Source organism: Bifidobacterium sp. W8103 (assembly GCF_016100775.1).
GTDB lineage: Bacteria > Actinomycetota > Actinomycetes > Actinomycetales > Bifidobacteriaceae > Bombiscardovia > Bombiscardovia choladohabitans.
On the sequence record NZ_JACFRV010000001.1, the window covers coordinates 1140390 to 1198060 of the forward strand.

The 57671-nt window shown below is 61.1% G+C and carries 44 protein-coding genes, 1 tRNA gene, 1 other RNA gene and 2 pseudogenes (2 of these 48 cut by a window edge); 43 read left to right on the plus strand and 5 right to left on the minus strand.

Annotated elements, in window-relative coordinates; genetic code table 11:
* On the minus strand, window positions 1-1017 hold the 5' portion of the coding sequence (locus tag H3U90_RS04290; RefSeq protein WP_232340480.1) for a sugar-binding transcriptional regulator. 24 nt of this gene lie to the left of the window's left edge; the window shows 1017 of its 1041 coding nt (coding positions 1-1017); the start codon lies at window positions 1015-1017; its stop codon lies beyond the left edge, outside the window.
* 246 nt (window positions 1018-1263) lie between these two features.
* Between H3U90_RS04290 and H3U90_RS04295 the strand changes: the two genes are divergently transcribed.
* From H3U90_RS04295 to leuA, 8 genes are all read left to right on the plus strand, one after another.
* Window positions 1264-2253 carry a phosphotriesterase family protein gene (locus tag H3U90_RS04295; protein ID WP_045935859.1) on the plus strand — a complete coding sequence of 330 codons (990 nt, stop codon included), beginning with the start codon at window positions 1264-1266 and terminating at the stop codon, window positions 2251-2253.
* 5 nt (window positions 2254-2258) lie between these two features.
* Window positions 2259-2933, plus strand: a complete 675-nt coding sequence (locus tag H3U90_RS04300) for a 3-keto-L-gulonate-6-phosphate decarboxylase UlaD (RefSeq protein WP_198177183.1) — start codon at window positions 2259-2261, stop codon at window positions 2931-2933.
* Entirely contained in the window at window positions 2930-3799 is an 870-nt protein-coding gene (locus H3U90_RS04305) for an L-ribulose-5-phosphate 3-epimerase (protein ID WP_198177184.1), read from the plus strand. The genes H3U90_RS04300 and H3U90_RS04305 overlap by 4 nt, the downstream gene beginning before the upstream one ends.
* 213 nt (window positions 3800-4012) lie before the next feature.
* A complete protein-coding gene (locus tag H3U90_RS04310; RefSeq protein ID WP_198177185.1) occupies window positions 4013-4969 on the plus strand; it encodes a sugar kinase in 957 nt (318 codons plus the stop codon).
* A gap of 134 nt (window positions 4970-5103) precedes the next feature.
* Complete coding sequence (locus tag H3U90_RS04315) at window positions 5104-6465, plus strand: MFS transporter (protein ID WP_198177186.1); 1362 nt, start codon at window positions 5104-5106, stop codon at window positions 6463-6465.
* A gap of 94 nt (window positions 6466-6559) precedes the next feature.
* Window positions 6560-7252 (plus strand): L-ribulose-5-phosphate 4-epimerase, encoded by a 693-nt coding sequence (locus tag H3U90_RS04320; protein WP_024626963.1) that lies wholly within the window; start codon window positions 6560-6562, stop codon window positions 7250-7252.
* Between the two features lie 84 nt (window positions 7253-7336).
* Window positions 7337-7957, plus strand: coding sequence for a DUF5701 family protein (locus H3U90_RS04325; RefSeq protein WP_198177187.1), 621 nt, complete (start codon window positions 7337-7339; stop codon window positions 7955-7957).
* Window positions 7958-8220: 263 nt separating this feature from the next.
* On the plus strand, window positions 8221-10131 hold the full coding sequence (gene leuA, locus H3U90_RS04330) for a 2-isopropylmalate synthase (protein ID WP_198177188.1): 1911 nt from the start codon (window positions 8221-8223) through the stop codon (window positions 10129-10131).
* A gap of 99 nt (window positions 10132-10230) precedes the next feature.
* Here leuA and H3U90_RS04335 read toward each other — a convergent pair whose 3' ends face one another.
* Complete coding sequence (locus tag H3U90_RS04335) at window positions 10231-12477, minus strand: transglycosylase domain-containing protein (protein ID WP_198177189.1); 2247 nt, start codon at window positions 12475-12477, stop codon at window positions 10231-10233.
* Window positions 12478-12648: 171 nt separating this feature from the next.
* On the opposite strand from H3U90_RS04335, the gene H3U90_RS04340 reads away from it, so the two are divergent.
* On the plus strand, window positions 12649-13791 hold the full coding sequence (locus H3U90_RS04340) for an inositol-3-phosphate synthase (RefSeq protein WP_029678243.1): 1143 nt from the start codon (window positions 12649-12651) through the stop codon (window positions 13789-13791).
* 239 nt (window positions 13792-14030) lie between these two features.
* Here the strand turns inward: H3U90_RS04340 and glf are convergent, their stop codons facing one another.
* Window positions 14031-15209 (minus strand): UDP-galactopyranose mutase, encoded by a 1179-nt coding sequence (glf, locus tag H3U90_RS04345; RefSeq protein WP_198177190.1) that lies wholly within the window; start codon window positions 15207-15209, stop codon window positions 14031-14033.
* A 235-nt stretch (window positions 15210-15444) separates the two neighbouring features.
* Between glf and ffs the strand changes: the two genes are divergently transcribed.
* From ffs to clpB, 22 genes and pseudogenes are all read left to right on the plus strand, one after another.
* Window positions 15445-15535, plus strand: an RNA gene (gene ffs, locus H3U90_RS04350) — signal recognition particle sRNA small type.
* A gap of 98 nt (window positions 15536-15633) precedes the next feature.
* Window positions 15634-16653, plus strand: a complete 1020-nt coding sequence (locus tag H3U90_RS04355; protein WP_198177191.1) for a phosphatase PAP2 family protein — start codon at window positions 15634-15636, stop codon at window positions 16651-16653.
* A gap of 148 nt (window positions 16654-16801) precedes the next feature.
* Window positions 16802-19678, plus strand: a complete 2877-nt coding sequence (topA, locus tag H3U90_RS04360) for a type I DNA topoisomerase (protein ID WP_198177192.1) — start codon at window positions 16802-16804, stop codon at window positions 19676-19678.
* A pseudogene (tmk, locus tag H3U90_RS04365) lies at window positions 19675-20328 on the plus strand (dTMP kinase); the annotation flags it as partial. The gene topA and the pseudogene tmk, both read left to right, overlap by 4 nt.
* A 302-nt stretch (window positions 20329-20630) precedes the next feature.
* Window positions 20631-21791 carry a DNA polymerase III subunit delta' gene (locus tag H3U90_RS04370; RefSeq protein ID WP_198177194.1) on the plus strand — a complete coding sequence of 387 codons (1161 nt, stop codon included), beginning with the start codon at window positions 20631-20633 and terminating at the stop codon, window positions 21789-21791.
* 43 nt (window positions 21792-21834) lie between these two features.
* The gene (locus H3U90_RS04375) at window positions 21835-22407 is read left to right on the plus strand and encodes a YbhB/YbcL family Raf kinase inhibitor-like protein (protein ID WP_198177195.1); all 573 of its coding nucleotides are present in this window, start codon (window positions 21835-21837) and stop codon (window positions 22405-22407) included.
* 193 nt (window positions 22408-22600) lie between these two features.
* Window positions 22601-24127, plus strand: a complete 1527-nt coding sequence (locus tag H3U90_RS04380; protein WP_198177196.1) for a C69 family dipeptidase — start codon at window positions 22601-22603, stop codon at window positions 24125-24127.
* Window positions 24128-24166: 39 nt separating this feature from the next.
* Window positions 24167-25687, plus strand: a complete 1521-nt coding sequence (locus H3U90_RS04385) for a formate--tetrahydrofolate ligase (RefSeq protein WP_198177197.1) — start codon at window positions 24167-24169, stop codon at window positions 25685-25687.
* Between the two features lie 95 nt (window positions 25688-25782).
* Window positions 25783-25856, plus strand: a tRNA-Lys gene (locus H3U90_RS04390).
* A gap of 311 nt (window positions 25857-26167) precedes the next feature.
* The gene (locus H3U90_RS04395; protein WP_332460610.1) at window positions 26168-27223 is read left to right on the plus strand and encodes a LacI family DNA-binding transcriptional regulator; all 1056 of its coding nucleotides are present in this window, start codon (window positions 26168-26170) and stop codon (window positions 27221-27223) included.
* 327 nt (window positions 27224-27550) lie between these two features.
* Window positions 27551-28495 (plus strand): nucleoside hydrolase, encoded by a 945-nt coding sequence (locus tag H3U90_RS04400; RefSeq protein WP_198177199.1) that lies wholly within the window; start codon window positions 27551-27553, stop codon window positions 28493-28495.
* Window positions 28496-28513: 18 nt separating this feature from the next.
* Entirely contained in the window at window positions 28514-29920 is a 1407-nt protein-coding gene (locus tag H3U90_RS04405; RefSeq protein WP_198177200.1) for an MFS transporter, read from the plus strand.
* A gap of 121 nt (window positions 29921-30041) precedes the next feature.
* Complete coding sequence (locus tag H3U90_RS04410) at window positions 30042-30650, plus strand: ECF transporter S component (RefSeq protein WP_232342086.1); 609 nt, start codon at window positions 30042-30044, stop codon at window positions 30648-30650.
* On the plus strand, window positions 30647-31387 hold the full coding sequence (locus H3U90_RS04415) for an energy-coupling factor transporter transmembrane component T (RefSeq protein WP_198177202.1): 741 nt from the start codon (window positions 30647-30649) through the stop codon (window positions 31385-31387). The genes H3U90_RS04410 and H3U90_RS04415 overlap by 4 nt, the downstream gene beginning before the upstream one ends.
* The gene (locus tag H3U90_RS04420; protein WP_198177203.1) at window positions 31384-32229 is read left to right on the plus strand and encodes an energy-coupling factor ABC transporter ATP-binding protein; all 846 of its coding nucleotides are present in this window, start codon (window positions 31384-31386) and stop codon (window positions 32227-32229) included. The genes H3U90_RS04415 and H3U90_RS04420 overlap by 4 nt, the downstream gene beginning before the upstream one ends.
* Window positions 32230-32231: 2 nt before the next feature.
* Complete coding sequence (locus H3U90_RS04425; protein ID WP_198177204.1) at window positions 32232-33050, plus strand: energy-coupling factor ABC transporter ATP-binding protein; 819 nt, start codon at window positions 32232-32234, stop codon at window positions 33048-33050.
* Between the two features lie 205 nt (window positions 33051-33255).
* Window positions 33256-33929 (plus strand): annotated as a pseudogene (locus H3U90_RS04430) (MIP/aquaporin family protein).
* Between the two features lie 178 nt (window positions 33930-34107).
* Window positions 34108-35454, plus strand: coding sequence for a metal-dependent hydrolase family protein (locus H3U90_RS04435; protein ID WP_198177205.1), 1347 nt, complete (start codon window positions 34108-34110; stop codon window positions 35452-35454).
* Window positions 35455-35541: 87 nt separating this feature from the next.
* Window positions 35542-36585: a tRNA glutamyl-Q(34) synthetase GluQRS gene (gluQRS, locus tag H3U90_RS04440; RefSeq protein ID WP_198177206.1), complete on the plus strand. Its 1044-nt coding sequence runs from the start codon at window positions 35542-35544 to the stop codon at window positions 36583-36585.
* A 131-nt stretch (window positions 36586-36716) separates the two neighbouring features.
* On the plus strand, window positions 36717-37535 hold the full coding sequence (locus H3U90_RS04445; RefSeq protein ID WP_198177207.1) for a YggS family pyridoxal phosphate-dependent enzyme: 819 nt from the start codon (window positions 36717-36719) through the stop codon (window positions 37533-37535).
* Between the two features lie 66 nt (window positions 37536-37601).
* Window positions 37602-38417, plus strand: coding sequence for a fumarylacetoacetate hydrolase family protein (locus tag H3U90_RS04450; RefSeq protein ID WP_198177208.1), 816 nt, complete (start codon window positions 37602-37604; stop codon window positions 38415-38417).
* Window positions 38418-38573: 156 nt separating this feature from the next.
* On the plus strand, window positions 38574-41351 hold the full coding sequence (clpB, locus tag H3U90_RS04455) for an ATP-dependent chaperone ClpB (RefSeq protein ID WP_045935832.1): 2778 nt from the start codon (window positions 38574-38576) through the stop codon (window positions 41349-41351).
* 73 nt (window positions 41352-41424) lie between these two features.
* Here the strand turns inward: clpB and H3U90_RS04460 are convergent, their stop codons facing one another.
* Window positions 41425-43500, minus strand: a complete 2076-nt coding sequence (locus tag H3U90_RS04460) for a P-type ATPase (RefSeq protein WP_198177209.1) — start codon at window positions 43498-43500, stop codon at window positions 41425-41427.
* Window positions 43501-43676: 176 nt separating this feature from the next.
* Between H3U90_RS04460 and rmuC the strand changes: the two genes are divergently transcribed.
* The 11 genes from rmuC to H3U90_RS04515 all read left to right on the plus strand — a co-directional run bounded on the left by rmuC (window position 43677) and on the right by H3U90_RS04515 (window position 55136).
* Window positions 43677-45029 (plus strand): DNA recombination protein RmuC, encoded by a 1353-nt coding sequence (rmuC, locus tag H3U90_RS04465; protein WP_198177210.1) that lies wholly within the window; start codon window positions 43677-43679, stop codon window positions 45027-45029.
* Window positions 45030-45066: 37 nt separating this feature from the next.
* Window positions 45067-45744: an orotate phosphoribosyltransferase gene (locus H3U90_RS04470; protein ID WP_198177211.1), complete on the plus strand. Its 678-nt coding sequence runs from the start codon at window positions 45067-45069 to the stop codon at window positions 45742-45744.
* Window positions 45741-46466, plus strand: a complete 726-nt coding sequence (locus H3U90_RS04475) for a TrmH family RNA methyltransferase (protein WP_198177212.1) — start codon at window positions 45741-45743, stop codon at window positions 46464-46466. Before H3U90_RS04470 ends, H3U90_RS04475 begins: the two co-directional genes overlap by 4 nt.
* Window positions 46463-47389, plus strand: a complete 927-nt coding sequence (locus H3U90_RS04480) for an ATP-binding cassette domain-containing protein (protein WP_198177213.1) — start codon at window positions 46463-46465, stop codon at window positions 47387-47389. The genes H3U90_RS04475 and H3U90_RS04480 overlap by 4 nt, the downstream gene beginning before the upstream one ends.
* Entirely contained in the window at window positions 47386-48375 is a 990-nt protein-coding gene (locus H3U90_RS04485) for an ABC transporter permease subunit (RefSeq protein WP_198177214.1), read from the plus strand. The genes H3U90_RS04480 and H3U90_RS04485 overlap by 4 nt, the downstream gene beginning before the upstream one ends.
* 43 nt (window positions 48376-48418) lie before the next feature.
* Window positions 48419-48715, plus strand: a complete 297-nt coding sequence (gatC, locus tag H3U90_RS04490; RefSeq protein ID WP_015022515.1) for an Asp-tRNA(Asn)/Glu-tRNA(Gln) amidotransferase subunit GatC — start codon at window positions 48419-48421, stop codon at window positions 48713-48715.
* 4 nt (window positions 48716-48719) lie between these two features.
* Window positions 48720-50273, plus strand: a complete 1554-nt coding sequence (gatA, locus tag H3U90_RS04495; RefSeq protein WP_198177215.1) for an Asp-tRNA(Asn)/Glu-tRNA(Gln) amidotransferase subunit GatA — start codon at window positions 48720-48722, stop codon at window positions 50271-50273.
* Window positions 50274-50297: 24 nt separating this feature from the next.
* Window positions 50298-51800, plus strand: coding sequence for an Asp-tRNA(Asn)/Glu-tRNA(Gln) amidotransferase subunit GatB (gene gatB / locus H3U90_RS04500; protein WP_198177216.1), 1503 nt, complete (start codon window positions 50298-50300; stop codon window positions 51798-51800).
* A gap of 136 nt (window positions 51801-51936) precedes the next feature.
* Window positions 51937-53097 carry a GNAT family N-acetyltransferase gene (locus H3U90_RS04505; protein WP_415873758.1) on the plus strand — a complete coding sequence of 387 codons (1161 nt, stop codon included), beginning with the start codon at window positions 51937-51939 and terminating at the stop codon, window positions 53095-53097.
* A complete protein-coding gene (locus tag H3U90_RS04510) occupies window positions 53094-53408 on the plus strand; it encodes a DUF2469 domain-containing protein (RefSeq protein ID WP_015022511.1) in 315 nt (104 codons plus the stop codon). The genes H3U90_RS04505 and H3U90_RS04510 overlap by 4 nt, the downstream gene beginning before the upstream one ends.
* 138 nt (window positions 53409-53546) lie before the next feature.
* Window positions 53547-55136, plus strand: a complete 1590-nt coding sequence (locus H3U90_RS04515; RefSeq protein ID WP_198177217.1) for an NAD(P)/FAD-dependent oxidoreductase — start codon at window positions 53547-53549, stop codon at window positions 55134-55136.
* Window positions 55137-55196: 60 nt separating this feature from the next.
* On the opposite strand, the gene H3U90_RS04520 is transcribed toward H3U90_RS04515, so the two are convergent.
* Window positions 55197-55859: a TetR/AcrR family transcriptional regulator gene (locus H3U90_RS04520; RefSeq protein ID WP_198177218.1), complete on the minus strand. Its 663-nt coding sequence runs from the start codon at window positions 55857-55859 to the stop codon at window positions 55197-55199.
* A gap of 195 nt (window positions 55860-56054) precedes the next feature.
* Between H3U90_RS04520 and rho the strand changes: the two genes are divergently transcribed.
* Window positions 56055-57671, plus strand: partial view of a transcription termination factor Rho gene (gene rho / locus H3U90_RS04525; RefSeq protein ID WP_198177219.1) — the 5' portion only. The gene runs 285 nt beyond the window's last position; the window shows 1617 of its 1902 coding nt (coding positions 1-1617); its start codon is at window positions 56055-56057; the stop codon falls past the right edge of the window.

Genomic DNA, 57671 nt, shown 5'->3' on the forward strand with positions numbered 1-57671 from the left:
GCTCGAGGCTTGTGAGGCTTTTCTGCCTGCGCTCCTCTGCCGTTGATCCAGCTCGAGTATCCCCTCGGCCGTGTCACGGTCGGTTGCCAGTGCAGAGATAAGCCCGGCCCGCAGACAGGCGAGGATGCTGGCGACTTTTTGCGGCCCCCAGGCCACGCCTATGACCAGAGGGATCCGCTTCAGGCGTTCGAATTCAATCGATATAGTGCGTTCACACAGGCTGGTTCGGATGTGGCGACCCTGGGCATCGATGTGGTGCCCGCAGATGTGTCCCACAGCCTTGAGCTCGGTCACCTCCTTGATGAAAACCGCGTTCTCGTAGTCTTTGAAAATGTGTCCTGACCTTCCCTCCTTGACCGACCCCACTCCCACCACCGCAACGTCGGCATGTCCGCCCAGAGTCAGGGTGTCGGCGATCTGGCGTTCTTTGCGCATGGCTTCAGCCACGGGTTTCGAGGAAAGGATCATGGGCACCGGCAGCGTGGAATAGCTGCCACCCAGTCGTTGGGCCAGCATGCGGCATATCTCGGGGGAATCCGTCATGGGATTGGTTGGCGACAGGGAACCGATCATCTGCACGACCTTGGACTTTGCCCAGTTTTGCAGAGGAACTTCTCGAACCGTGTAGGCGACTGCGTTGCCATTGGAGACGGTTATCAAAGAGTCGGGCCTGGTCTGCTCAACCAGGAGAGATGCTGCGCTTCGGGGCACAACGTCATATCCGGTGCATCCTTGCGGTGGCTCCGAGACCCGGGCGCAACGGAGGTTGAATTGTCGGATCAGCCTGGACTCCAGGTCTTCAAGCCGCTCTAACGGATCTTCAATGGAGATCTTCACCAGTCCTCGGTCTTGGGCCTCTTTCAGCATTCGGGAGACGGAGGGACGGGAATAGCCTGTCGCCGTGGCGATCTGGGACTGCAGCATGTGATCCTGGTAATACATGCGGGCTACGCGAAGAAGCAGCTGGACCCGCTTGCGGGCATCGGAAGTGGTCATCATCTGTAAATCGCTGAACATATGTACATGTTATCAAAATCTGTAACAAACGGTCTAACTGCTCTGATTGGTCTAAAGAATGCCTTTTTTAATGGTGACAATGGAATATATAGAAAATTAAAGCCACAGTTAAAGTACATATGTTCATCAATATCCTTGTTGTTCTCCGATGGCTCACATAGTCTTTTTCCTGTCAGGGGCACCGGAAGGGAAAGCCTGATGACCGGTGCCGCGAAATCGCAGAGCACAAACAACAAAGGAGTTCACATGGCATTCGCACGAACCATTCTGGGTGATGTCGATCCGAGCACGCTTGGCGTAGTCAACAGCCACGATCATCTGATCCGGGTGGGGGCCGGTGAGGTCTACTTGGACAAGGACCATCAACTGGATTCAGTCGAGAAGGCGGAGACCGAGGCCGGCTATTTCGCCAAGGCCTCGCTGAACTGGAGCAAGCAGGGCGGCACCGTGGTGGATATGTGCCCCATCAACTGTGGTCGTGACATCGAGAAGCTGGCCGAGGTGGCCCGCTCAGTGGAGAACCTGCAGATCATCGGAGCCACCGGCTTCCACCGTGAGCATGTCTACCTGGAGACCCAGTCCCACTGGATCAACCGCTACAGCGTGGATCAGATCGCCGACCTGGTCATCGCCGATATCCGCGAGGGCATTGACCGCAACGATTACACCGGTCCTCTGGTAGATCGCAGCCCTTATAAGGCAGGCGTCATCAAGATCGGCACTGCTTACGGAGAGATCACACCCTTCGAACACAAGTGCATGGAGGCTGCCGCCAAGGCGGCCATCGAAACCGGCGCTCCCATCAACACGCACACCACTTATGGAACCTGTGGTCTGGAACAAGCCCAGACCCTGATCGGACTGGGGGTCCCGGCCGACCAGATCGCCATCGGCCACATCCAGCGCAACGCTGATGTCTACTACCTGGAGGAGATCCTGGACCTGGGCGTCTATCTGGAGATCGACGGCACCAACAGGATCAAGTATCAGCCCGATTCCAACAGGATGATGGAGCTCAAGGCTTTCAAGAAAGACGGCTATGAGGACCGTATCCTCCTGGGTACGGACTCCGGCAAGCGCTCCTACCAGAAGGTCTACGGCTCTGTGAGCGGCGTGGATTACAACCCGGCAGTGGACGGCCCCCGCATGATTGCCGAAGGCTTTGATCCCGATTATGTGGACAAGCTGCTCATTCGCAATGCCCACAACTTCTTCTCCTTCCGTAAGGAGGCCTGAGCGCAATGGCAGCAGACAAGACCCTGGAACGTCCCCAGCTCCAGATCGCTCTGGACACCTTTGATATGCCATCGGCCCTGAGACCTCTGAACGCGGCTATCAGCCAGGTCGATGTCATCGAGTGCGGAACCGTCCTGATCATCGCCGAAGGACTCAGGGCCGTGCGCGAGATTCGTGCCCTCTATCCCAATAAGACCATCCTGGCGGATGTCAGGATCGCCGAGGCTGGAGCGGTCATCTCCCGCGCCTGCTTCGAGGCGGGCGCCAGCTGGGTCTCAGTGGTTGCCGGAGCCACCATGACCACGGTCGAGCAGGTGGTGAAGGTGGCTCAGGAGTTTGGCGGCGAGGTCCAGATTGAGCTTGGGGAGACCTACGATCCCGAACAGGCGCGCGAATGGCGGCGACTTGGAGCCACCCAGGTCATCGTCCACCGTTCTCGCGATGCGGAAGCGGCCGGCAAACTGACCTGGGGGGAGGACGACAAGGAACGCATCCGTCAGCTGCATCAGATGGGCTTCAAGGTCACTGTGACCGGCGGGGTCACGGCCAAGGATCTGCCTTTCTTCCAAGGAGTTCCCGTCGGAGTGGTAATCTCGGGCCGCGGCATCGTCAAGGCTGATGACCCCCTTGCCGCCGCCACTGAACTCCGTGAGACCATCGGCAGGGTGTGGCCGCAATGAGTGGCAGCGTCACCCTGGGCATCTATGAGAAGGCCCTGAAGTCCCCCGCCGAGCCGGATGACTGGGATGCATTCATGTCCCATGTCGCGGCCGATGGGTTCACCTTCATGGATCTGTCCATTGACGAAAGCGACAAGCGGATGGCTCGTCTGGACTGGACGGCTGCCCAGGCTTCCGCATTCCGCCAGGCCGCTGACCGCCAGGGCGTCCAGGTCGGAGGAATCTGCCTGAGTTGCCACCGCAAGGTCGGCCCCGGCTCGGCCGATCCGGCTATCCGCCGTCAGGCCTATGACATCTTCCACAAGGCGGTTGATCTGGCTCATGAGGCGGGCATTCCCCTGATCCAGGTAGCCGGTTACTACGCCTACTACGAAGACCCTGATCTCGACCAACGCGCCAGGTATGTGGAGGTTCTGGCCAGGGCTGCTGAGTATGCTGCTCAGGCGGGTGTCATGCTGGGCATAGAGAATGTGGACGGCAATGACATCACCTCCATCACCAAGGGTCTGTCCATCTGCGATCAGATCGGGTCCTCATGGCTGAGCATGTACCCGGATATCGGCAACCTTTACGAGCAGGAGCTGGATGCCGTGGCTGAGCTCAGGGCTGGAGCTGGCAGAATGCTGGCCATCCACGTCAAGGATGTGCTCCCGGGGCAGCCGCGTCGCATCATCATGGGCGAGGGCTGTGCCGATTTTCCCACGGCTTTCGCCGAGCTGGCCCGGCAGTCCTGGTCGGGGCGGATCATGCTGGAGATGTGGAACGACGATTCGGACCAGGCCGATCAGATCGTCATGAATGCAAGGAAGAAAGTGGAAACCTGGTTGCGCGGGGCCGGCATGGAAGTGCTCGACCCCAGAGAGTGAGGCAAAGGTCGGCAGCCGCCACGGTTGCCGACTCGGGGGTGGTTGTGCCGGTCCTCCACCCCTTGGCATCAGCAGGGAGGCTATGATGCCAGCGGTCGTCCTTGGAGGGTCGACCCGATCGGTGCGAGTTTGAATGTGACAGGTCGTAATACGCACTGAAGTGGACGTCGTGGTCCATGCTGGAAAAACGACCGTGTAGACAAGGAGCAAGTGATGGCAGAACATGCATATGACCTTTCGACCATTGGGGAGGGGCAGATCAGGCTCACGGTCAGGAGGGGTGAGCGGCTGATGAACGCCCGGTCGGTCCTGATGAACCCAGCCTGTTCCGAGGCCAATGTGGCTGGAGTTCTGGCTCAGCTTCAGCGCAAGACCCTGTGGACCTCTTCGCTGCCGGAGGGGGTTTTGGGCGAATACGTCCTCAGCGAGTACAGGTCCGTGGGCGTTGATCTGAGCACCATGGTCCGCAAACCGGCCAGCCGAATCGCCCTCTACTTCATGGAGCCCGGCGAGCCCCCCATGCCGGCCAACGTCATCTACGACCGCGAGTACACCCCCTTCAGATCGACGGGGATCGAGGATTACGACTGGGACCGGATGCTGGACACCCGCCTGCTCTTTCTGACCGGCATTACGGCGGCTCTGACCGATACCACGGCCCAGGTGGTGACCTACGCAGCCGAACAGGCAGAAAAGCGGGGGATCGACATCGCCCTTGACGTGAACTTCCGCAGCAAGCTCTGGACCGGAGACCAGGCCAGAAGGGTTCTGGAGCCCATTGCTCACAAGGCCCGCATTCTCTTCTGCTCCATCAAGGATGCCAAAAGCGTCTTCGGAATCGAGGGGACCGGCGAGGAGGTCTGTGAGCAGCTCTACCAGCGCTTCGGCAATGAGTACATTGTTTCCACCAATCACCTGGATGGTCCTTACCTGAGGACCTCCAAAGGAATCAAGAAATACGTCACCACCACGGTTCCGGTGGTGGATCGTCCCGGCGCCGGGGATTCCTTCGTGGCCGCCACCCTCCATGGCTTCCTCTCCGATGATGTGGAGTGCGGTGTCAGATGGGGACAGCGGGCCGCCGAGTATGCCCTGACACATATGGGCGATCTGACCCGTATCCGCGCTCAGGAACTGGATATTCCGCTGGGCGGGGACATCAATCGCTGACCATTCCTTTACGATCCAGGCTCGCCGCAGCATTCTCCAAAAACGGAGAAGGCGGCCTGGATCCTCAGGTCAGACCCATACCGGGGGTCGGGCCGCCATCATTATGATCATCCGAGAAAGAAAAGCAACCCATTATGAGTGATACACATGTCACACAGGCCGGGGAGGCACTGACCGCTTACGAGCAGATAGACTCTCGTCCCCTGACCGGACATCAGAAAAGCATCATCGGCCTGGCCATAGCCGGCAATATATCCGAATTCTTCGATATGTTCCTGATTGGTTTCGTGGTCTCCCTTCTGACTTCGGCCTGGCATCTGACCGGGGTCTCCGCTGGCATTATCCTGGCCTGTTCCGGGCTGGGCACGGTCATCGGTTCCATCCTCTGGGGGCGTCTGGCCGATCGTTTCGGCCGTAAGCATGCCTTCCAGTGGTGTGTTCTCTGCTTCGTGGTCTTCACGGCCCTGTCGGTCTTCCTGCCTGACGGTGCCTGGATCCTGCTGGCCATCCTGCGCATCGGTGTGGGCATCGGCGTAGGCGGCCTTAACATCGTCTCCATCCCCTACGTCCAGGAGTTCGTGCCGGCCAGGCAGCGCGGCATGCTCTCCGGCCTGGCTTCGGTCTTCATCCCTTTGGGTCTGCTCCTGGGATCCGTCTCGCAGAGCCTGATTGGCGACAATTGGCGCGTGCTGGTGGCACTGGGCGTTATCCCCGTCCTCCTTCTCTTCTGGCTGGCAACCGTGCCTGAGTCCCCCCGTTTCTACCAGAGCGTGGGACGTGACGATGATGCCCGCAAGGCCTTGGCTTGGGCCCTGGAGCTTCCCGCGGACCAGGTCGGTGCCTTGCCCAAGGTCGAGCAGGAGCAGAAGGCCAGCTATCGTCTGCTCTTGTCCAAGCATCTCAAGCCGCTGGTCATCATTTCCGTCGGGTCCTTCTGCTTCATTCTGGGTTCCTTCGCCATCCAATCCTGGGGGCAGACGCTGATGAAGGATGCCTTCGGTTTTTCAACGCAGATGGTGGCCTACCTGTTCATGGGCGTCTCCGTGGCCGACTGCATAGGCAGATTCGGTTCTGCCTGGCTGGCTGACATCATCGGCCGGCGCTGGACCATGTTCTCCTTCGGCATCATCGGGGCCTTGGGATGCTTCTATGCAGCCTTCTTCCATAATTCCGGCTGGCAGTTCTACATCGCCGTCCTGGTCATAATGACTTTCGCTGACGGTGTTTTCGGCATTCTCAACGCCTTCGGCGGCGAGCAGTTCCCCAACGATGTCCGCTCCACCGGGCTGGGGCTGGGATACGGCATCGGCGCTACGGCCAAGATTGTAGGTCCTATATTCATGGGGCTCCTGGTGGGCGGCGACTATGTCTCCCAGCACATCAACATCGGCGTTGTCACCACGGCATTCACCTTCTTCGGTGTCTGCCTGGTCATCGGCGCCGTCGTATACCTCTTTGCCCAGGAGACCAAGGGCAGGGATCTGGAAAGCCTGTGAGGATGGACAGCAAGGTCTGCACGCGCAGGTAAGCAAACCGGGCCGGCTTTTCGCAGGGAGGGTCGGCCCCATATTGGAAATGGTGGTGGTTCTAATGACGTCCTTGGCTGATTTCCCTGACGAGGTACGTGTCGAAGTAGGTCTGGTCCGTGAGCATGTTGCTGCCCTGCATGAGCAGTTGATCAAGTGGGGGCTGGTGGTGTGGACGGCGGGGAATGTCTCACAGCGTCTGCATTCAGCCGACTTGCTGGTGATCAAGCCATCCGGGGTGCGCTATGAGCAGTTGACTCCGGAATCAATGGTGGTCACGGATCTGGAGGGGCATGTGGTGGATGGATCTGCCGCCCCCTCCTCGGATGTGTTTTCGCACGCTTACATTTACCGACACATGCCTGAAGTGTTTGGCGTGGTGCACACGCATTCGACCTTTGCGACGGCCTTCGCTGCAGTGGGCCGGTCAATTCCATGTGTATTGACAATGATGGGTGATGAGTTCGGCGGTCCGGTGCCGGTGGGTCCCTTCGCCTTGATCGGTTCGGACCAGATAGGTCGTGGGGTGGTCGAGACCCTGGCGGAGCATCCGGGCTGCCCTGCAGTGCTCATGCGCAATCACGGCCCCTTCACGGTCGGGGCGGATGCCGAAGCAGCGGTGAAGGCGGCGGCGATGACGGAGGAGGTGGCGCGTACGGTATGGGCCGCTGAGCAGATTGGTACGCCCGTGCCCCTGTCCGACGAGGACGTGGCCAGTCTGAACGACCGCTACCAGCACGTGTACGGCCAGCATTGAATCTAAATGCGATGTCTCGCCCCGGCATGCGGGTGACGCCAGCGCAGATGCTTGTCACGGCGGATTCGAATTAGACTGGAGACCATGACCAGATCTTCCCAAGAAGTGCAGCGGCAACTGGATCGGATCGTGGCCCTGGGCTATCCGGATGTGGCGGACATCAGTGCCGCCGCGTTCAGAGCCTTGGCCCAGCCCCTGATCTCCGCGCTGGAGTCCACTGAGCTGGGCGAGCAGATCCTGCTCATCCCTACCAGGGAGCTGGTCTCACCTGAGTCGCTGATCGCCCGGACCAGCATCAATCGCATGGCCGGCTTTACCACTATGCCGCCGCGTGACATCGCCAGCTTCCTGCCCCAGAACGGGTTCGAGCCGCCGGAGGGGCCCTTCTACCTCGTCCTGGAGCCACATACCGGTACCTGCTACACCAACCGCGAGCCTGATGTGGCCCGCAAGCTGATCGACTCCGATGATCGTCTTCCCCTGACCTTGGAGGAGGGTCTGGCCATCGCCACCCAGCATCCCGACTGGCTGGCGGTCAAGAACGGCTTCAACCTGCTGGGTTCCCACAGCGCCGATGGGCGCGTGCCCAGCATCTGGATGAGCCAGAACGCACCCCGTCTGGGTTCGGTCTGGCCCAACTCGCGCCACACCTGGCTGGGCAACGCTTACTGCGAGGGCCGTCGCGGCGTCTCCCTCTTCCAGTGAATCTTTTCTACCGAATCTTATGAATCCTATGCAGTGAGCACTCTGTCAGTGCTTGCATTGTGTAGTGTTCGCACCCTTGGCAACCTTGCGAATTATGCCAGGCTCTGTGCGCTCGCCTTCCCCTGCGTCGGAATGCGGACCCGGACTGCATGTCCCGGCTCTCCTCCGGTAAAATAATGGCACCCCCGGTACGGTTTTGGTCTGCCCGAACACCCATGGCCGGGTGACATTGTGGTTTCCGACGAACGAAAGAAGGAGGAGAGATGGATCAGGATCGTGCATCCGTGTTTGATCTTGCGGCCCAGGCCGCGGCGTCCAATGGAGGGAACAACGACCTGCTGCTGCCTCCCCCCAGGTTCGTGGGTTCGCCGCAGAAGCCCAGCGCTATGCCCTACAACAAATATGTGGCCTACAACAAGCAGGTCCCCTTTGACTACCCGCAGCGCACCTGGCCGGGCAAGACCCTGAAGCGGGCGCCCCGTTGGTGTTCGGTCGATCTTCGCGACGGCAACCAGGCCCTGGTCGACCCCATGGATTCCGAGCGTAAGCTGCGATTCTGGAATCTGCTGATCTCCATGGGCTTCAAGGAGATCGAAGTGGGCTTCCCCTCGGCCTCCGAGACCGATTACGACTTCATCCGCTTGCTGATAGAGCGCGAGCTGATTCCCGACGACGTGACCATCGTGGTCCTGACCCAGGCCCGCGAGCACCTGATTCGCCGCACCTATGAAGCCCTGCGTGGGGCCAAGCGGGCCGTGGTCCACTTCTACAACTCGGTCTCGGTCCTGCAGCGGGAGGTCGTCTTCCACAAGGACAAGGCCGGGATCAAGAAGCTGGCCACCGATGCCGCCGAACTCTGCCGCTCCCTGGAGGCTGATGCCGGGGGCACTGATCTTTCCTATGAGTATTCGCCCGAGTCCTTCTCCGGCGCAGAGCCCGAGTATTCCCTGGAGGTCTGCAACGCGGTCATCGACGTGATCCGGCCCACGCCGGAGCACCCCATGATCATCAATCTGCCCAACACCGTGGAGATGACCACCCCCAATGTCTTCGCCGACGAGGTGGAGTACATATCCACCAACCTCAGGGACCGGGATGCGGTGGTGCTCTCCCTGCACCCCCATAACGACGAGGGCATGGCTGTGGCCGCCACCGAGCTCAGCCTGCTGGCCGGGGCCGACCGGGTGGAGGGCTGTCTGCTGGGCAATGGCGAGCGCACCGGCAACGTCGACATTTGCACAGTGGGGCTGAACATGCTGGTCCAGGGGATCGACCCCCAGCTGGACTTCTCCGACATGCCCGGCATTCGTCGGACGGTGGAGTACTGTAATCAGATCGCCGTCTCCGAGCGGCACCCCTACGTCGGCAACTTCGTCTTCACAGCCTTCTCCGGCTCTCACCAGGATGCCATCAAGAAGGGCCTGGATGCCCGGCAGCAGGCGGCCCTGCGCGCCAACGCCAACCCCGACGACTTCCTCTGGCTGGTGCCCTACCTGCCCATCGATCCCAAGGATGTGGGCGGCAACTACGAGGCCATCATCCGGGTCAACTCCCAGTCGGGCAAGGGCGGCATGGCCTACCTGCTCAAGGCCAACCATCATCTGGATCTGCCCAAGCGCCTCCAGGTGGAGTTCGAGCGGTTGGTCCAAAGCTATGCTGACAGGACCAAGCGCGAGGTCAAGGATGCCGACATCTGGCGGCTCTTCAAGGACGAGTACCTGCCCGTGGAGGCCGGCGGGAGCGTGGTCGGCGGCGAGTCCATGGCCGACCAGCGCGACGAGACCCTGCAGCAGTGGGGCCGCTTCAAGCTGCTGAATGTGGCAGTCACCTCCGGCGAGGACGGTTCCGACACTGTTCTCGATGCCACCCTGCTGGATCGGGGGCTTGCCCCGGGCGATCCCGAGGAGCGTCGTCGTGTTCAGGGACATGGGAACGGTCCTATTGCGGCCTTCCTGGATGCACTCAAGTCCCTGGATCAGACCGTCTCGGTCCTGGATTACGCCGAGCACGCCATGACCGCCGGCACGGATGCTCTGGCGGCTTCCTACGTGGAATGCCAGGTGGGCGAACCGGCCAGGTCCCGGGTGATCTGGGGTGTGGGCATCGACTCGTCCATCTCCACCAGCTCCCTCAAGGCCATCATCTCGGCGCTCAACCGCTTCCAGCGCGGCTGAGGGCCAGAAAATCCAATACCCGTCATTCAGGTCCGATCCGGACGCACAGCTACGCCCGGGTCGGACCACATTGTCTGAACTGGTATACCGCTGGCTGGTTTACTCCTGGGTTGACTCGGTCCCTGAGTTGCCCTGAGTGCTGCCTTCGTTGCCGCCCTCATTGCTGCCGCTGTTGTCTTCGTTCTCCGTTCCACCTCCAGCGCCAGCGCCTGAACCACTGCCGGATCCGGACTGCCCCTGCTCGGAGTTCTGGCGCTGGGAGCGCTGCTGGGGGGCGTATGAGTATTCACGGTTGCGCGTGGACGAGCTGCTCTGCCTGGATCCGGTGCCCCAATTGCCTTCCGGGCCACCGACCTTGCCGTGGTCCTCTGCATCCGGGAAACGCTCCACCGGACTGTTGCCCAGGGCCGACTTCATGTATTGGGTGAAGAGCTGGACCGCATAGAAGTCGTCGTGATAGCGATCCGGCACCTTCAGGGCCCCGCCGTCCTGCCCCTGGTTCCAGACGGCGAAGGTGGTCAGGAGCGAGGGGGTGAATCCGATGAAGGAGATGGCGGTCTGGTCATTGGCCGTGCCGGTCTTGCCGGCGATGGGCCGCCCCAGGGAACGGGCATAGGACGCAGTGCCACGCTGGACCGTGGTGGTCATGGCCTTCTGCAGCAGAGCCACCTGATCGGCGTTGAAGACCTGATCCGACTGGATTGCGGCCGTGTAGAGCTCCTGATCCTTGGCGTCCTTGACCTGAGCGACCAGGTGCAGTTTGGGTCGTTGCCCCCCGTTGGCCAGAGTGGCGTAACCCTGGGTCACGTCATAGACCGAGAGAGCGTCCACACCCAGGGTGTCGAAGGTGGTCGTGTCGTCGATTTTCCCGGTGATACCGGCTGTGTGGGCCACCTGGGCAATCTTGTGTGAGGTCACGTGCTCGCCCAAGTCCATGAAGACCGTGTTGACCGAATTGGCGAATGCCGAGTAGAGGTTGATGTACCCGTAGCTGACATTACCGGCGTTGGCGACGGACTTGCCCACGCTGGAGAAGGTACGCGGTGAATTGCCGTTGAAGACCGTGTTCAGGCTGACCCCGTCCTGGATGGCGCCCAGGAGTGTGTAGGCCTTCATGGTCGAACCCACCTGGAAGGTCGCCTGGTCCACGTTGTTGAGCTGGTGTGTCAGGTAGTCGTCACCGGCGTACAGGGAGATGATGGCCCCGGTCTTGGGGTCGACCGAGAGCCCCCCGATTTGCAGAGTGGGCGGCAGATGCTTGTTTCCTGTGGACGGACTGGCCACTTGGAACATCAGATCCTGTTTGTCCTTTTGGATGGTGGTGATGATCCGGTAGCCGCCTGTATCCAGGTCGTCCGCTGTGAAGGGGGCCTTTTTGCCGGAGGACAGCTCATTGCGGACCATGCGTAGCAGGTAGCCGTTGGGTCCCTGGTAGACGTTCTGCGGCATGTATTTGATGGTCTGCGGCATTTGGGCGCTGACCCTGTCCTGATGACTGATGTAGTGGTCCTCCTCCATGATGGCCAGCACGCGGTGGAAGCGCGACTCGGCCTGCTTGGGGTTGACTGCCGGATCCCAGGAGGCAGGGGCGGGGATGATGCCAGCCAGCATGGCCGACTCAGGCATGGTCAGGTCCTTGGCGTCCTTACCGAAGTAGTTTTGCGCGGCGGCCTGGATCCCGTAAGCGCCACGGCCGAAGTAGATGGTGTTCAGGTAGTTGCACAGGACGGTGTCCTTATCCTCTGTCCTGGAAATCTTCAAGGAGAGAATGGCCTCGCGCAGCTTGCCCTTGTAGGTGGTGGTCTCGCCCAGATAGTAGCGCTCGGCATACTGCTGGGTGATGGTGGATCCGCCCTGACGGGTGCCTTTGGTCACGTTGTTGAAGAGCGCTCGGCTGATGCCTTTCAGGTCGATGCCGTTGTCCTTGTAGAAGGTGCGGTTCTCCGAGGCGACGACCGCGTTGCCCACATACTTGGGCAGGACCGAGCAGTCGATGATCTCCCGGTTCTGGTTGGCATAGGTTCCGATGGGGGTGGTGCCGTCCGCATAGTAGACCGTGGTCTTCTGTGCCAGGGCCTGCTTCTCAGGCGGGATGATTTCAGTGGTCAGATACAGGTATGCGAAGGCCGCCGCCCCGGCGACCAGCACCAGTCCCAGCAGGGCCAGGGTCCACTTAAGCACGCGATGCGACTTGTGGGGCCGTCTGCGACGTGGTCCGCCGCCCCGGGGATTCCGGTCGGCATGCCGCGAGGTGAGCCTGTCGGCACGATTCCTGCTGCCGCGCGCTTCGGACCGGGTCCTGCGTGTGGGCGAGGTCGAACTGACTGAACGAGTCTGATTGGCCATGCCAACCACGCTAACCGGCGGGGCTGAAAACTGTTCGACCTAAGGCTGAACGTTCATCATTTTCGTACGTTTGCGCCATCCTTGGCGGTCTGTACTGCCCATTCCACCATCCTATCTACAGGGAGAAGGTATGCTTAGGTTGGAATAACTCAGTAAATCAGAGGAGTTTGTATGAGCATCCGTGTAGCTATAGCGGGCGTGGGCAACTGCGCTTCCTCGCTGGTACAGGGAGTCGAATATTATAAGGACGCCAAGGATGATGACAAGATCCCGGGCATCATGCACGCCAATTTCGGCGGCTACCGCATTCGTGACGTGGAGTTCGTGACCGCCTTCGATGTGGATTCACTCAAGGTCGGCAAGGACCTGAGCGAGGCCATCTTCGCCTCGCAAAACAACACCTACAAGTTCTGCGACGTCCCCAACAAGGGCGTGGAGGTCCTGCGCGGGCCGACCGGCGACGGGCTGGGCGAGTACTACAAGAAGATGATCACCGAGTCGGATGCCGAGCCCGTGGATGTGGCCCAGGTCCTGCGCGACAAGAAGGTCGATGTGCTGGTCTCCTACCTGCCCGTCGGCTCTGAACAGGCTGACAAGGCCTACGCCACCGCCGCCATCGAGGCCGGTTGCGCCTTCGTCAACTGCCTGCCTGTCTTCATCGCCTCCGACCCCGAGTGGGCCCAGAAGTTCCGCGATGCCGGTCTGCCCATCGTGGGTGATGACATCAAGAGCCAGGTTGGCGCCACCATCACCCACAGGGTCATGGCCCGCCTCTTCGAGGACCGCGGCGTGCGCCTGGACCGCACCTATCAGCTGAACGTGGGCGGCAACATGGACTTCATGAACATGCTGCAGCGCACTCGCCTGGAGTCCAAGAAGGTTTCCAAGACCCGTGCAGTCACCTCCATCGTCCCTCACGACATGGATCCCCACAACGTCCACATCGGTCCTTCCGACTACGTGGCCTGGCTGGATGACCGCAAGTTCGCCTTCGTGCGTCTGGAGGGCACCACCTTCGGTGACGTCCCGCTGAATCTGGAGTACAAGCTGGAGGTCTGGGATTCGCCCAACTCGGCCGGCATCGTCATCGATGCCCTGCGCGCCGCCAAGATTGCTCTGGACCGCCATCTGGCGGGTCCGGTGCTGGCACCCAGCTCCTACTTCATGAAGTCCCCCGCTGTCCAGCATGAGGACAACGAGGCCCGTCAGCTGGTCGAGGATTACATCGCCGGCAAGGTGGAGGGCGACGAGAGCGCCCTGGATGCCGATGTCAAGGCCGCCAAGGAGAACGGCAAGGACGTCTGGCACGCCTGAGCCTGCAAATGCTGCCTGATTGATTTCTGAGGCGCCTGTTTGAAGGGTTGTCTTGGAGGCATGAACGGCAGATGCTTGGTCTAAAGAAGGCCGGCCACTTTCGTGAGTGGTCGGCCTTCTTATATTCGGATTGGAATAGGAGCTTCGGATCAGCCGACTTCGTCTGATGCTGGACTCTTCGGTCTCATGCTCCCTCCAAGGATTGCCTCTGACGGGACGATAGGGATCTGATTCCGGCTTCAGTCCTGGTTGTGGCCCACCAGGGGAGCGATCCGCTTGTCCCAGGCATCCAGGGCCGAGTTGATGACCTGGTGCATGTCATAGTAGGCGTAGGTGCCCAGGCGGCCGCCAAAGACCACCTTCGGCTGTTGGGCCGCCAGCTGCTTGTACTGGGTATAGAGGGCCCGGTCGTCGCTGGTGTTGATGGGGTAGTAGGGCTCGTCGCCCTTGCCGGCGAAGCGGCTGTATTCCTCCCAGACCACGGTGCGCTCATGGTTCTGCCGGTCGTAGCGTTCGGGGTTGAAGTTCTTGAACTCGATGGCGCGGGTATAGGGCACGTCAGGATCGGAGAAGTTCATGACCGGGCAACCGAAGTGGTCGTCCTCGTCGTAGCGGCGCTCCTTGAAGTCCACGGTCCGCCACTTGAGCTCGCCCAGACGATAGTCGAAGTAGCGGTCGACCGGGCCGGTGTAGACCACGGGGACCTGTCCCACCAGAGCATCCCGATTCCAGGGCTGGGAGTTGTCGAAGAAGTCGGTTTGCAGACTCACCTGGATGCGGGGGTCGTCGATCATCCGCTCGAACCAGGCCGTGTAGCCGTCCTTGGGCAGTCCCTCCCAGGTGTCCTTGAAGTAGTGGTTGTCGTAGTTGAACCGCACCGGAAGCCGCTTGATGATGGAGGCGGGCAGCTGGGAGGGGTCGGTCTGCCATTGCTTGGCCGTGTAATTCTTGATGAAGGCCTCGTACAGGGGCCGGCCGATCAGAGAGATGCCTTGGTCATTCAGGTTGCTCGGGTCGGTCCCTGCCAGCTCGCCAGCCTGCTCCCGGATCAGTTCCCGGGCCTGCTGGGGGGTGTAGTGGGCGTGGAAGAACTGGTTGATGGTGCCCAGGTTGATGGGCAGGGGGTAGACCTCGCCCTTATGGGTGGTGTAGACCCGGTGGGTGTAGTCGGTGAATTCGGTGAAGCGATTGACGTACTCCCAGACCTTGCGGTTGGAGGTGTGGAAGAGGTGGGCACCGTACTTGTGGATTTCGGCTCCCGTCTCCTCATCCATGAAGGAGTAGGCGTTGCCGCCGATGTGGTCGCGCACGTCGATTATGCGTACCCGGGCTCCGCTGTGCTCGACCGCCTGCTGGGCCACGGTCAGACCAAACAGGCCAGCGCCCACAATCACCAAATCAGCATCCATGTCAGCCATTCGTCTTCAGCCATCCGTCCCTTGTCGCTGTTGATGTCGGCTGGCTACTGTCCGTTGCCAGGTCCGGCATGATCCGTGATCAACCGCTGGAGTACGGCGATCCTGTTGCCTACATGCTATCTGACAGGTCTGTTCGGGGAAGCAGTGGGCGGTAATATCGACCGAATACGCACCTGGCATGGATGGGTCGGCGCTTTCCGGTGGACAAGTGGAGCCTGTCTGCTATCATGGTGACTTGCTCTCACGTGGCGTTATGTCACCCAATCCCCCCAGGGCAGGAATGCAGCAAGGGTAAGTGGCCTCTGGCGGGTGCGTGGGAGTTTTCCATATTTGTCATGACTGTGTTGGCTGGAGTCGTGAAAACAACGCGTTAGTCGGACGGGGTGTCGGCTGTCGACCCAGGGGTTGGATAGAGTCTTGAGGTATGACCAACAAGCACAAGCAGGGCGAAGCGCAGCAGACCTGGTACCGGAGCCCGAATGAGCAGACCGAAGAGGATGGCAGTCATATTGACCGGGATCCCTTGACGTCTCGCCCCCGGATTTCAGCCTTGGTCCTGTGCCTGGTCGCCGGCCTGGTCTGCCTGGGTCTGGCTGCTTTGGTCTGGTGGGCGGCTGTCTGGACTGTTCCCGGGCAGACCTATGACGACATGGCCCTGACCAACTTCCGCGGTTTCCTTGACCAGTCGCCCCTGGTCAAGGCCTACCTGGGACTGTTCACTGCTCCTTATGTGACTGTGGTGATCTGCGTGGTGCTGGGTCTTGCAGCCCTGGCGGTTGTTCTGGCTCGCCGCCGGTGGTGGCTGCTCGGCCAGGTTGCGATTTATGCTCTGGTGGTCTACGGGGCGGCGCGTGTTCTCAAACGCTTCCTGCCTCGTCCTGTGCTGATCCATGCTCAGGCCTCCGCAGCCAATTCGGCTCCATCCGGGCACACCATCCTGGCTCTGGCGGTGATCCTGGTCCTGCTCTGTGTGGTGCCGCGCGTTTGGAGGGCCCCGGTCGCCTTGATGGGATTCGCCTTTGACCTGTCCGTGGGCTGCTCGCTGGTGCAGGGTGGCTGGCACCGCCCCTCAGATGTGGTCATGGGCATTCTTATTCCGGCCGGCCTCTGTCTTATTGCTCTGGCCGCCACTCGAGGCACCGGGATGGATGTTCCTGGGACCAGAATGTCCTCGGCTTCGATCCAGATTGTCTCCACACTGATGTTGGTTGCGGGGTTCCTGGGAGTTCTCTACGCCTGCTATGTCATCTGGCAGGTCAGTCCTGGTCTGGAGATTGGAGCCCGGTGGACGGCCTATGGGGTGCACTGCTCGGCTGTCATAATGATGGCCTCGGTTCTGTCGCTGACCCTGGGACTGGTTCTGGCAATGAGGCAGATCACGGCCTCGCCTCTGACCAGGATGGGCCTTGTCGGTCGGCCTCCGGCTCCGCCTCAAAATGACTGAAACCAATCCCTGAGCGTACTGAGCACCTCTGATTCATCCACCATCGGACTCAGGGATCCACAGCCGTGCACATAACCCCTTGATTTGCATGGTGACGGAATCTCGTGAGTAAGATGGCGTGCGAAAGAACACAATATAAGGAGAGGCCATGGCATCCGGCAATAAGCTCGTCATTGTTGAGTCGCCAACCAAGGCAAAGAAGATCGGCGGGTACCTGGGCAAGGGCTACACGGTCATGGCTTCGGTGGGCCATATCCGCGACCTGGCCCAGCCATCGCAGATCCCGGCCTCCCAAAAGAAGGCTTACGGCAAGTTCGGCGTAGACGTGAACGATGGCTTCAAGCCTTACTACATCGTGGACGACAAGAAGAAGCACACGGTGTCCGAACTCAAGAAGGCGCTGAAGAACGCCGACGAACTCTATCTGGCCACTGATGAGGATCGTGAGGGGGAGGCCATCGCCTGGCATCTGGTCCAGACCCTCAAACCCAAGGTGCCGGTAAAGCGCATGGTCTTTCATGAGATTACCCCGGAGGCCATCAAGAATTCGCTCAAGCACACCAGGGAAGTGGATGCCCACATGGTCGACGCCCAGGAGACCCGCAGGGTGCTGGATAGGCTCTATGGCTACGAGCTTTCTCCGGTGCTCTGGCGCAAGGTGGGTCCGGGGCTGAGCGCCGGGCGTGTCCAGTCGGTGGCGACCCGGCTGATTGTGGAGCGCGAACGTGAGCGCATGGCCTTCGTCAAGGCCTCCTACTGGGATTTGCTGGCGCGTTTGGTGCAGAAGGATGCCGGGGAATCGGCGTCGTCGAGTGGTTTTCAGGCACGGATGATCAGCCTGGGGGAGCAGCGGCTGGCGGTCTCCAAGGACTTCACATCCAAGGGTCAGCTGACGCAGGCCGCTGCCAAGGAGCAGGTCCTGCAGCTGGATGAACAGCATGCCCGGAGCCTGGCAGAGGCTTTGAAGGATCAGGACTTCACGGTGACGGGTATGGAGACCAAGCCCTATCGGCGGCGTCCCCAGCCCCCATTCACCACGTCTACCCTGCAGCAGACGGCTGGCAATCGGCTGGGCATGAGTTCCCGGGCCACCATGCGCGCAGCCCAAGGGCTCTATGAGAACGGGTTCATCACCTACATGCGTACGGATTCGGTCACCCTCTCCCAGGAGGCCATTGCCGCTGCCCGCAAGGGGGTCGAGCGTGAGTACGGGGCCGAATACCTTTCGGCCGAGTCCAAGCAGTATGTGACCAAGACCGCCGGCGCCCAGGAGGCCCACGAGTGCATCCGGCCCGCCGGCTCCACCTTCCATAGGCCCCAGGATCTGGCCGACCGTCTGGCTCCTGACCAGCTCAAGCTCTACACCCTGATCTGGCAGCGCACCCTGGCTTCGCAGATGGCCGACGCCACCGGGTCCACGGCCACCATCCGCCTGGCGGCGCAGGCTGGCAAGGAGGGAACGGCCCTCTTCCAGGCTTCAGGCACCGTCATCAAGTTCCCTGGCTTCCTCAAGACCATGGGCGCAGGCCCTGAGCAGGCTGATGAGGATTCATCCCTGCCTCCGGTCCAGCAGGGGGACGTACTTCGTGCTGCCTCGGTAGAACCTGAGGGGCATGAAACCCAGCCGCCGGCCCGTTACACCGAGGCCTCTCTGGTCAAGACCCTGGAGGCCAAGGAGATCGGTAGGCCTTCCACCTATGCCAGCATCATCTCGACCATCATTGACCGCGGATACGTCTACGAGCGCGGCCGTGCCTTGATCCCCTCCTGGCTGGCCTTTTCGGTAGTCAGATTGTTGGAGACCAATTTCCCCAAGTATGTGGACTATCAATTCACGGCGCAGATGGAGAACGGCCTGGATATGATCGCCCATGGCAAGGAGCGAGGCAAGGACTGGCTGACTCGGTTCTACTTCGGTTCGGGCCCGGGTGCCGCTCAGAACGCCGACCAGGCCCATCAGGGTCTGCAGGAGCAGGTGGCCCAGCTGGGTGACATCGACGCCCGCAAGATCAACACCATCGAGATAGGCGATGGCCTGCAGGTGAGGGTCGGCCGCTATGGCCCCTATCTTGAGGATACGGCCGACCTGGATGCCGACGGCAACCCCAAGCGGGCCTCGTTGCCGCCCACCATGGCTCCGGACGAGCTGACCGTGGCGGCGGGCCATGAACTGATCGCAGCCAACGCCGGCGGTCCCCGTCAGCTGGGCAAGGATCCGCAGACCGGTGGTCGGGTCGAGGTGCGCAAGGGCAGATTCGGGCCCTACGTGGCCCTGATTAGTCCCGAGGAGGAAGCTTCTGAGCAGAAAAAGCCGACTGGCAAAACTGCACGGACAACCAAACAGGCTGGTCCTAAGCCCAAGATGGCATCGCTTTTCAAGACCATGGATCCGGATACGGTCACCCTGGAGGATGCCCTGAAGCTGCTCAGCCTGCCCAGGACGGTGGGCAGCATCGAACTGACCGATGCCAAGACGGGAGAAACCAGCCAGGCCACCGTCACAGCCAGCAACGGCCGTTATGGCCCCTATCTGACGGCCACCAAGGCCGACGGTGGCACCGAAACGCGTTCGCTGACCGACGAGGGACAGATCTTCACTATCGACCAGACCGGGGCCAAGGCCCTCTTTGACCAACCCAAGTACGGACGGCGTTCCCGGAGCGCGGCCAAGCCTCCTCTTCGTGAGCTGGGTACGGACCCTGACAGCGGCAAACCCGTCACCATCAAGGACGGGTTCTACGGTGTCTACATCACCGACGGGCAGACCAACAGGACCCTGCCCAAGCAGTACACGGCCCAGTCCATTGAACCGGAGGTGGCCTTCCGCCTGCTGGCAGAGAAGCGCGCGGCCGGACCAGCCAAGCGGCGCGGCCGGACCACCCGCAAGTCGACTGCACGAAAGTCCACGGCCCGCAAATCGGCATCCAGCAAATCTGCAGCTGGCAAGTCGGCCACTCGCGCCCGCAAAGCCACAAAGAAGACCAAAACCACCAAGACTTCCAAGACTACGGAGCATCAGGCATGAGCGATGGTTTGTTCATTTCCTTCGAGGGCGTGGATGGTGCAGGCAAAACCACCCAGGTCCAACAAGCACACAACTATCTGCAGGAGCGTGGCCTGCGATCCCTGGTTACCCGCGAGCCAGGGGGCACCCCTGTCGGATTGACCATCCGGGAACTCGTCCTTCACGGTTTGGCCGCCTTTCCCTCGGTCGCCGTGACCGGGGGTACCGACGTGGTTGACTCTTCCGACGATCTGGCCCCCAGGACCGAGGCCCTGCTCTATGCGGCGGATCGGGCCGAGCATGTGGCCCAGGTGGTGCGTCCGGCTCTGGAGCGAGGAGACATTGTGCTCTGTGACCGCTACCTGGACTCCTCAGTGGCCTATCAGGCCGGAGGCCGTGATCTGTCTGCGGATGTGATTCGTCGGCTGAGCCTGTGGGCCAGTCAGGGCCTTATGCCCAAGCGCACCTACCTGCTGGACGCGGATCCGTCTCAGTCCGAGTCGCGTCTGGATCATGAACCCGATCGGCTGGAGTCGGCTGGCGACGACTTTCAGCAGCATGTGCGTCAGGCATTCCTGCAGCTGGCACAGAAGGAGCCCGACCGGTTCCTGGTTATCGATGCCACCCAGTCCATCGACCAGGTCTGGCAGATCATCCAGGACGATTTGGACAAGTTGGTCGAAGGGCGTGAGCCGGATCTGCCTCAGGTCGATGATGACAATGACGACGCTGACGCCCATGACGATGCCGACGAGGATGAATCGACGGCAGGCTATGAGGACGATGAGCAGGGTGCCGAGTCGGATTGGACCCAGGCTATGGATACGCCCGATCAGGCACCGGAGGCTGATACCGACCAGGACGACCAGTCCGTGGAGGCAGGAACGGTCGGCGGGGATGCTGACGATGATTCGGTTCCTGTAGGTTCCCGCGCTCGCTGGCTGCTCCGGTCCCGGCTCCTGCGGAAGACCCGATGAGCGTCTGGGACGCCATTGTGGGCCAGCAGCTCACGGTCGAGCTACTCAAGCGGACGGTGGCCGCTCAGGCGCAGGGTCATGACGAGGTGGCGCAGTCCTGGCTGATCTGCGGCCCGCCTGGATCAGGGCGATCCAATCTGGCCCGGGCTTTCGCGGCAGCCCTGATCAGCCCGGATCAGGGATTGAGCGACCAGCCCACCCGCGTCACTCAGCAGGTTCTGGCCGGAACCCATCCGGATGTGACCATACTGTCCACCAACAAGGTCACCATCGGCATCAACGAGGTCAGGGAGCTGATCATGACCTCGGAGCAGATGCCTTCAACCTCGCCTTGGCGGGTCATCATCATCGAAGACGTGGACCGGATGCTGGAGCGGACCACCAATGTGCTGCTCAAGGAGATCGAGGAGCCTGCCGAGCATACAATCTGGCTTCTGTGCGCACCCAGCGCCCAGGACGTGCTGCCCACCATCCGATCACGGACCAGAGTGCTCAACCTGGCGGTGCCGTCCAACACCGCAGTGGCCGATTTCCTGACTGACCAGGTGGGGGTGGACCGGCCCCTGGCCGCCAAGGCCGCCCGTCTGGCCCAGGGGCACATCGGCATCGCCCGCCTCTACGCCACCAGGGATCAGGTCCTGGCCGACCGTGATGAGCTGGTAGTGGGCCTGCTGGGCCTTAGACGCGCTTCGGATGCCGTGATCCTGGCTGGCCGGGTGGTGGATGCGGCCCGGGACCAGGCCACCGCTACCGTGGACGATGAGGTGGCCAGGGACGAGCGGGAGTTTCGGCAGATCAACGGCCTTAGGGACAAGGAACGTATTCCCCGTCAGCTTCGTGGGGCCTATCATGCCTTGGGTGGCAAGGATCAGGTTCGCCGTAGGGTCACCAGACTGACCCGGGATGTGCTGGACCGCAACCTGAGCACTCTGGCCAGTGTCTACCGGGATGTGGGCGTCCTGCAGAACGGCGCTGAGGAGAAGGCTGGCCTGGTCAATTTGGAGAATCGGGCGGCAATTGCTGATCTGTCCGTCAGGCTCTCCAGGCAGGGGGCCATTGAACGCATCCAGCTGATTGCCCGGGCTCGCAGGAGACTGGCTGCCAACGGTTCGCCGCTCCTGGTCTTCGAGGCCCTCTTCTGCACTCTGCTGGTCTGAGTATGAACTTGACCTCGTCGGCCGGGCGGGCGAGAATCGAACCATGAGGATTATCACTGATTTCGGCACTATTCCCGATCGGTACGCCAAGCGCGCCCCTCAGTCCCTTACCCGAAAGGGACGTCCTGTAGTCTCCTTCCCCTTCCGACTTGAGGATGTGCCCCGGGAGGCCCACTACCTGCACTGGATGCTGGTGGATCCTGACTCCGTGCCCGTGTGTGGCTTCCCCTGGATTCACTGGTCCCTGGCCAACCTGCCCATCGAGGCTTTGCTCGCCTTGCAGCCTGAGGGGACCGGAAGCTCTGTTCTGGCGATTCCCGAAGACTTCTCCAGGAATCTGTCTAATCTGATTCCCGGCGTGCCCCAAGGGCGCACCTCGGCAGCCTCACCCCTGGTCATGGAGGAGGAGATCGCTGACGACCCCGCCGTGCTTATGCGTTACAATGGTCCTACGCCTCCGGACCGGGTTCATGACTATGTGCTGTCGGTCTGGGCCACACAAGAGGCTCTGCCGGGTCTGGAGGAGGGGTTCTGGCTGAATGCCCTGGCCCATGCCATCCATTCCGCCCAGCCTGTGGCTGCAGCGGCTCGTGCCTGGCTGCCTGCCGATGCATGAGAATTTGATTTAGCGCACATCCTCTGATAATGGGACTGATATTGGGGTTGTCTGGCACTAGAGTGAGGCCATGCCCCAAGTGCGCAGACGGCCGTCATCCCTGTCTACACACGCAGTCGGGTGGACAGGGGTCCCCCGACCTCTGGGCTGGTGATGACAGTTGACCGCGACCAGATAAAAGGAAGACGTTTACATGCCCTGCACCACGCTTCTGATAGGCAAGCACGCCAGTTACGACGGGTCCACCATCATCGCTCGGAATGAGGATTCAGCCAACGGGGAGTTCCGTCCCAAGCGTTTCGTCCTGGTCACTCCCGACCAGCAGCCCCGACACTACCGCAGCGTGATCAGCCACCTGGAGATTGATCTGCCCAAGGATCCCATGCGTTACACCTCGGTGCCCAACGCCGTGCTCGATCAGGGGCTCTGGGCCGAGGCGGGCGTCAACAGCGACAATGTGGCCATGTCGGCCACCGAGACCATCACTACCAACGAGCGCGTTCTGGGTGCCGATCCGCTGGTTGAGCTCACTCCTGCACAGGGCCGTCCCGGCGATGAAGACTACCTGGCCGAGGTACCCGGAGGCATCGGCGAGGAGGATCTGGTCACCATCGTCCTGCCTTATATCCACTCGGCACGTGAGGGTGTCCAGCGGTTGGGCTCCCTGCTGGAGCGCTACGGCACCTATGAGATGAACGGCATCGCCTTCAGCGACGTGGATGAGATTTGGTGGATGGAGACCGTGGGCGGCCACCATTGGATAGCCAAGCGGGTGCCCGATGACTCCTATGTGACCATGCCCAACCAGCTGGGCATCGACGAGTTCGATCTGGACGACGCTTTCGGGGATCAAACCGACCACCTCTGCTCGGCCGACCTGCGGGAGTTCATTGCCGACAACCACCTGAACCTGGCTGTGGAGTCAGCTTCGCCCTTCAATCCCCGCGATGCCTTTGGTTCCCATAGTGATTCAGACCATGTATACAACACGCCTCGCGCCTGGTACATGCAGCGCTTCCTCAATCCCTATGACGAGATCTGGGACGGGCCGGACGCCGATCACACTCCCGCCAGCGACAACATTCCCTGGTGCCGTCAGCCCGAGCGGCTGATTACCGTGGAGGATGTCAAATACTTGCTCAGCTCCCACTATCAGGGCACTCCCTACGATCCTTATGGGCGGACCGGCGACGAGCACACCAAGGGGCTCTACCGGCCTATCGGCATCAACCGCAACGACCAGCTGGCCCTGATCCAGCTGCGCCCCTACCGGCCTGAATCCTGCCGGGCCATCCAGTGGATGTCCTACGGGTCCAACGCTTTCAATGCCTTGGTTCCCTTCTATGCCAATGTGGAACGGACGCCTGATTATCTCGCTAACGCTACGGATCGTGTCTCCACCGACAGCCTCTACTGGTCCGATCGGTTGATTGCTGCACTGTGCGATTCGGCTTTCGCCGGCACTTCAGCTGCAGTCGAACGCTACCAGCAGAGCGTTGGAGGCGAGGGCCATCGTCTGATTGCCGCTGCGGATGAACAGGTGGCCAGGCTGGAGGGCGCCGATAAGGGTACGGATAACCCCGAGGTCCGCCAGGTGCTGGAGGCTGCCAATCAGGACATGGCCGACCGTCTGCGCAAGGAGACCGACGACCTGCTGAGCCAGGTGCTCTATACGGTCAGCATGGGCATGCGCAACGGCTACCACCTGTCCGACAACTGAGCCATCCGATCGACAAGGATCATAAAGGAGGAGAGCCTCATGACGGGCTTCGACGATTACGTCAGGCCGTACGGCCTGTTTGACAAGATCGACGCCTTCGGCTACCTGAAGGATCTGCAGGATCATCCGGATATGCCGCGCAAGCATGGCCGGGTGCTGCTGGTTACCGCAGACACCCCGCTCAAGGCATCGCGTGGCGAGGGCAAGACCACCACCACCATCGCTCTGATCGACGCTCTGCGCGCCCGGGGAGTGGACGCCGCCGCCGTCCTGCGTCAGCCCAGCATGGGCATTACCGCTGCCGGGTCCAAGGGTGGCGCCTCTGGTGGCGGCAAGTCCTCCCTGACTCATCCTGAGCTGGTGGACTGGGGGCTGTGCGGGGAGATGGCGGCCATCGAATCCGCCCAGAACCTCTTGGTCTCCTTTGCGGAGAAGGCTGTGGACGAAGGTCGGTTGGACACCGTCCTGGTGCCCCGCGTCAGCGAGGTGCCCTCACGGTCCTTGCGGCAGATCACCGTGGACCGAGGCAAGGGCGACCTGCCTGAGCGGACCGTGCTCACTCCCACCTGTGAGCTCATGCAGATTGTGGTGCTCTCCCGGAGCATGGAGGAGATCGAACGGCGTGTGGCCGCCATGATCGCAGGGACCTTGGATGGCCGTCCGGTCACCTTCGGTGAATTTGTGGACCTTTGGCGTATCACCGGCATTCTGACAGACGCGGTCAAGCCAGCCTTCACTGAGACCTTGGAGGGCTCTCCGGTCTATGTGCATGGCGGGCCATTCGCCAACGTTTCCATCGGCATCCCCAGCCTGGTGTCCGTGGAGATGGCCTGCGCCAGGCACGATGTGGTCGTCGTCGAGGCAGGCTACGGAGCCGATGCCGGCGCCCAGAAGTGGCTGGACATCGCCGCCCGCGAGTATGGGGCCCAGTGGCCGGCCGCCGCCGTGGTCGTCACACGTGCCACCACCTGGCGGGACGATCCCAAGCTGAGCTGGCGCTACCCCTTCCATGTGCACCGTCTGGAGGGACTGGGCATCCCCACCTTCCCTCTGATCAACCTCTGGGAGGGCGAGGACGACCAGGTGGATTCCCTGCGACAGACCGCAGACGGCCTGGGCTTCCGCAGGCCCATCGCGGGCAACCTCTTCCGTGACGGGGGCAAGGCCCTCGAGCCTCAGCTGGACGATCTGATCAAGGCCCTGCAGGAGCCCGTGAACGACCAGGCGGATACAGCCAGCCTGCATGATATGTCCGTGCCGGATCGGATTCGCTGGATCGCCCAGAGCGCCTACGGTGTGCCGGCTGATCGGGTCATTGAGCGTGAGGGCTTCCAGGGCAGCCTCCAGGTGGCCTCCGACCTTTGCAACAAGGCAGGCATCTCCCTCGACGATCTGGTGGTGGTGGCGGTCAAATCGCCGGCTACCATGACCGACGACGACCGGGCCGACCAGGACAAGCGTACGGTCACTCTGAAGAAGGTCGAGGCCCATACGGGCGCCGGCCTCCTGCAGGTGAACCTGACCACTTCCCTGACCACGCCCATGCCCAAGATCGTCTGAGCAACCTATGCATGGATTCGACAGGTCTGTGACGCGCCGTGTTGCGGGCCTGCCGAAACCGTGTATAGTATCTACTTGGCTCTTGAAAGTGCCCTGCCCCTATAGCTCAGTTGGCTAGAGCAGCTGACTCTTAATCAGCGTGTCCGGGGTTCGAGCCCCCGTGGGGGCACAGAGTCAAAGCCCAGCAGTCGCAATGGTTGCTGGGCTTCCTCATATCCTGGCAATATTCGAAGAATCCAAAATGTATGCTAAATGTATACCAAATAGCATCAGGGGAATTCTGGCACTCCCGGCCTAGGATGAGACCTTGTCGAAGCGGGACACTTTGGGGTCTGCCGATTAAACGATTGCTGAGTTCCCCGCCTTGTTTGTCTGCCGCCCTTCACCTACACGGCGGTGGTCGTGAGGTATCTTGATGAAGGCAGAAGAGTAGGGAGCCTGCTCTCTGGCGCAGGCATAAGGGGGCTGGCGTTGACGTATGTGACCATTCGCGATGTGGCTGAGCGGGCCGGGGTATCACCTACCACGGTCTCGCAGATCCTGCACGGCAAAGGCCGCTTTTCGCGCAAGACCAGAGACTTTGTGCTGAGCATGGTCAAGTCCATGGGCTACGTGCCTGATTCACGGGCCCGAGCCATGCGCTCTGATCCGGTCAAGACCGTGGGGCTGTTGGTGCCGGACTTGCGCAACGCCTATTTCGCAGACATGGTTGCCTCCATGGAGGAGGAGCTCTATGCCCGCGGAATTTCGACGCTGATTGGTTCTTTCGGCGAGGATTCGGCTCGACAGGATTCCTTTTTGCGCAACATCATGGGCCAGCGTATCGACGGGGCCATCGTCGTGCCCAAAGGGGTGCCCACCCATGGCATAGAAGATGTAGTCAGGTGGGGGCTGCCCCTGGTCTTTGTGGATCGGCGGGTGCCTGGTCTGACTTCGGTGCCCTACATCGTTTCGGACCCTAGCCAGGGTATACGTCAGGCACTGCAGGCTCTTTTCCGGAAAGGCCATCGCCGGGTCGGCTTCGTTTCGCATTCCTCATTGGCTTCGACCACCCTCTATGAGCGGGAGAGCGCCTTCCGCGAGCTGACTGCCGACATGATGCCGGACTGTGATTGCCCGGTCGTGGATTGCCAGGGGGAGTATGACTCGCGTGTGGCGGGTCTTGATGTGCTGATGGCTCACCATGTCACGGCTGTCATCTTTGGCTATTCGCCGGATGCCATCACCATGATCGGTCTGATGCAGAGGCGTCGGCTCGTCATAGGCTCGGACATCTCGGTGGTTTCCTTCGACGACATTGAGGTCTTTCGGCTGATGACCCCGCAGGTGTCGGTCATATCCCAACAGGCCCAGGAGATGGGTCGCCGAGGTGTGCGGGAAGTGTTGGAGCTGATCGGGGCCCGTGAGGATGCCGATGACGGTGGCGGGAAGTCTGCTTCGCCACCAGAGGCCGATGTCGGCGGGGATCGGCACATGGTTACTATTCCCACCATCTTCATCGCCAGGGATTCGGTCGGCCCACTGCACCGCGACTGATGGCGAATCACATACCATACCTGACATTGGACATCCGGTATTGACACGCTGCTGTTGACAGCGATGATTTAACGTTTTATCGTAATCATACGACAGCGATAAAACGTTAAACCAATGGCGTGAACGCTGTACACCGGATGATGATGAAGCGTCGACTTCCCGTGGAATTGCGGGGGAGAGTAATACCGGTCATCAAACCTCACGGTCACGGCGACCGGGCGGTGGGTGACCGCTGATACGGGAATCGATGCTGGCGAGAATGTCGCGTGGCGGCTCGTCTGATTCCGGTTGACGGAAGTTCCGAGAGGAACGGAAACGAGGAAATCAATGGAGAGCCGGAAGAAATCAATTCTATGCGTTGACACGGGTGTGGACGATGCCCTCGCACTTTGCTACGCCCTGTCTCACGAGGATCTTGACCTGATCGGGATCTGTGCCTCCTACGGCATGGCTACTGTCCCCAAGACCTACTCCAACACCAAGCACATTGTGAACAGTCTTGGCAAGGGCGACCAGATTCCGGTTTACATGGGATCTGAAAAGCCATTGCAGCGTGATCGCGAATATTCGGGCACTTTTCATGGCATGGATGGACTGGGCAATCAAAACCTTCCTGATATCAGTAGCGATGCCACTCCAGAAGAGTCAGTCGACTTTATCGTCGACAGCATCAAACGTTACGGGGAAGACCTGCAGATCATCACCACTGGTCCCATGACCGATATGGCCAAGGTGTTGCTGCGATTCCCTGACGGTCCACTTCCTGGTTTCAGCATGGTCAGCATGGCCGGTGCAGCTATAACTCCAGGGAACTGCAATCTTTATTCCGAGGCGAATGTGATGGTTGATCCAGAAGCGGCCAAGATCTGCTTCGAATCGGGAGTGCCCATCACCATGGTTGGCTTGGATGTCACCAGGAAGACTCTGCTTACTGGGAAGGAGTTGAAGGTCTGGCAGGGCTATGACAGTGAAAGTGCCAAGATTCTCAGTAAGGCCGTGGGGTTCTATCTTGAGGCCTACCGGGTTCACCACCCCTATCTGGCCGGCTGTGCTTTGCATGATCCTCTGGCTGTTGGTGTAGCCATGCATCCTGATCTGGTCACTACCATCCCGATGAACATCACCGTCGTGACTTCTGGGGAAGCCGATGGCGATACCGTGGAGAACCTCGACAAGGTGGCCGAAGAGCCTACAACCAAGGTGGCGCTGAGCGTAGACGGCAAACGGTTCATGAAAGACTTTTACGCCCATATGGACGCGGTACTTCGCTAGGAAAGGCAATTGAGAGCAATGAACGAGAAATCTACCGACGAGCTTGAGGAGTCGTTGATCCTCAAGGCCATGCCTTTCATGATCTTCATCTGCTTCATGCAGGTCTTCAGCGATAAGATGTTTGGCATCGTTTCGCCTGACATTGCCGGGACTTTCGCTCTTTCTCCGGCTCAGGTGGGCTGGCTGACGACCATAGCATCCCTGGTATTCGGTGTGGGCGGCGCCATTTATTCCACACTGTCAGACGATGTATCGCCGCGAAAGCTATTCACTGTCGGAACAGCCATGTTCGGCATCGGTTCCATCCTGATGGTTGCCTTCCAGTTCTCTTTCTGGCTGATCATCGCCGCCAGATCGGTGCAGGTAGCAGGCGCTGCAGTTATTCCTGGATGTTTCGTGGTCTTCGTGCGCAAGTATCTGTCTGCCGATAAGCAGGCCAAGTACCTTGGTTTCAATACAGCCATGTATCAGCTGTCAGCTGCCTTGGGTGCTGTGTTCGGCGGATTCGTCAGCAAATACCTGTCATGGCAGATGACCATGATCGTGCCTGTCATAGTGCTCATCGCCCTGCCGGCCGTTCGTAAATATCTTCCTGACAAGGCCAAGGAGACCGGCAAGCAGCCTGCCGAACGCATGAATGTGGTTTCCATTGTGATCTTTTCAATCGCTTTTGCGTTGATTCTTATGGCCATCAACAAGAATACGATTATGTGGTGGGGCTTGGCGCTTGCATCCGTCGTGGTCTATGTGATCTGCTCCAAGATGGTCAAGAACCCCATTATTGATATCACCCTGTTCAAGGTACCCAAGTTGGTGTCGGGTTCGCTGGTCGGCGCCATCGTCTATGGGGTACAGATGTCTTTCTTCTTCGTCTTCCCCTTCCTTATCAAGGCCAATTACGATGTGAGCAGCGCGACAGTCGGCATGATGTATTTGCCCGCTAACATCTGTGCGTTTCTCTCTGGTATGTCATCAGGATTCATCACCAATAAGATCGGGTCGAAGAAAGGCTTCCAGTTGGGATGCCTGATCATCCTGCTCTCACAGTTGATGTTCGGATTCTGCTTAGGCGGGAACATCATCTTCATGTGGATAGCCCTTGCTCTCTTCGGGGTTGGATATACGGTTATCTACCCGGCATATAATTCGATTCTGCCGAATTCTCTGCCCAATGATGTTGTAGGGCGGTGCATGGCGGTCAACAATCTGCTCAACCGACTGATCAACACGGCCATGATAGCCGTTGCAGGCGTGCTCATGTCGGGCTCTGGCCTGGCCAAGAAGATCATTCCTGCCATGGGACACACAGATAAGTCATTCATCTATTCCAATGTCTGCTTCATCTTTGCAGTGGTCATTGTCATTGGCATGGTGTCCTACTACTTCGTCTTCAGGAACGTGAAAGAGGACAAGCAGCAGGCCTGACGAGGATATTGCGAATTCATCGGCATTTCCATGACCGGTTCCCTGCTGTCCTTTGGACTGGTGGGGAACCTGGCATGGACCCGTAGCGCCGGGAGTGTACCTCTTGGCGCGGGAAGGAACCATGATGAAACGTGGTTTGCGATATGACTTCTCGCTGCTGGCCCTTCTGCTCATACCAGTAGGCGTCTCGGTCAATGTGGTGGGCTATCAGCTGTCCTCGATTCTGAAATTCCCCATCTTTATCGACCAGATAGGCACCCTCTTTGTGTCAATGCTCGGCGGCCCTTGGGTGGGCTTGGTGACGGGGCTCATGGGCAATGTGATCAACGGCATGCTCAATCCAGTGGCCTTCCCCTACGCATTGGTTGCCATGGCTACAGGGTTTGTGGCCGGGCTGCTCTCCCGCTGGCGGTGGTATACGAACATCGTCGGCGCAGTGGCCGCCTGCTTCGTGATCAGCGTTGCAGCGGCCGTGGTCAAGGCGCCGGTCACCATAGCTGTCTTCGGCGGAGTCACCGGTGCCGGCAGCGATCTGCTCACGGCAGCCTTGCTGGTGACGGGGACCAGCCTGATCAAGTCGGTTTTTTCGACCAGCATCTTCACTGCAGTGGCCTCCACAGCCATCGATGTCTCGGTCAGCTGGGTGATTCTGCGCAAATTGCCGGATAGGTTCCTGATCAAGTTCAATTACGGATCCCCCTATGTCAGGAAGGTTGCCGTGGCATCATGACTGGTTTCATAGACCGACTGTATCCGTCCTCCAAGGCGGCCCTGGTGTTGCTGGCCATCATTGTCGGCATCTTCACCCCTGGGTACATTCTGCAATATGCCATGTTCCCGGTTTTCCTGCTGTTGGCGATCATGGCCGGTAACGGCATGAGGTTCTTCAAGGCCTTCCTCTCGTCCGTTGGCACGGTCGTCCTGGTGATCTTCCTGGTGCAGGTCTTCATCGTCCGATATCCAGACAGCGCGCATATCTGGGCATTTATCGCCTTGTCTCCCACAGGACTGGACAAGAGCCTGGGAATCACTTCCAGGATCGTATCCAGCGCTTCGGCCATCATGTGGTACTTCCAGGTGACCACGCCCAAGGACATGGTCTACGCCATGGAACAGGCGCATCTGCCCAAGAAGGTCACGTTCGTGATCATGTCGACCATTGGCATGGTCCCTCAGGTGATCAACCGTTCCAGGACCATTATGGATGCGCAGAAATCCCGCGGCATCGAGACCGAGGGCAACGCCTGGGCACGGGTGAAGTCCTTCGTGCCCATGCTGGGACCATTGATTTTCTCCCTGATTCAGCAGACCGAGGAACACGCTCTGGCATTGCAGTCCCGTGCTTTTCTGGCGCCTGTTCCCAAGACCTCCCTTTATCGCCTGGACAAACGCATGATCGACCGGGTGATTCAAGTGATCTGCTTGCTGCTGTTGATCCTGTTCATCGTATGGAGGGTCTGGAAATGAGTGTCATCAGTCTGGAACATGTGGGATACCGTTATCCTCTGGGCCGTGAGGATGCCGTGCGTGATGTCTCCTTCCAGGTGGAGCAGGGGCAGGTCTGTGCGCTTCTGGGTGCCAACGGGTCGGGGAAGACCACTATCTGCAATCTGATCCGCGGCTTCATACCACGCTTTTATCGGGGAGAGCCGACGGGTCTGGTTCAGCTGGCAGGACGGCCTGTGGAGCAATACGACGACGCGGAACTGACTGAAACCGTCGGCTACTCCTTTCAGAATCCTTTCACGCAGATGTCCGGCGTCAAGGACAATGTGCGGGAGGAGATCGCCTATGCACTGGAGAACCTGGGCATAGAGAGGGATGCGATGGCCGCGCGCGTGGACGACATGATAGAGCTGCTTCATCTGGGCGACATCGCCGATGCCAATCCGCTGGAGCTTTCCGGTGGGCAGCGACAGCGCGTGGCCATTGCTGCGGTGTTGGTGACGGACCCACCCATCGTCGTTTTGGATGAACCCACCTCCCAGCTGGATCCGCAGAGCACCGAGGATGTATTCAACATCATCGCTCTGCTCAAACGACAGGGCAAGACCGTCATCCTGGTTGAGCACAAGATCGATCTGGTGGCCCGTTACAGTGACCTGGTCATCCTCATGGAAGACGGCCGGGTGGCCATGAGTGGGCCAGCGTGTCGTGTGCTGACCGATCCACAGGTCTTGGATCACGGTGGTCAGTTGCCGGAGGTCACCCGCTTCTTCCTGGAACGCAACCAGAAGCTGGGGTTGAATGATCCCGTGCCGCTTTCGGTCGAGGATGCCATAGAACGCTACGGACGGGAAGGGGTCTGAAGATGGCCTATCTTGAGTTGGACAAGGTCGGATATACCTATCCAAACGGGTACCAGGCTCTGCGGGAGGTCAGCCTGTCATGCGAGCTTGGGGAAGCTGTTGCCATCATCGGCCGCAACGGGGCCGGCAAGACCACCATGGTCAAGCTTATGAACGGACTGCTCAAGCCCACGCATGGTCGCGTCATGGTGGACGGGACCGCCACGGATCAAGAGGATGCCGCCCATGTGGCAGCCAAGGTCGGCTATGTCTTTCAGAATCCGGACGACCAGATCTTCCAGGACAGCATCCGTCGAGAAATAGCCTATGGGCTGGTGAAAAAGCATGTTGCCCGGGAACGTATCGGGGGGCGGGTCGCTTGGGCCGCTGAAGTCTGCGGTTTGGAAGACAGCCTGGATTCCCATCCCTACGACCTCCCATTCTCGCAGCGGAAGTTTGTCACCATAGCATCGGCTTTGGTCATGGATCCCCAGGTGCTGATTCTGGACGAGCCTACCGCCGGTCAGGACAGGGCAGCTACGGACCTGCTGGCAGGGATAATCCAGCAGGTGACGGCAATGGGTAAGACTGTCATCACCATCAGCCATGACATGGAGTTTGTTACTCGTCATTTCCAGCGTGGCATCGTCATGGCCGACAGACAGATCCTCATGGATGGGCCCATCGCTCGGATCTTCAGGGACGATTATCTGCTTGAACAGGCCCATCTGGCCCGTCCCTACCTGGCGCAGCTAGCTCAGGCCTGGGGCTTCCATGACGTGCTCACCTCCGAGGATTTCATGGCGGCCCTGCCGCAGACATCGTTACTGACGAACCGGTGACACTGCCCCCCCCCCCCCTGGGATTATGTTCCTGCAGTCTACGCAGTCCAAGTGACTGGTTGATCGGAATTCAACGAATTATTCGGATCAATGGAGATCGTGAGCGCTTCTCGGACTGGTGTCACCACATGTTTTATTGAATGATGCCCATGCCTTGGCCCATGTATGACCGGTTGGGGTGAAGGGTCGAGTGGAAGATTCGCTCATGACCAGGTTGGCCGCTGAATGTGTCGGGAGCGGCGCGGTCGCCGACGTGGATCTGGAGGGTACCAAGGGCCACCATTCCGGCTGGCTCACCATCGCCATGGGATACGGGTTCGGAGTCATGTTTCCAGTGCTCATGTTCGGCGGGGTATCCGGAGCCCACATCAACCCGGCCATGACTCTGGGACAGGCCGTCATCGGCATCTTCCCCTGGAGCCAGGTTCTGCCTTATATTCTGGCGCAGCTGGTCGTCTACGTCTGCTACTTCCCGCACTACCGCGTAACCAAGGAGCCGGCGCCGATTCCGGGCACCTTCTGCACTACTGATGCCTCGGGATCGTTGGTCAATTATTTTATCAATGAGTTCTTTGACACACTGGTGCTGGTCCTGGGAGCCCTCTGCTGTCTGCAGGGACCATGGGGGTCTAAGGGGTTGGCTGCCGCCTCCATCGTTGTCGGCTTGATCGTCTGGGGGCTGGTCACCTCTCTGGGCGGTCCCACCGGCCCTGGTCTGAACCCCGCGCGAGACCTGGTGCCACGCTTCCTGCACTGGATTCTGCCCGTGCCCAATAAGGGGGGGGCTCACGCTGGGGCGAGGCTTGGATTCCAGTAGTGGCGCCCATCATTGGTGCCATCGTCGGAGCCGTGATTTTCAAGAGTCTTTTCGCTGCCTGATCAGCAGCTTGGTGACAAGGTCACATCCTTTATTTTGGAGGTTCAGGACCTTATTCATTGCATAGTCAAGCCTGTGCGTAGTCAGGCTTGAATGGTTCGACCTGCCATGGATATGATTGACCATATATGCCCGATTCCTCGCAATGAGCGCATCGGAGATGGGAAGGCAGGTACGACCATGGGGCGTCTTCAAGGCAGGAAAGAGCGCGAGCCGTTTGTGCTCGAGCATGCCAGTATCGCGACCGGTGACGAAAAAGGCACGGTCCAGAAGGACATGTCCGTTCTGGTATCCGCGGACGGCCGGATAGAGCAGGTCTGCCCGACCCCACTGGCCTACGTGCCTTCCGGATATCATCGGATCAACGCAACGGGCAAGTTTGTGGCACCCGGACTCATCAATGCCCATACCCATCTCTTTGCCGACGGCAAGCCCCTGTCTGGCGGTACGGACCTGTCGCCGCGTGTGGTCGACGCAGCCTTGAAAGTGGTGCACAGCCCTGCCGGCAGAGTCCTTATGGATGCCAGGATCAAAGGCACCGTTTCCACGCTGCTCAATTCGGGAGTGACGACCATTCGTACCCTGGGTGATGTGGGCTATGAAGCGGTTCGTCTGCGCGACAGGATTGATGCTGACGAGCTGGCCGGCCCCCGCATGTTGGCTGCCGGCCCCCTCCTGGCGATTCCCGGAGGGCATGGCGATCCCTTCATAGCCCTGTCCTGCTCCTCTCCCGAAGAGGCCAGGCGTCGGACCAGGGAGAACCTGGATCATGGGGTCAATGCCATCAAGGTAGCTGCGACCGGCGGCGTCACCGATGCCACCAAGCTTGGCGAGGCCGGCAGCCCGCAGATGACCGAGGAGGAAATGGCCGCCGTCTGTGATGAGGCCCATGAGTTTGGCGTGCTCGTCGCAGCACACGCTCAGAGCCCCGAGGGGGTCAAAGCCGCTCTCAAGGCTGGCGTGGACACCATCGAGCATGGCAGTGCCCTTGACGACGAGATGATCGGGCTCTTCCTTGACAATCCGCGCTCGCTTCGTGGTTTCTCGGCCTTGGATCCCACCTTGTCCGCCGGGCTGCCGCTGGTCAAGATCAGTCAGCAAGAGCTGGGAATCAGCGACATAGTTCGTGGCAATTCCGAGCTTGTCGTCGACGGCATGGTCAAGAGCGCCAAGCAGGCTCATGAGAACGGCATTGCCGTCGGCGTCGGCACCGACACCGGCATGACCTTCGTGCCCCAGTACGGCACTTGGCGAGAACTCGACTATCTGGTGCGGTACGCTGACTTCACTCCGGCGCAGGCCTTCCACGCCGCCACCCAGGTCAATGCCCGAAACCTGGGCTTTGACAATGTCACCGGCTCTGTCGACACGGGCAAGGATGCGGATCTGATCGTCCTTGACGAGGACCCTGCCAAGAATGTGCGGACACTGGCTGATCCCAAGCTGGTCATCGTTCGTGGCAAGCCGGTCTGGCGTCCTGAGGTCAAGCACTTCGAGGAAATCGACCGCCTACTCGACAGCTTCTGACCATTTGTCTTGAGGCCTTCAGAGGTGTGTACTCATCTGGCTCACTGATGATTCATCGATGACCGGATGGTATGCAAGCATGTCGGTATGCACAAGGGAGAACCGAGAGTGGACCAGGCCGGTCAGGCCAAGGTCGTAGGAAGGTTGGCGCCTTCGCCGACCGGGAGAATGCATCTGGGCAATATCTATGCATGTCTGGCGGCCTGGCTCGGTGTCAGGTCGCAAGGGCCTGGCGGGGTTCTGCGGCTTCGCATAGAAGATATAGATACGCCACGGGTGGTCAAGGATGCTGATCGCTGGATTATGGACGACCTCGCCTGGCTGGGATTGGATTGGGACGGCGAGGTGGTCTACCAGTCTCAGCGCGCCGATGCCTACAGCCAGGCATTGAAACTGCTGGAATCGCGGCAATTGGTGGACGGGCAGCCGCTGATTTATCCCTGCTTCTGCTCCCGTGCCGACATCCGCGCGGCATCGGCGCCGAATGAAGGCGACGGGTTCATTGTCTATCCCGGCACCTGCCGAGGACTTTCCCCTCAGATCGTCAGTGAAAGGCTGGCCCGGGCGCAGCGGCACAGCCTGCGAATCGCGGTCCCTGATCAGCCCGACGAGTCGGATGTCATCTGTCGCTTCGACGATCTGATCTTTGGCCCACAGTCCTTCAATCTGCCCAGGCAGGTCGGTGATGTGGTCGTCAGACGTTCGGATGGTTTGGTTTCCTACCAGCTGGCGGTGACGGTGGATGACCTGGCCATGGGTGTTAACCAGATTGTGCGGGGAAGGGACCTGCTAAGGTCAACAGCCATTCAGATGTGGATTCGGAATCATCTTCAGCCGAAGGCTCCTCGCGTTCAGTATGCCCATTTGCCTCTGATCGATGGCGTGGATGGCAGGAGGATGTCCAAGCGTTTCGGATCGCCGGACCTGGGATCACTGAGAAGAGATGGCTGGTCGGCAAGGCAGGTGCTGGGGGTCTGTGGCTGGCTCCTGGGACTCCTGGACCATCCCAGACCTGCCAGTGCGCAGGAACTGCTGGATGGTTTCACGTGGAACACTCTGGCCGCCGACCGCAGGGACCGACGGCTGGATCTGAGCAAACTGAATGTTGCTGCCGCAAAGCCGAGTCTGTAAGCTCTTCGACCTGAATTTCGTCGTTGATTCCCTCCTTCTGCTTTCTTCCGGGCTTGTGGGATTGCCGGTATGAGCCACTGGCTACCATGGCCTCAGTCAAGGCTTCCGGATTTTTAAGGAGGTAGCGGGTCATGGTCGCCTATATGGACCACAAGGATCTGGGCAATCGGCAGGTCAGCCAGGAACGGGCCAGGCAGATTGCGGATGGTGTCAAGCGCGTGGCTGAAAGGATCGCCAAAGCGGAGGACTCCGCCGGTCGAAAAGAGGGCTCGGTAACCCTGCTGGCGGCCACCAAGACCCGCGATGTGGGCGAGATCATGGCAGCCATTGATGCAGGGGTGCGTCGGATCGGCGAGAACCGTCCCCAGGAGGTCACCGCCAAGGCCCAGGGATTGCTGGAGCTCTGTCGGGACAGGAAGCTGGCTCTTGGCACAGAAGCTATAGACAGTGATTCATCAAGCGCCGGCATCGGCTTCCACCTTATTGGGCAACTTCAATCCAACAAGATCAATAAGATCCTGCCATATGTAGACACGGTAGAGTCGGTCGACGGGCTCTCGCTGGCCCGGAAGCTGGCCACGCGGGCACTGGCTGTGGGCAGAACGGTGGGCATACTCCTGGAGGTCAATGAGTCCGGCGAGCAGGCCAAGTCGGGATGCGCTCCAGACCAGGCCCTGGATCTGGCTTATGAACTGGCTGCTATGGAGGGAATCCGGCTTAAGGGCCTGATGACCGTCGGTGCACATGTGGACGACGAGGCTGTCATCAGGAGCGGATTCGCCCATCTGCGCGGTCTGCGCGACCGTATCAGGGATTCTGGGGAGCCGGGCACCGACACCTGCGCCATGCTGTCCATGGGAATGACCGGAGACATGGAGTATGCGGTGGCTGAGGGGTCGACCGAGGTTCGTGTAGGCACAGCCATTTTCGGCCCAAGGGCTTTTATCTGACCAGCCACCATCTGTTTGGGAACCCGATTCTGTCAAGAGGCCCGGTCTGGGGCTAGACTGTGCCCTATGAGAATCGCGCGTTTTTCCTACAAGGACACCCCACGATACGCCTTCGTGCAAACCGACAAGCAGGACGGCAAGGATTATCTGGTCGAGCTGAGCGGCTACCCCCTGACCGGTCAGCAGGTCGAACCCACCGGCAAGCGTTACCCCCTGGACGACGAGGATGTGCGGCTGTTGGCCCCGGTCATCCCCTCCAAGATCTACGGGGCGGCCAAGAACTACCGCGCCCATGCCGCCTACATGGCTGAGCATGGCCAGTCCTCGAACCCGGAGCCACCGGAGAAGCTCATGCTCTTCATGAAGCCCTCCACCTCGGTCATCGGTCCTGACGACCCCATCGTCAAGCCCTCTTACAGCAAGGACATGAATTACGAGCCCGAAGTAGCCGTTGTCATAGGCAGGATGGCCCGGAAGGTGAGCGTCAACGAGGCCATGGACTATGTGCTGGGCTACACCTGTGTCAATGACGTAACCCTGCGCGACCTGCAGAAGAACGACCCCATGTGGACCCGTTGCAAGGGCTTTGACACCGCCTGCCCCCTCGGGCCCTGGATCGAGACCGACCTGGACTATCGGGATGCGAAGATCTCCTTCAGGCTCAACGGGGAAGAGGTGCCTGAGGCCAGCGGCACCACCGCCAACCTGATCCATTCCATCCCTGAACAGATCGCCTTCATCTCCAGCTTCGCCACCCTGCTGCCCGGCGATGTCATCATGACCGGTACCCCTAACGCCACAGGTTCGTTGAAGAACCGTGATGAGGCCACGGTCCAGGTGGAGGGAATCGGATACCTGCGCAACGTGGTCATCGATGAGTAGCAAATAACAGGAACAAAGCAAGGTAAAACTTGAGTCGTTTAGGCTCAAGTTTGGGAATAGGTATCCTCCTTTCGCTGTTGTAGAAGACAGATGAACCCGTGACGAGGCCGGGTGAATGATTCGGCTGGCCCCGCCAAGAATGTTGGAGGATGCTCTATGAACGAAAACTTCACCACCATGGCTCAGCAGGCCATCGGCGATGCCATCCAGTCGGCCTCGGCGGCCGGCAACCCCCAGGTGGATGTGCTCCACCTGCTGGACTCCCTGCTGCGTCAGCAGTCCGGCGTAGTTCCCGGACTGATTCAGGCAGCCGGTGGTGACAGTCAGCGGGTCGGAGCCGAGGTCCGTCAGGCCCTGGTGGCTCTGCCGTCAGCCAGCGGATCCACGGCTTCGCAGCCCGATGCCAGCCGTCAGCTCAGCATGGCCCTGGCTCAGGCCGAGAAGGAAATGCAGGCCATGGGGGACGAATACGTTTCCACCGAGCACCTGCTCATCGCCATCGCCCAGGGTCCCTCGCAGGCCGCCGATATCCTGAACCGGAACGGCCTGCAGGCCGACACCCTGCGCAAGGCCGTGCCCCAGGTGCGCGGTGGCGCCAAGGTGACCAGCCCGGATGCCGAGGGCACCTACAAGGCCCTGGAGAAGTATTCCACCGATCTGACCGCCCAGGCCAAGGAGGGCAAGCTGGACCCGGTCATCGGCAGGGATCAGGAGATTCGTCGTGTCATGCAGATACTGTCCCGGCGGACCAAGAACAACCCGGTCCTCATCGGCGAGCCCGGTGTGGGCAAGACCGCTGTGGTCGAAGGTCTGGCCGAGCGTATCGTGGCCGGCGACGTACCCACAACCCTGCAGGGTAAGAGGCTGATTTCCCTGGATCTGAGCTCCATGGTGGCTGGCAGCAAGTACCGTGGCGAATTCGAGGAGCGCCTCAAGGCTGTCCTCAACGAGATCAAGAGCGCCAACGGTCAGGTCATCACCTTCATCGACGAGATCCACACCATCGTCGGGGCGGGTGCCGCCGAAGGGTCCATGGACGCAGGCAACATGCTCAAGCCCATGCTGGCCAGGGGCGAACTGCGCCTGATCGGCGCCACCACCTTGGATGAATACCGCGAGAACATCGAGAAGGATCCGGCTCTGGAGCGCCGCTTCCAGCAGGTCTTCGTAGGCGAGCCCTCCGTGGAGGACACCGTGGCCATCCTGCGTGGTCTCAAGCAGCGTTACGAGGCTCACCACAAGGTGACCATCGGGGATGATGCCCTGGTGGCTGCGGCCACGCTGTCCAACCGGTACATCTCTGGTCGTCAGCTGCCCGACAAGGCCATCGACCTGGTTGACGAGGCCGCTGCCCACCTGCGGATGGAGCTGGACTCCCAGCCTGAGGAGATCGACGAGCTTCAACGCCGCGTCACCCGTCTGGAGATGGAGGAGATGCAGCTGAAGAAGGCCGATGACCCCGCCTCCAAGGACCGTCTGAGCAAACTGCAGGCCGAGCTGGCGGACTCCCGCGAGAAGCTGGGTGGTCTCAAGGCCCGCTGGGAGAACGAGAAGGCCGGCCACAACAAGGTCGGCGACCTGCGCGCCCAGCTGGATGCCAAGCGGGTCGAGGCCGACAAGGCCACTCGTGAGGGCGACCTGGAGAAGGCCTCCCGCATTCTCTACGGGGAGATCCCCGGCATTCGCAAGCAGCTGGCCCAGGCGGAGAACGCGGCCGAGCAGGCCAAGAACGCCGCCAATGATGCGGGTCCCGATGGAGCTGACATCGCCGGCGGTCCGGCCCAGGAGCCCATGGTTCCTGACCATGTGGATGCGGATTCCGTCGCTGAGATCGTCTCTGATTGGACCGGCATCCCTGTGGGACGGCTCATGGAGGGCGAGAACGAGAAGCTCCTGCATATGGAGGACTACCTGGGCAAGCGGGTGGTCGGCCAGCAGGAGGCCATCCATGCAGTCTCCGACGCGGTCCGGCGCTCGCGTGCCGGCATTGCCGACCCTGACAGGCCCACTGGATCCTTCATGTTCCTGGGCCCCACTGGCGTGGGCAAGACGGAGCTGGCCAAGGCCCTGGCCGACTTCCTCTTCGACGACGAGAAGGCCATGGTCCGCATCGACATGTCAGAGTATATGGAGAAGGCCTCGGTCTCCCGCCTGATCGGCGCCGCCCCCGGCTATGTGGGCTACGAGGAGGGCGGACAGCTGACCGAGGCCGTGCGTAGGCGGCCCTACTCGGTGGTCCTCTTCGACGAGGTGGAGAAGGCCAACCCCGAGGTCTTCGACCTGCTCCTGCAGGTTCTGGACGACGGCAGGCTGACCGATGGCCAGGGCAGGACGGTGGACTTCAAGAACACCATCCTGATCATGACCTCCAACCTGGGCTCGCAGTTCCTGGTCCGGGACGACCTGGATGAGGAGGCCAAGCGCAAGGCCGTTATGGACGCGGTGCACGCCAACTTCAAGCCCGAGTTCATCAACCGGCTGGACGATCTTGTCATCTTCCATCCGCTGACCCGCGACGAGCTGGGTTCCATTGTGGACATCCAGGTCAAGCAGGTGGCCCAGCGGTTGACCGACCGGCGCATCACCCTTGATGTCACCGACTCCGCTAGGGAGTGGCTGGCCAACATGGGCTACGATCCGGCCTTCGGCGCTCGTCCCCTGCGTCGTCTGGTCCAGACCGAGGTGGGCGATCAGCTGGCCAGGATGCTGCTGGCTGGCAAGGTCCACGACGGCGACACGGTCCTGGTTGACCAGACCGGTGGCGACCACCTGGAATTGACCGCTTGGCCCACTGAGAATCTGGTCGATGACTCGGTCACGGTCGACGATGTGACTGCTGATGGCGATGCCGATGCCGGCGATGGCGGACGCGATGGTGGTCGTGGCCGTCATGCCGCGCGGGGCGACGATCAGGATCAGACCCAACCTCGCTGAGATCAGTTGGGGTCGGCGTCGGGAGTGATTCCCGGATGCCGACCCCAATTTGCATCCTATGGTTTTTGCCGATTCAATCCATGGCTGCAGCCGGGTCCTTGCCCTCTTGCATGGACTCCCACTGGCTGTCGACGATGATCTGAGGGCGCCGTGCAGCGACTGTCGGAAGCTGGTCCGTGTCGATCAGGGCGAGGTGCAGCCAGCGACGGCGCAGGTGCCGCAGCCGGTGCAGACGACGAACGTTGAGCATGGCCAGGATGGTGGATAGGGCCCCTGTTACTGCTGCGATCATGGGGTTGAGCATCCAGCCCAGGAAAGGTTGGCAGATTCCGGTGGCAATCACCAGGGCGATGATGTTGTAGATGGTGGACCAGGTCAGGTTCTGCCTGATGACCCGGGTGGTGGCTCGGCTCAGTTCTATGGCCCTGCTGGTCCCGTCCAGGTCGCCCTGGTGCAGGATCAGGTCCGGTTGCGGCAGAGCGATGTCGTCTGCGGCGTCGTCCGTGTCAGCCTGGAGTTTTGGACCCAACGTGATGCCCACCTGTGCTCTGTCCGTCAGCCCGGGATCCGCTGTGGTCCCAGCCGCCAGAGCCACCAGGCTGGTTCGTCCCTGCTTTGCGGCGGAGGCGGTGTCTTGACCGGTCCGGTCCGCTGGGATGCCTCTGCTGGTCCGGGTCAGGTCGTGATTGAGCCGATCCATGCACTCGCGCTTGCGCTCGGGGGTCAGCCGGGTGATCAGCATATCCACACCCGCCTGACGGGCTGCTCGCTCAATCCTGTCGTCCGGCTGTCGGCTCCCATCCAGGATCAGGCTGCGTACCCGCAGGGAACGTAGATGGGTGGCGGTCCGGGTCAGGGATTCCGCGTTGACCCCCTGGCCCTCCGAGTCGCCGGGATTCAGCAGAGAGGAGTCGTCCAGGATCAGGCTGCGTACCCGGCCCAGGTGGTTCATGGCCCGTGGCGAGGTGAAGAGCAGACCATGGGCCAGGCCCGTCTCCAGGCTGGTTCGGAAGGCCATGGGGATGGTCATGGCTGCGACGGCGGGGCAGGCGATGGTCAGCACACAGACTGCATTGCCTACGGCGTGGGCCAGGTGGGGTTGCGGTCCCAGCATGAGCCAGAGCATGAAGGTCCAGACAGCCAGAATCATGATCAGGGCGATGGCTGTATGGACGATCCGATCCATCCTGCGCATGGCGGGGGATCGTTCAATCAGGGCCTGGGGAATGATTTTCGTGAGCCTGGCTGCATAGGTGTTGTCGCCGGCAGCATCCACGCGGATGGACAGTCGGCCCTCCAGGACCTTGCTGGAGGCCAGGATTCGGTCGCCGGGTCCGCATGGCCGGGGTCTGTCACCGCCTGTCAACTCGCTGTCGTCCACCAGGGCCGACCCTGACTCCACAACCCCATCGGCGGCTGGGCGCTCTCCTGTGCGTACCAGGAGCAGATCGCCTGGGCGGATCCGGTCACGTGCACGGATTTGGGCGGGAACCGTCTGCGGATGTTCGGAATCGGCCACCAGACCTGAGGCTGGACGGATCTCTGTCAGGTGGTTCAAGGAGGCCACCAGGGAGGCTTCCATTCTGGTGCCGATGACCCGGGCCAGTAAGAGGAGGGTGATGACCACGCCGACCAGATCGAAGTAGGGGGATCGGGAGCCCTCAGGCAGCAGGGACCCGGCCAGGCAGGTGGCAAGGCTGTACAGGTAGGCCAGGCTTGTGGCCAGCATGGCCAGAAGATCGGGGCTGCAGCGGTGCTCGGTCATGGCCGTCCACCCGTCCATGAGTATTCCGCGGCCGCAGTAGAAGATGACCGGGGTTATCAGAATGGCCTGGACCCAGGGGCTGGTCAGCCAGGAGGGAATCAGATCGGGGCCGAAGCGGTCGAACAGATCCAGAACCAGAACGGGCGCGGTCAGCAGGGCACTTACGATGGTCGGCCTGAGCAGACGGTGGCTGCGGGAGTCCAGATCGGCCCCCCATTTGCCCCAGTCCTCGGGATCGCGCCAGGAGCGGTTGGTCGGGGAGTCCGCGGCTGCATCCTGGTCGCTGGTGTGGGCCGACGGCATAAGGAAGTACCAGATGATCAGCCAGGTGACCGCACAGGCCACGACCAGATCGGCTATCGCCAGGAAGATATCGATACCCACGGATCTCCTTCGGTCTTGCTCCAACCCCTTGATATTTCCTATTCTGCCCTTTATTGCGGTCCGGCACCGGTCTTAAGGCCGATTCCTTGCGGAAAAAACGAATTCTCCAATTATCACCGGCAGCCTGCCGCGCCGATCTGGTTTCCGGGTCCAGTGCAGGAGGTTTACTAGAACATATGTTCGATTCTACGTCATCGGTGGTCATGGTGGTGCTTCTCCTGCTGATCGGTATAGTCCTGGGAGGACTGGCCGGATATGTGCTGGGTCGCGCCCAGGGTCGAAGGGCCGTCGGCATGGGGTCCGACGGCCAGGTGGATGAGCTGCGCTCGCAGCTGGATCAGGCCCAGGAACGGCTCCATGGATCCGATGCGGCTCTGGTGGAGGCACGGACCAAGGTGGACGGCCTGAACCGCGAGCTCTCCTTTGTCAAGTCCCAGCTGGCCCAAGCCCAGCAGGCCGAGCAGATCAGAATCGAGCAGGAGCGCCGCCGTGCACAGGCTCAGGAAGAGGAGAAGCGGCGCAGGCAGGCTCAGAATCTCGAGGAGGAGAGCAAGGTGCTCTCGGCTCTGGCCCCAGTGCAGAAGAATCTGGACGCCCTCCAGCACAAGGTGGCCCAGATCGAGGAGGGCCGCAAGCAGGAGATGGGCTCCCTGGGGCAGCAGCTGAAGAGTCTGGGCGAGCAGCAGGGGAGACTGGACAAGGAGACCAGCTCTTTGGCTTCGGCCCTGCGCAACAACAAGGTACGCGGCGCCTGGGGCGAGGCTCAGCTCAGGAATATTGTCGAGTCTGCTGGGCTCTTGGAGCATGTCGACTTCGACACCCAGGTTGTGGTCACCGCCTCGGATGGCCGCGTTCTGCGTCCCGACATGGTGGTTCATCTACCCGGCGGCAAGACCATTCCTATCGATGCAAAGGCTCCCTATTCCGACTATCAGCGGGCCTGCGAGATCCCCGACGCCGCTTCCGATGACGAACTGCACCGTCGTGACGAGCTGCTCAAGGCGCATGCCCGGGCCCTGCGCGAGCACGTCAAGGCCCTGGCCGACAAGGAGTATTGGAACGCCTTCGATACGGCCCCGGACTTTGTGGTGGCCTTCATCCCCAACGACTCCCTTCTGCAAGCCGCCCTGGAGGTGGATCCCACCCTGATGGACGACGCTTTCGCACAGAAAGTGGCCCTGACCTCGCCGGTGACCCTCTGGGCTGTGCTCAAGTCGGTGGCCTACGCCTGGCAGCAGCAGAACCTGTCCGAGGACGCCCGCACCCTCTTTACGCTCACCCACGAGCTCTATGACCGTTTTGTGGTTCTGGGCGATCGGGCCAACAAACTGGGCCGTTCCATCACCGCCACGGTGACCGCCTACAACAAGTTCGCCTCCTCTTTGGAGTCGCGCGTTCTGGTCACCGCCCGCAAGCTGCAGCAGATGGATCCCTCCAAGGTCATCGATTCGGTCGACATGATCGATTCAGACAAGGGCAATATCAGGGAGCTGACCGCTCCGGAAGTTTTGCCTGACCAAGGGCAGTGAGTGCCGCTTAGGGGCCTCCGGCGCTAGTCTGATAAGCATGAACGAGGCAACGAAGAGACAAGAGGGTTCATCCTTCAGGCCCACCGGGTCGCCTGATCTGGTCGGGCGCAAATCCGACGTGGACCTGCCTGAGCCGGTCGATCAGCTGCGTGAACTCCTGACCCAGGAGATTGGCGGGCGTCCCTTCACCGAGCTGAGCGGGGTTACCTTCCACCACCGCGGGGCCGAACTTGCCGGTCATGTGCTTCTGGACACCCTGGAGGATGCGGGCTATTCAGTCGACGATTTCGATGCGGTCGGGGCCCTGACCGCCGCTGCCGTGCCACTGGCTGATGCCATGCTCCATGCGGCGGCTTCACGCGGTCAGGATCTGGACGCTTTCGTTATGGACTTCGTCTACCCCTCCATCAAAGGCCCCTCCATCGAGGGCAGGCGGGTCATCCTGCTGGATGCCTGGCTGGGCCGGAAATCCTATGTGCAGACCTCGTCCCTGGTTACCTTGGGCAAGAATAACGAACTCAATCTTGACTGCGGGATTATCCAGCGTCAGGGTGCCAAGACGCTGGCCATCGCCTCGCTGGTGGGTGGCCGGACCGATGGCAGCATCCAGGTGGTCGATCCGGTGGACGAATCCCGGCAAAGGCTGCCTTTCATCTGTGCCTACCAGGAGGATCAATTCGTCGGTGCCGCCGATGACTCTCCGGAGCGGTCATGAGGGAGCCTGACCCGGTGACCCGAGCAGCCATGGCCTCAGATGAGCCTGTTTTCCGGGAGGTGGGGGTCGGCCCTTGGCGGGAGGAGCATCCCGAGCGGCCCCTGCCGACGGAGCCGTGCTATGACCCTGAACTGCTGGAGCAGGGGGATCGGCGCAACGTCCTGGACCGGTACCGCTATTGGAGGGTCGAGGCCATTCGGGACGACCTGGATCGCCGGGGTCGCCATGATTTCGAGGTGGCTGTGGAGAACTGGACCCACGATTTCAATATCGGCTCCATGGTCCGAACCGCCAACGCCTTCGCAGCTCGCCGCGTCCATATAGTCGGTCCTCACAAATGGAATCGCAAGGGGTCGTTGATGACCGAGCTCTATCAGCATGTGGTCCACGACCCCGACATAGCAACCATGACGGCCACCCTGCAAGAAGAGGCGGCCGGACAGGGGGAGCCCGCCCCCCGCATAATCGCCATCGACAACGTCCCCGGGGCTATCCCCATGGAGACCTACCGCTTTCCTCGTCGCTGCCTGCTCATGTTCGGCGCCGAGGGGCCGGGGCTGTCCAAGAAGGCCTTGGAGCTGGCCGACGATGTGGTTTACATCTCCCAGTTCGGATCGGTGCGCTCCATCAACGCGGGGGCTGCGGCTGCCGTGGCCATGCACTCCTGGATCTGCCAGCATGCCGGAGTTGCGGGTCAGTCGGACCGGGGGACTCTGCCATGATTGTCGTCGACTCGCTGACCAAGCGCTTTGGCTCCCGCAAGGCGCTGAACCGCGTCTCCTTTACGGCCAGGGACGGTCGGGTGACCGGGTTTGTGGGGCCCAAAGGGGCCGGCAAGTCGACAGCACTGCGCATTGCTCTGGGGCTGGTTCGCCCTGACACAGGCAAGGCCCTGTTCGATGGCCAGCCCTTCGTCCGGCTTTCATCGCCCATGCGGACAGCGGGAGCGGTACTGAATCCACGCAACGCCCATCCTGCCTGCAAGGCCAGAGATCACCTGCTGGCCTTGGCTGTGGTCAATGGCATTGATCATCGTCGGGTGGACCAGGTGCTTGAGATGGTCGGTCTGCAATCGGTCGCCGACAGGCCGACGGGATCCCTTTCTCTGGGGATGAGTCAGCGGCTGGCCCTGGCCGCTGCCCTGCTGGGTGAACCGCACAACCTGGTTCTGGATGATCCCCTTGACGGTCTGGATCCGGAGGGAGCCGACCGGGTGAGGGACATCTGGCGCGGCCTTGCCTCGCAGGGCAGGGCGGTCCTCCTAAGCTCCCGTAAGATAAACGAGGTGGCTCAAATCGCCGACGATCTGGTCATCATCGCCAAGGGAAGGGTCCTGGAGAGAACGACAGTGGCCCGATTCATCGGCGAGCACTCCCGGGACTCCATCTATGCGGTAACGCCGCAGCCCGACCAGTTAAGGGCCGCCCTGGCCACGGCTGCCGGAATCAGCATCACCCGTCTGCCGCCAGACGAGAGCTGTCCGCCGGATGCCGCCCGTTTCCGCATCCAGGGCGCGCCCCTGGCTTCGACAGCCTCGATTCTGGCCCAGGAGGGCGTGGTGCTCTACGACTTCCAGCCGGAGAAAGCCTCCTTGGAGCAGGCCTACAAGGACATGATTCACGGCAGAAGGGATGCGCGGCCATGAGTGCCGACAGCGGCCGCCGAGTCCGCCGGAGTCGGCGAGAGGTACCCGCAGGGCCTGATAATGCAACCCCACGGCATGGCTCCGCCTTCACGCGGCTGCGTCGGACTTCGGTGCTGTCCTTCCTGGATTCGCGTCGTCCGTCAGGTCAGCTGACCCTTTTCGGGGCGGTCCGAGGGGAGCTGCGCAAGATGCTCTCCCTACGATCTACCTGGGTCCTCCTCCTGATCGTCATGCTGTTACAGCCATTGAGCGCCGGCCTGATGGCCTGTGCGACCCGGGTCCTGGCTGGCCCGGGTCGGCAGACCAATCACCTTCCGGATCACCTGCTGCCTGCCTCCGGTGACGTTTTCCGGTCGGCCGTCGTTTCGGGCCTGTTCCCGGCCATGATTGTGGCGGGCATTCTGGGGGTTCTGGTCCTTACGCGTGAGTTTTCCGGAGCCACCATTGAGAGCACGCTGACGGCCAATCCTCGTCGGGGCATGGTTCTGACGGCCAAGGGTCTTGCCTTGGCCTTGTTGACTTGGTTGGCGGCACAGGTAGGTCTGTTGCTCGGCTGGATCCTGGCGACCCTGATTCTGCCAGGCAAATCGGGGGCCTTGCCCGCCTACAAGCCCGGGCTTGCCATGATTGATCTGCTGGGCGGTCCGCTCATGCTGGTCCTCTTTGCTTTGACGGGCCTGGGTCTGGGGGCCTTGAGCCGCTCCAAGGCCGGCGGAATCGGCCTGTTTCTGGGACTAATCGTGATTCTGCCATCGATTCTGGGGCTCCTGGGGGGGTTGTTCCCTCATGCCGGCTGGCTGCAGATCCCCCTCAGTCTGACCCCAACCAGCCTGCTGGCCACTTTCCTCTCCGGCCTGGGCCGGGCGACAGAGTCAGGCAGCGGATGGTGGCCCACCTGGTGGCAGTCGGGCCTGATCATGATGGTCTGGACGGCCCTATGCTGTGCTCCGGGAACCCTGGTCTTTCGGCGCGCAGACATCGGTTGACCCTGTCTTCTGCGTGTCATAGAGCACCCATATGATAAGTGGTATGCCAACTTTTACACGTGAAGAGATCAAGCACTTGGGCGATTTGGCCCGGATTGCTTTGACCGATCAGGAGGCTGACCGCCTCAAGGGCGAACTCAACGTGATCGCCGATTCCATTACCAAGGTCCAGGAGGTGGCCGGCGACGACGTGCCCCCCACAGCCAATCCCATTCCTCTGGAGGCCTACCTGCGTCCCGATGAGGCTGAGGAACCACTGACTCAGGAGGCTGCCCTCTCGGGGGCGCCGGTCACTGAATCGGGCATGTTCGTGGCCCCGCGCATTCTGGGTGAGGAGTGAGACGATGAGCGCACAGGAAGAATTGGTCAAGCAATCCGCCTCCGACATGGCCGCACAGCTGCAGTCGGGGCAGGTCTCCAGCCGCGAGCTGGTTCAGGCTCATCTGGATGTGATCGAAGCCGCCGAGCCTAGCATTGATGCGTTTCTGCAGGTCAGCGCCGATCAGGCCCTGGAACAGGCTGACGCCTTCGACCAGCGCCTGGCCAATGAAGGCGCCGAGGGGCTGCCGGAACTGGCCGGCGTCCCCATTGCCATCAAGGACATGATCGTAACCAAGGGCATTCCCACCACAGCAGCCTCCAAGATCCTCGAGGGATGGGTGCCGCCTTACGACGCTACCGTCATCAAGAAGCTCAAGGCCGCAGGGATGCCCATTCTGGGCAAGACCAACCTGGATGAGTTCGCCCAGGGATCCTCCACTGAGCACTCGGCCTTCAAGCCCACACACAATCCCTGGGATACCGAGCGGGTTCCGGGCGGCTCGGGCGGTGGTTCAGCCTCGGCCGTCGGCGCCTTTGAGGCCCCGCTGGCTCTGGGTACCGACACCGGCGGGTCCATTCGCCAGCCCGGATCCCTGACCGGCACCGTGGGCGTCAAACCTACCTACGGCGGCGTCTCCAGGTTCGGGGCCATCGCCATGGCCTCCTCCCTGGATCAGATCGGTCCGGTCTCCAGGACCGTGCTGGATGCGGCCCTGCTGCAGGAGGTCATCGGTGGCTATGACCGCCGAGACTCCACATCAATTCCCAAGCCGGTTCCCCCCCTGGCCCAGGCCGCTCGTCAAGGCCAGAATCGCGATTTGAAGGGCCTCAAGGTGGGGCTGGTCAAGGAGTTGGGCGGCGAGGGCTACCAGCCCGGCGTCGAGGCCCGCTTCAACGAGGCCGTCTCGCTTCTGGAGTCCATGGGCGCCGAGGTGGTCCAGGTCTCCTGCCCGCACTTCCCCTATGCGCTGGCCGCCTACTACATCATCATGCCTTCCGAGGTCTCCTCCAATCTGGCCCGTTACGACGGCATGCGCTACGGACTGCGGGTCATGCCCCCAGAAGGCGTCCCCCAGACGGCTGCCAACATGATGGCCGCCACCCGTGAAGCCGGGTTCGGCGACGAGGTCAAGCGCAGGATCATCCTGGGCATCTACGCCCTGTCCGCCGGGTACTACGATGCCTGGTACGGCTCGGCCCAGAAGGTTCGCACCTTGGTCATCCGCGACTTTGAGAAGGCCTTCGAACAGGCCGACGTCCTGGTCTCGCCGACTTCGCCGACCACGGCCTTCCGCTTTGGCGAGAAGATGGATGACCCGCTGGCCATGTATCTGAATGATGTGGCCACCATTCCGGCCAATCTTGCCGGCACCCCGGCCATGTCGATCCCCGCCGGGCTCAGCGACGACGGGCTGCCTGTCGGCTTCCAGTTCTTCGCCCCCCAGATGCGCGACGAGGTCATGTACCGGCCTGCCGCAGCTCTCGAGGCGGCCCTGGAGGAGCAGTGGGGCGGGCCCATCTCCAAGAAGCTGTCCACCCCCTGGCTGGATGGCCTGGCTCAGGATTCGACCAAGTAGGCATCGGAAGGAAACGGAATCACAATGGCTGAAAAACTTATGAAGTACGCCGATGCCGTGGCCAAGTACGACCCGGTGTTCGGCCTGGAGGTCCATGTCGAGCTCTGCACCAACACCAAGCTCTTCTGCCCGGCCCATATCGAGTTCGGCGGCGAACCCAACACCCAGCTGACCCCGGTCTCCCTGGGCCTGCCCGGCAGCCTGCCTGTGGTCAACAAGACCGCCATCGACTATGCGGTCAAACTGGGCCTGGCCCTGCACTGCAAGGTCAACGAGTGGAGCCAATTCGCCAGGAAGAACTACTTCTACCCGGACATGCCCCGCGACTATCAGATCTCCCAGTACGACAAGCCCCTGAATGGTGAGGGTTACCTGGATGTGGAGCTGGACGACGGCAGCATCTTCCGTGTGCCCATCGAGCGGGCCCATGTGGAGGACGACGCCGGCAAGAACACGCACGTGGGCGGGGCCGATGGCCGCATCGAAGGCGCCGACCACTCCCTGGTGGACTACAACCGTGCCGGTGTCCCCCTGGTCGAGATCGTGACCAAGCCCATTGAGGGTGCCGGAGCGCGTACCCCCGAGGTGGCCGGGGCCTACGTCCGGGCCATCAGAGACATCGTCCGGGCCCTGGGCATCTCCCACGCCCGGATGGAGCAGGGCAACATGCGCGCCGACGTCAACGTCTCCCTGCACGCCGGGCCGGATGCCCCTCTGGGGACCCGGTCGGAGACCAAGAATGTCAACACCTTCAAGGGCATCGAGAAGACCCTGACCTACGAGATCCGCCGTCAGGCCGCCCTGCTGGAGTCCGGTGGGGAGGTGCTGCAGGAAACCCGCCACTGGGACGAGTCCACACAGACCACTGCCGGCGGCCGGGTCAAGACCGATGCCAACGATTACCGCTACTTCCCTGACCCTGACCTGGTCATGGTCCATGTGACCAAGGATCATATCGAAGAGCTCAGGGCCCAGATGCCTGAGATGCCGCGCGAACGTCGCGCCCGCCTCAAGAAGGAGTGGGACTTCACCGACCGGCAGATGCAGGACGCGGTCAACGCCGATGCCGTGGATCTGATCGAGGATACGGTCAAGGCCGGAGCCACGGCTGCCGGAGCCCGCAAGTGGTGGCTGGGCGAGATCTCCCGCGAAGCCAACGCCCGTGGGGTCAGCCTGCAGGAGCTGCCCATCTCGGCTCAGGATGTCGCCGATGTGGAGCAGCTGATCGCTGACGGCAGGCTCAATGACAAGCTGGCCAAGCAGACCGTCTCCGGCGTGTTGGCAGGAGAAGGCAAGCCCGCCGAGGTCGTCAAGAAGCACGGTTATCAGGTGGTTTCGGATGACGGGGCCCTGGACGCAGCCGTCGATCAGGCTCTCAAGGACAACCCGGACATCGTGGCCAAGCTCAAGGGCGGCAATATGAAGCCCATGGGCGCTATTATCGGAGCGGTCATGCGGGCCACCAAGGGTCAGGCCGATGCCAAGGCGGTCAGCAAGATCGTCATGGAGCGCATCGCCAAGTCCTGACCGCGCCCGGTCCGCCGGCCCGGTCCCATCGGGTTCGGACCGGCGGACTGCCTGGCTTCTCATGGTTTTCCCAGGGGCGAGGGATTACAATTGATTGCCATCGCAAGGTGGCGATCATGGAGGTGACGTGATGTCTATGAGCGGCAGGGGCAATGACCGACCGCAAACGCAATCCGAGGGATCCGAAGACGCAGCGAACAGACAGCTGCCCGACCGGATCGAGATTCCCTACATCCGCGGCGAAATGTTGCACCTGCGGCCAGCCGTCATCGCCGATCTGACGGCAATGGACCAGTTGGAGGCCTTCTACAATTCCACCGGAATCACCGGTAAGGGGCCCAGTGCCGAACGAGCTGTGGTCAACGCCTGGGTGCGACGGTCGGTGGCCTGGTCCAAGGGTCTGGCTGCCCGTGATTCGGGCGTGGGCGATCCAGAGTCCCGTCGCACCCTGGCCTGGGCCATGGTCACAGATGCGGATACCGACCAGGACGGCTCGCCCGATGCCGATGCCACCAAGGGAGTCATCGGCATGATCTTCCTGATCGACGTGGACGGCTGGTCCCGTTCGGCCAGGATCCAGGTGGTCCTGGGCAGGCACTTCCGCGGACGCGGCTACTCCCGGGATGCCATGCCCAGAATCATGACCTACGGGTACGCGGCTGCTCCTACAGGGCTGGGCCTGCACCGGATCTGGGTGGCTGTGCCGGAGAAAAACACCCGCTCGATCTCCGTCTATCAGTCCCTGGGATTCATGATCTCGGGCACCTCCCGTGATGCGCTCTGGGACGCCGAGAACGGCAAGTATCAGGATCAGATCGTCATGGATGCCCTGGTCGACGAGTACGATCCCATCCGTTCTTTGAATGCTTTCGGCATGCATGTCATCCGTGAAAATCCCGGTGTGGCCGAAGCCCTTGTTGCACACGGGTACACTGCGGATGAGGATGGCGACATAAGCGGGTCCGAGTCCGGGGAGTCCACTCCGGCATCCCAGAATTCACAGACATCAGGTGACCAAGCCAATCCGTCCCCGAAAAGTAGTTCACATTCAGGGAAACCTGCTGAGGACCATGCAGGCTCCAACAGCAGGACTGACAAGACGGCGGGCCCTGGTCAGACGGACGCCAAGGATGCGGGGGAGAAGTCCGGTTCCGGAGAGCCCGTTGCCGAGCAGTCTGGCGAGGAGCATACAGCGTCGGATTGGGCCTACGGGTCGGCTGAGGCCAAGCGATCCAAGCGCGCCTGGTGGCGTACGCTTGGCCATGGCCGTGATCGCGCGAATGGAGGTAGTCGATGAGCGCTGAGGATCTCGACAACTACGAGACCAATGCCGAATTGGCCTTGTATCGCGAGTACCGGGACGTGATCAAGCTGTTCACCTACGTGGTCGAGACCGAACGGCGGTTCTACCTGGCCAACAAGGTGGACTTCAACGTCCGATCCGCTGGGCAGGACGTCTACTTTGATGTCCGGCTGACCGATGCCTGGGTCTGGGACGTCTACCGGTCCAGCCGGTTCGTCAAGAACGTCCGCATCGTCACTTTCAAGGACGTCAATGTGGAGGAAGTGCAGAAGACGGACATCGATATCCCTGACTCGCTGGGCTAGACAGCTTGTGAGGGCGAGCATCATCACGTTTGTTCCACGCAATGGCGGGAATTCGTGTGGGAAGTCGCTCGGCAGCATCTGACTGGGGACGAGCCGGGTACAGTGGTGATGATTTCATACGGTTTTCAGGAGGTTGGCATGGAGCGCAAACAGTCCGTGGTTGTCATCGGCGGAGGGCCCGCCGGCTTGACAGCGGCATGGGAACTGGTCAAGGACGGCGGCGACGAGCGCTATGACGTCACTGTGCTGGAGGCCACCAACGCTTTTGGCGGCATCTCCCGTACGGTCCGGCACAACGGCAACCGCATGGACATCGGCGGCCATCGGTTCTTCTCCAAGGATGACCGGATCATGGACTGGTGGAAGGAGGTCCTGCCCCTGCAGGGTGCGCCCTCCTATGACGATAAAAAACTCGGCCGCCACCACGACCTGGAGCCCGGCGGCCCCGACCCGGAGAAGACCGACCGGGTCATGCTCAAGCGTCACCGCGTCTCCAGGATCTACTGGAACCACCACTTCTTCGACTATCCCATCTCCTTGACGCTCAATACACTTAGAGCCATGGGCTTCAAGCTGACTATGCAGGCCGGATTCAGCTACCTGAAGTCCGTCGTCCACAAGCTGCCCGAAGACAATCTGGAAAACTTCTATATCAACCGCTTCGGTCGCAAGCTCTACTCCATGTTCTTCGAGGGCTACACCGAAAAGCTTTGGGGCCGTCACCCCCGCGAGATCAGCGCCGACTGGGGCGCCCAGCGGGTCAAGGGGCTCAGCATCATGGGCGTGCTCAAGAACGCCTTCCAGAAGCTGCTGCCCAAGAAGCGCGACGCCCATCAGGTCGAGACCAGCCTGATCGAGGAGTTCTGGTACCCCAAGCTGGGTCCGGGGCAGCTCTGGGAGACCGTGGAGCGACGCAATGTGGAGCACGGAGTCCACGTGATCACCGATGCCCGTGTGATCGGACTGACCCAGCAAGACGGCCACATGACCGGTGTGATCTATCGCAACGCCGATGGCAAGGAGGTGACCCTGAAGGCTGACCAGATCATCTCCTCCATGCCCATCAAGGACCTGGTGGAGGCCATCGCCCACGAGGAGCCCTCCACTGACAAGGAGATGGTCAGGGTGGCTCAGGGCCTGCCCTACCGTGACTTCGTAACCGTTGGCCTGCTGGTCCGGCACCTGCGCATCCGCAACACCACCTCCATCAAGACCCTGGGCGACCCGCCCATCGTTCCCGACTGCTGGATCTATGTGCAGGACCCAGGCTACAAGATGGGCCGCATCCAGATTTTCAACAACTGGAGCCCCTACATGGTCAAGAATGTGGACGGCACTGTCTGGATTGGCCTGGAGTATTTCTGCAAGGAGGGTGATGACTTCTGGAGCATGAGCGATCAGGCGACCACTGACTTCGCCATCAAGGAGCTGACCCGGATGGGCATCATCAACGGACCTGCCGACGTGCTGGATTCGCACCGGGAGCGGGTGGTCAAGGCCTACCCGGCCTACTTCGACACCTACGCCCAGATGCCCGAGCTGGTCAATTGGCTGGACTCCTTCGGCAACCTCTACTGCGTGGGCCGCAACGGGCAGCACCACTACAACAACCAGGATCACTCCATGGCCACATCCATGGAAGCCGTGGCCAACATCAAATCGGGGCGTACCGACAAGTCCAACGTCTGGAACGTCAACACCGAGAAGTCCTACCACGAACAGAAGTAGGCAGGCCACGGCCTTCGTTTCCCTTCAAGCCTCCGACCGCAGGGCCGGAGGCTTTGTCATTCACGACAGGGCTATAGCTGGCGCCTTCAGGGGCAGGCCCAGCAGCTGCGAGAAGAAGGCCACGCTTTCGCGGACACGCTGGCGGACCAACTCTCTGATCTGCGGATGACCTGCCGCCCCTCTGCCATTGCTGACGATGGACGAGAGCCCGTCGGCCATCAGCCACGCCACAGTACGGGTGCCGGCTGTTTGGATCAGCTGGGTCTGCGGCAGGTCGCCCCGATCCAGCCAGCGGTCCAGGGCCTTGGTCAAGGGGTCGATGATCTGCCTGACGAAGCCCTCCATCACATTGCTGTTGGTGCTCAGGTAGTTGTACCAGTTGGCTTTATCTGCGAAGATGACATCCATCTTCCAGATGGCCCTTATCAGGTGCGGGCAGATGTCGTCCAAAGCCTCTTGAACGCTCAGGTCAGGATTCTGCAGAATGTCGACCACATTGTCCACGTAGGAGGCCAGGTAGGTGCGCACGCAGGCATCTATCAGGTCGTCCTTGGATTTGAAGTAGTAATAGAAGACGCTCATGCCCACGCCCTTGCCGTGGTTCATGGCGTGGATTACATCGCGCAGGGAGGTGTTCGCAGCGCCTTTGCGGTCGAAGACCCGCATGGCGGTGGTTACGAATTCGCTCCGCCGTTGCTCACGCAGAGATGGTCGATCATTCATACGCCCAGTCTAGAGGCTTACCCACGAATTTCTGGACACGCAGGCCGATTCTTGCACCCGTCGGCCGCACGTTGTAGGCTTATGGAAGTTCGATAAGCCGAGTCGGCATCGAATTTTCACGAGCGGTACCCCCGCACTATTCTCAAGCTATTTGCCTAGCCTAATTAGGCATAGCGAAGGAAAGGCATTACAACAGTGGCAACAAGCCAAGATATTCATTCCATGAAGCTGCCCGAACTCAAGGAATTGGCCAGGCAGCTGGGGTTGCGCGGTATTTCCGGCATGCGCAAGCCTGTCCTGATCGAAACGATCGAGGCGGCACGCTCGGGCGGCAAGGCCCCTGAGGGAGTAACCGTTGGTAAGCCCAAGGCTGCGGCCGCCGTGGCCAAGGGGGGCCAGGTCGCCGATCAGCAGCAGCCGACGAAGCAGGAGGCGAAGTCCTCCGCGGAAGGCGGACAGGAGACCACGGATACCAAGGAATCCGAGGAATCCAAGGACGATCGTCCTGTCGGAGACCTCTTCGATGTTTTGGGCATTGACGATCATAAGAGCGGCCATAGCGAGCGCCGGACCCGCTTCCCCCATACCGTGGCCGACGAGGAGAACGTGGTCATATCCCGTCGCCGTCACCGCAACACGGATTCATCCCGAGGCTCCCACACCAACCGTGGTCGGAGCGAGCGGGAGCATGATGAGGAGCGCGCAGGCTCCGGTTCCGGTTCTGTGCGCAATTTGGACGACATTCTGGCGGCACTGCCCTCACGGAATGACCGGCCCCGTCGACGCAGCTACGAGGATCGCGGCGAGGAAGGCCGTGACTACCGTCACAACGGCTATGATCGCCGGAACCGGGGCGATCGTAACGACCGCAATGATCGCAATGACCGGCGCAACCGCAACAACCATCGCAGCAACGGCCGGGATCGTGACTATGAGCCCAGGGAGAACTTCAAGCCCGAGGATCTGGTCCCCGTGGCAGGCATTGTGGATGTGCTGGACTCCTACGCCTTCGTGCGCACTTCCGGCTACCTGCCCGGCCCCAACGACGTCTACATCTCCATGGGCCAGGTCAAGAAGTACGGCCTGCGCAAGGGTGATGCCGTGCACGGCTCCATCCGTCCCCCCCGCGAGGGCGAGCACCGCAATCAGCGGCAGAAGTTCGTTCCCCTGCAGGCCATCGACACCATCAACGGTATGAGCGTGGAGGATGCTGCAGGACGGCCCCACTTCAACAAGCTGACCCCCCTCTACCCGCAGGAGCGCATGCGGATGGAGACCCAGCCCAAGAACATCACCGGTCGTCTGATCGACATCGTCGCCCCCATCGGCAAGGGTCAGCGCGGTCTGATCGTTTCGCCGCCCAAGGCCGGCAAGACCCTGACCCTGCAGTCCATCGCCAACTCCATCACCGCCAACAACCCCGAGGTTCATCTGATGGTGGTCCTGGTGGACGAGCGGCCCGAGGAGGTCACCGACATGGAGCGCACGGTCCAGGGTGAGGTCATCTCCTCCACCTTCGACCGCCCTGCCAGCGATCACACCACTGTGGCCGAGCTGGCCATCGAACGGGCCAAGCGCCTGGTTGAGCTGGGACAGGATGTGGTGGTCCTTCTGGATTCCATGACCCGTCTGGCCCGCGCCTACAACATCTCGGCTCCCGCCTCCGGACGTATCCTCTCCGGCGGTGTGGACGCGCAAGCCCTCTATCCGCCCAAGCGCTTCTTCGGCGCCGCCCGCAACATCGAGAACGGCGGCTCCCTGACCATCATCTCATCGGCCTTGGTGGAAACCGGGTCCAAGATGGATGAGGTC

Coding starts and splice junctions, on each gene's coding strand:
- rmuC (WP_198177210.1), top strand. CDS start 43,677: ATGTTCGATTCTACGTCATCGGTGGTCATGGTGGTGCTTCTCCTGCTG.
- H3U90_RS04305 (WP_198177184.1), top strand. CDS start 2,930: ATGAGTGGCAGCGTCACCCTGGGCATCTATGAGAAGGCCCTGAAGTCC.
- H3U90_RS04445 (WP_198177207.1), top strand. CDS start 36,717: ATGGTCGCCTATATGGACCACAAGGATCTGGGCAATCGGCAGGTCAGC.
- H3U90_RS04435 (WP_198177205.1), top strand. CDS start 34,108: ATGGGGCGTCTTCAAGGCAGGAAAGAGCGCGAGCCGTTTGTGCTCGAG.
- H3U90_RS04370 (WP_198177194.1), top strand. CDS start 20,631: ATGAGCGTCTGGGACGCCATTGTGGGCCAGCAGCTCACGGTCGAGCTA.
- H3U90_RS04410 (WP_232342086.1), top strand. CDS start 30,042: ATGATGAAACGTGGTTTGCGATATGACTTCTCGCTGCTGGCCCTTCTG.
- H3U90_RS04380 (WP_198177196.1), top strand. CDS start 22,601: ATGCCCTGCACCACGCTTCTGATAGGCAAGCACGCCAGTTACGACGGG.
- H3U90_RS04470 (WP_198177211.1), top strand. CDS start 45,067: ATGAACGAGGCAACGAAGAGACAAGAGGGTTCATCCTTCAGGCCCACC.
- H3U90_RS04505 (WP_415873758.1), top strand. CDS start 51,937: ATGAGCGGCAGGGGCAATGACCGACCGCAAACGCAATCCGAGGGATCC.
- glf (WP_198177190.1), bottom strand. CDS start 15,209: ATGGCTGACATGGATGCTGATTTGGTGATTGTGGGCGCTGGCCTGTTT.
- H3U90_RS04415 (WP_198177202.1), top strand. CDS start 30,647: ATGACTGGTTTCATAGACCGACTGTATCCGTCCTCCAAGGCGGCCCTG.
- topA (WP_198177192.1), top strand. CDS start 16,802: ATGGCATCCGGCAATAAGCTCGTCATTGTTGAGTCGCCAACCAAGGCA.
- H3U90_RS04420 (WP_198177203.1), top strand. CDS start 31,384: ATGAGTGTCATCAGTCTGGAACATGTGGGATACCGTTATCCTCTGGGC.
- H3U90_RS04450 (WP_198177208.1), top strand. CDS start 37,602: ATGAGAATCGCGCGTTTTTCCTACAAGGACACCCCACGATACGCCTTC.
- H3U90_RS04515 (WP_198177217.1), top strand. CDS start 53,547: ATGGAGCGCAAACAGTCCGTGGTTGTCATCGGCGGAGGGCCCGCCGGC.
- H3U90_RS04510 (WP_015022511.1), top strand. CDS start 53,094: ATGAGCGCTGAGGATCTCGACAACTACGAGACCAATGCCGAATTGGCC.
- H3U90_RS04340 (WP_029678243.1), top strand. CDS start 12,649: ATGAGCATCCGTGTAGCTATAGCGGGCGTGGGCAACTGCGCTTCCTCG.
- H3U90_RS04385 (WP_198177197.1), top strand. CDS start 24,167: ATGACGGGCTTCGACGATTACGTCAGGCCGTACGGCCTGTTTGACAAG.
- gatC (WP_015022515.1), top strand. CDS start 48,419: ATGCCAACTTTTACACGTGAAGAGATCAAGCACTTGGGCGATTTGGCC.
- H3U90_RS04480 (WP_198177213.1), top strand. CDS start 46,463: ATGATTGTCGTCGACTCGCTGACCAAGCGCTTTGGCTCCCGCAAGGCG.
- H3U90_RS04400 (WP_198177199.1), top strand. CDS start 27,551: ATGGAGAGCCGGAAGAAATCAATTCTATGCGTTGACACGGGTGTGGAC.
- H3U90_RS04425 (WP_198177204.1), top strand. CDS start 32,232: ATGGCCTATCTTGAGTTGGACAAGGTCGGATATACCTATCCAAACGGG.
- gatA (WP_198177215.1), top strand. CDS start 48,720: ATGAGCGCACAGGAAGAATTGGTCAAGCAATCCGCCTCCGACATGGCC.
- H3U90_RS04295 (WP_045935859.1), top strand. CDS start 1,264: ATGGCATTCGCACGAACCATTCTGGGTGATGTCGATCCGAGCACGCTT.
- gluQRS (WP_198177206.1), top strand. CDS start 35,542: ATGCACAAGGGAGAACCGAGAGTGGACCAGGCCGGTCAGGCCAAGGTC.
- clpB (WP_045935832.1), top strand. CDS start 38,574: ATGAACGAAAACTTCACCACCATGGCTCAGCAGGCCATCGGCGATGCC.
- H3U90_RS04325 (WP_198177187.1), top strand. CDS start 7,337: ATGACCAGATCTTCCCAAGAAGTGCAGCGGCAACTGGATCGGATCGTG.
- H3U90_RS04520 (WP_198177218.1), bottom strand. CDS start 55,859: ATGAATGATCGACCATCTCTGCGTGAGCAACGGCGGAGCGAATTCGTA.
- gatB (WP_198177216.1), top strand. CDS start 50,298: ATGGCTGAAAAACTTATGAAGTACGCCGATGCCGTGGCCAAGTACGAC.
- H3U90_RS04405 (WP_198177200.1), top strand. CDS start 28,514: ATGAACGAGAAATCTACCGACGAGCTTGAGGAGTCGTTGATCCTCAAG.
- H3U90_RS04375 (WP_198177195.1), top strand. CDS start 21,835: ATGAGGATTATCACTGATTTCGGCACTATTCCCGATCGGTACGCCAAG.
- H3U90_RS04335 (WP_198177189.1), bottom strand. CDS start 12,477: ATGGCCAATCAGACTCGTTCAGTCAGTTCGACCTCGCCCACACGCAGG.
- H3U90_RS04310 (WP_198177185.1), top strand. CDS start 4,013: ATGGCAGAACATGCATATGACCTTTCGACCATTGGGGAGGGGCAGATC.
- H3U90_RS04320 (WP_024626963.1), top strand. CDS start 6,560: ATGACGTCCTTGGCTGATTTCCCTGACGAGGTACGTGTCGAAGTAGGT.
- leuA (WP_198177188.1), top strand. CDS start 8,221: ATGGATCAGGATCGTGCATCCGTGTTTGATCTTGCGGCCCAGGCCGCG.
- H3U90_RS04355 (WP_198177191.1), top strand. CDS start 15,634: ATGACCAACAAGCACAAGCAGGGCGAAGCGCAGCAGACCTGGTACCGG.
- H3U90_RS04475 (WP_198177212.1), top strand. CDS start 45,741: ATGAGGGAGCCTGACCCGGTGACCCGAGCAGCCATGGCCTCAGATGAG.
- H3U90_RS04485 (WP_198177214.1), top strand. CDS start 47,386: ATGAGTGCCGACAGCGGCCGCCGAGTCCGCCGGAGTCGGCGAGAGGTA.
- H3U90_RS04300 (WP_198177183.1), top strand. CDS start 2,259: ATGGCAGCAGACAAGACCCTGGAACGTCCCCAGCTCCAGATCGCTCTG.
- H3U90_RS04315 (WP_198177186.1), top strand. CDS start 5,104: ATGAGTGATACACATGTCACACAGGCCGGGGAGGCACTGACCGCTTAC.